Raw genomic sequence first — 57,671 nt, forward strand, 5'->3', positions numbered from 1 at the left:
CTGGAAAACTCGTAATGCAGCTCGAAATCGATCTTGCAGGCATCTGCACGCAAGGATTTGAATGTCCATTGGCCATGCAGCTGCTTGAAAGGTCCCTCAAGCAGCACCATCTTGATGGATGTCGGCGGAGAATTGGTGTTTTCGGTGGAAAATGATTGCTTGACGCCATGGTAGTTGATCCTGATGGACGCAATTACCTTGTTTCCCTCGCGCGAACGCACTTCCGTGCCGCCGCACCAGGGCAGGAATTTCGGGTATTCCTCGATGTTGTCCACCAACGCGAACATCTGCTCCGCGCTATAGCCGAGCAATACGGATTTATGTACGACAGCCATTGAAAATACCGTTTGATAAAATACGAACCCTTAATTTTAACTGAGCGCCTTCTTTCCCACACTCATGAGCATTATCGATAATAAAAAAGCCTTCCATGACTACTTCATCGAGGAACGCTACGAAGCCGGCATGGTGCTCGAAGGCTGGGAGGTCAAGTCGATTCGGGCCGGCCGTGCGCAATTGAAGGAAGCCTATGTGATCGTACGCCAGGGTGAAGTCTTCCTGTTCGGCTCCCACATCAGCCCTCTTCCGACAGCATCCACGCATATCTCTCCGGACCCTGTGCGCACGCGCAAGCTTCTGCTGAACGGCGAGGAAATCAAAAAGCTGATTGGCAAGGTTGAACGGGCGGGATACACGCTGGTGCCGATCAATCTTCACTACGCCAAGGGCCGCATCAAATGCGAGATCGGCCTTGCCAAGGGCAAGAAACAACATGACAAGCGCGAGAGCGACAAGAAGCGGGATTGGCAGCGCGAACAGCAGTCCATTCTGAAGCAGAACCGCCGCTGATATTTCTCCGGCAAAGCCAGCTTCAATCACGCAGCATCACGGTGTTTTCGAAGGAAAGGCATCATCATCTTGAGCCCGGCCGACGAGGGATTACGTCTTCTGCTGCGACTTGACTACATGCATGGCACTCGCAATCAGGCCGCTGATGTCGCTCATGTTGGCCGGGATGATGATCGAGTTATTTGTTTTCGCGAGCTGCGCGAACGCACCGACATATTGCTCCGCGACCTTGAGATTGACGGCATCGGCCCCGCCCGGCTCGCGTATCGCCGAAGCGGTCTGACGAATGGCTTCGGCGCTGGCTTCCGCAATCGCCAGGATTGACGCCGCCTGCCCCTGGGCACGATTGATCGCCGCCTGCTTTTCCCCTTCCGAACGCGCAATCGCGGCCTCGCGTTCTCCGCTGGCAATGTTGATCTGTTCCTGCCTGCGCCCTTCGGATGCGGCGATCAATGCCCGCTTCTCCCGCTCAGCCGTGATCTGCGCCTGCATCGCATGCAGGATTTCCTTCGGCGGCGTCAGGTCCTTGATTTCGTAGCGAAGCACTTTTACGCCCCAGTTCGACGCGGATTCGTCAATGGCATTGACGATGGCTTTATTGATGTGGTCCCGTTCCTCGAATGTCTTGTCCAGCTCCATGCGGCCGATGACCGAACGCAGGGTGGTCTGCGCGAGCTGGGTGATAGCGGCAATATAGTTCGATGAGCCATAGGAGGCACGCATCGCATCCGTTACCTGAAAGTACAGGATGCCATCCACTTGCAGCTGGGTATTGTCCTTGGTGATGCAGACCTGGCTCGGCACATCCAGCGGGATCTCCTTGAGCGAGTGCTTGTAGGCGATGCGATCGACGAAAGGAAGCACGATATTCAAGCCCGGGCCCAGCGTGGAATGATATTTTCCAAGGCGTTCCACGACCCAGGCGTGCTGCTGCGGTACGACATTGATCGTCTTGATGACGAACACCACAGCGACAATGAACAGGACCAGACTAAACGTTCCGAAACTGAGTTCCATGGGGTTTCCTTTTGTTGATCAGTTCTTGTTGTGGATGGGAGTGGAAACGATAAGCCGGCTGCCGCGGATTTCGCGGATGACGTAAGTACCCGTGGCGGCCGAGTCTCCTTCTTCCAGCTCGACATCCCACAGCGCACCGCGATACATTACCCTCGCCCGCCTCGGCGTTCCGTGCTCGGGGCTCCATTCGCTTACCTCGACCATCTGTCCGATGTCCAGATTCACATTGGGGTCCCGTGCCGCTTCACTACGGCGTACCCGTCCCCATCGGCTACGGCGCAGAACAAAGGTACAGATGATTCCGACGACCGCCGCGACAGCGAACTGCATCGGGCGCTGCTCTCCGGCCAGCGCGACAAGCGCAGCGGATGCCATTCCCAGCGAAATCATCAACAGGTAAAAGGTGCCGCTGAACATCTCTAAAATCACAAGGCCGCCCGCCAACATCACCCAGATCATCCAGTCCGTCATAAGACCTCCGACATTGCCATTCAGTCATCATTGTAGATAATAAAAAGCCCCCGGAGTCAAAAGACTGCGAGGGCTACAATACAACAAAGTACAGCTGTTTTTGTTGGTTGTTGTTCAGCAACAAACAGGCGTTAGTCTAAACGAATTGCGCTCCGCTTCCTATCAGTTCTTTGTGAGTAGCATCAAGATTTGCATGATTACAACAAGATAGTGCCGAACAGCAAAAAACAAAACGCGGGACGAACCCGCGCTTTGTGTGGGGAAGGCGTTACCTCACTCTGGAGTCACCTGCTCCGCATGCGACCGGAGCCTAGCTGTTCGCTGCGAGCTTCTGCCAAGTATCGATCACGGTATCGGGATTGAGGGAGATGGAGGCAATCCCTTCCTTCATCAACCATTCAGCGAAATCCGGATGGTCGGATGGCCCTTGGCCGCAAATGCCGATGTACTTGCCCTGAGCACGGCAGGCGTTGATTGCCTGGGACAGCAACGCACGCACCGCATCATCACGTTCATCGAAATCGGCCGCCAGCAATTCCATGCCGGAATCCCGGTCGAGGCCCAGCGTCAACTGCGTCAGGTCGTTGGAGCCAATGGAGAAACCGTCGAAGTGTTCGAGGAAGCGCTCAGCCAGGATTGCATTGGAAGGCACCTCGCACATCATGATGAGACGCAAGCCATTTTCGCCGCGCTTGAGACCGTTCTTCGCCAGCAGGTTCACGACTTTCTCGGCCTGGCCAAGCGTGCGAACGAACGGCACCATGATTTCGACGTTGGTCAAGCCCATGTCATTGCGAACGCGTTTCATGGCGGCACATTCCATCTCGAACGACTCGGCGAAGTCTTCCGCCAGATAACGGGCAGCACCACGGAAGCCGAGCATCGGGTTCTCTTCATCCGGTTCGTAACGGGAACCGCCGATCAGCTTCTTGTATTCGTTCGACTTGAAATCCGAGAGTCGAACAATGACGGGCTTTGGCCAGAAGGCAGCTGCGATCGTAGCGATGCCTTCGGCAAGCTTGTCGATATAGAACGCTTTGGGCGAAGCATGGCCGCGGGCCACCGATTCCACCGCTTTCTTCAAATCCGCGTCGATGTTCGGATATTCCAGAATCGCTTTCGGATGCACGCCGATGTTGTTGTTGATGATGAACTCGAGGCGGGCAAGGCCGACGCCGCCGTTGGGAATCGACTGGAAGTCGAAGGCGAGCTGCGGATTGCCGACGTTCATCATGATCTTCAGCGGCAGGGATGGCAGTTCACCGCGCGATACTTCGGTGACTTCCGTTTCCAGCAGGCCGTCGTAGATCTTGCCTTCGTCGCCTTCGGCACAGGAAACGGTCACCAATGTGCCGTCCTTGAGCATGTCGGTTGCGTTGCCGCAGCCCACGACCGCCGGGACGCCGAGTTCGCGCGCAATGATCGCCGCATGGCAGGTACGGCCGCCGCGATTGGTCACAATGGCCGACGCACGCTTCATCACCGGTTCCCAGTTGGGATCGGTCATGTCGGCGACCAGCACATCGCCCGGCTGCACCCGCTCCATCTCCGAAGGGTCATGGATCACGCGGACCGGACCGGCCCCGATCTTCTGGCCGATCGCACGGCCTGAAGCCAGCACCGTGCCACTGCCCTTCAGCTTGAAACGCTGCTGCGCATCGGTAGCCTTCTGCTGCGACTTCACGGTCTCCGGACGCGCCTGGAGAATGTACAGCTTGCCGTCGCGGCCATCCTTGCCCCACTCGATATCCATCGGCCGGCCGTAATGCTTTTCGATGATCATCGCGTATTTCGCGAGTTCGACAATTTCCTGGTCGTTCAGCGAGTAACGGTTGCGCAGTTCGATAGGCACGTCAACGGTCTTGACCGAGCGGCCGGCCTTGGCCTCGCCGGTGAACTCCATCTTGATCAGCTTGGAGCCGATATTGCGGCGAATGATGGGCAGTTTCCCCTGCTCCAGCATCGGCTTGTGGACATAGAATTCGTCGGGATTGACCGCACCTTGCACCACGGTTTCGCCGAGGCCGTAACTGGAAGTGATGAACACCACATCCTTGAAGCCGGATTCGGTATCCAGGGTGAACATGACGCCGGCTGCGCCGACATCGGAACGCACCATGCGCTGCACGCCCGCCGACAGCGCCACTTCCGCATGAGTAAATCCCTTGTGCACGCGATAGGAAATCGCACGGTCGTTATACAGGGAGGCAAAGACATGCTTGATGGCTTCCAGCACGTTATCAATGCCGACGACGTTCAGGAAGGTTTCCTGCTGGCCCGCAAAGGATGCATCGGGAAGATCTTCCGCGGTTGCCGAAGAACGCACGGCAAACGACATTTCCGCGGACGACTCGGCCACCAGGCGCTGGTAGAACTCGCGGATTTCCTGTTCCAGGCGGGGCTGGAACGGTGTTTCGACGATCCACCGGCGGATGTCCGCACCGGCCTGGGCGAGCGCGCGCACATCATCAATGTTCAGCGATTCCAGGCGGTCCGCAATGCGCTGGGCAAGCGTAGCGCCGCCATTCACACTGTGGCCGAGGAAGTCGCGGAAAGCCTGAGCCGTGGTGGCAAAGCCACCAGGCACGCGTACGCCGGCACCGGCGAGCTGACTGATCATCTCGCCGAGCGATGCGTTCTTGCCGCCGACGGACTCCACGTCCGTCATGCGAAGGTTTTCAAACGAAGCTACGTAGGTAGCCCCCTGGGTTGCCCCGGTTGGTACTGCGTTGGACATAACTGCACCTGTTTTGATGATAAGAAATCTGCATATGCGCCCTCGCCGCCCGGATCTTTTTGTTATTCTTCATGGGCAGGATGTTGGTCATGAATTAATCGTCATTTTACAGTGTGCAACAGCATCCTGCCGTACACAAAGTAGAACTATTCGTTGATCTATCTTCAATCTGATTATGCCAGACTTGCCTGCACACCAACTGCCGCCGCCAAACCGCACCGTATTTTTCGTGTCGGACGGCACCGGCATCACTGCCGAAACCTTCGGTCATTCCGTTCTGACGCAGTTCGAACTGCGATTCAAGGAGGTCCGCCTGCCGTTCATCGATACCCTGGACAAGGCATACGACGCCGTACGCGACATCAATCAGGCGTTCGAACACGACGGCAAGCGACCGATCGTATTCTCCACTCTGGTCAAGGCGGAACTGTCGTCGGTGGTGCGCCAGTCCAAGGGAATGCACATGGACCTGATCCAGACGTTCGTGGAACCGCTGGAGCAGGAGCTGGGCGTAAAGTCGACGCATACCATCGGCCGCAGCCACAACATTGCCGACTCCGATGAATACAAGAACCGGATCGAAGCAATCAACTTTTCGCTTGCCCATGATGACGGGCAATCGAACCAGAATCTTGCCGCCGCCGACGTCATTCTTGTCGGCGTGTCGCGCTCCGGCAAAACGCCGACCAGCCTTTACCTGGCGATGCAGTACGGTGTGAAGGCTGCGAATTATCCTTTGATTCCGGACGACTTCGAGCGCAACAAGTTGCCGAGCGCCCTGCTTTCGTACAAGAAGAAGCTGTTCGGCCTGTCGATCGCGCCCGACCGTCTGGCGGAGGTGCGCAATGAACGCAGGCCGGGAAGCAAATATGCGGCGATGGAGCAGTGTCGTTACGAGGTGAATGAAGCGGAAAAGATGATGCGGCGCGAAGGTATACGCTGCGTGTCCTCCACCGCCAAATCCATTGAGGAAATTGCAACCATGATCCTTCAGGAGATCAAGTCGGACAAGCGCGCATACTGATCCTCGCAACCTGAACCGACCACGACCATGGGCCGCCTCGGCCCCTCAGCGCCCGAGGCGGCCTTTTCATTTGCAAAAGAATATTTTGCACCCCCATGCGGAACCTTACGGCAAACTTACAGGTCGACTGTAACGAAAGTACGGATCAAAAGGGGGTCATATGGATCTGGTACTCATAGAGATTGTGCTGTGGGTGGGTCTTCTGTTTTTCTTCTGGGCGCTAAAGGAAGGTCTGGGGCATGTCGAGTCCGATATCGAAGCCTTGAGCCTTGCGCGGCAAGGCCGCGGCGTGAATGGCGGCACGCAATCCTTGGGTTTTCACAAGGCGGAGCGACTGGCGGAGCCCATCGGTTCCTACCGGGATGCGCAGATATACCGCTATGCGGTGATACAGGGACGCACTTACCAGTTCGACCGCGTCTGTCCTGTGGATAGCGGCGCAACGATTGATGCCGACGAGCGTTGGCTGGCTCCAGGCCTTGTGTACCAGGAGTGCACCGACCGAGGTCAGGTACCGCCCGCCCAAGTCTGATGCACGCATGCATGAAGCGCGTCAGCGCGCGCTTTTCTGCCTGACCTGCTCAAAGAAGCAGATAGCTGCGCTCGCGGCCACATTGAGTGACTCGACTTTACCGAGATGAGGAATGGCAACCTGATGGGTTGCTTCGGCCAGCAGTTCCGCAGAGACGCCCTGTCCTTCATGCCCAAACAGCCAGGCGACGGGACGGTTCAGATCCATGTCGAAGACTCGTTGGCTGGCATGCGAGCTGGTTGCCAGAACAGGCACGCTTGCATCGGAAAGCAGGCTGTGCAGATCGACGTTCTCATGGATTCTGAGCAGGAAATGCGCTCCCATGCCTGCTCTCAAGACCTTGGGCGACCAGGCAAACACCGTTCCCTTGCTACAAAAAACATGGCCGATACCGGCTGCCGCCGCGCTGCGCAGGATTGATCCCATGTTTCCCGGATCCTGCAGGTTGTCGAGCAGGACGGCGGACACGTTCAGCTGACGTGGCATCTCCTCCTTGGGAGTCTCAACCAGGAACAGCACCCCGACTCCGTTCTCTACCTGGCTCACAGCCTGGTACAAGGCATCTGGCAGCATTACGCAGGGTACATGCCGCGCTTCGCATCGCGCCAGCAGTGCGGCCACCTCATGCAATTGCCGCGAACTTTCACTGACGACACATATCACCGGCGCTCCGGCCTGCTCCAGGTAGACCTCGCAAAGATGGACGCCGTCGAGCAGCGTGCGCCCCGCCTTCCTGCGCGCCTGCGAACTGGTCGCCAGTTGCTTCAATTCCTTGTACAACGGGTTGTCGCGAGAAGTAATGCTTTTCATGTCAGGCCTTGGTCTCCTGCCCCAGCAGGTTGCGCACCGGAGCATAGGAACGTCGATGCACCGGCGATACCCCATGCAACCTCAGGCGCTCCAGGTGCATGGCGGTCGGATAGCCTTTGTGCTGATCGAATCCATACATCGGATATTGCTGATGCAGGCTCATCAACGAGGCGTCGCGTGCCGTCTTGGCCAGGATGGACGCAGCGGAGATCGCAGACACCTTGTCGTCTCCCTTGACGATCGCCTCGGAGCGGATCGGCATGACCGGACAGCGATTGCCGTCGATGAGCGCCAGCGTCGGCACAATGTGCAGGCGTTCCACGGCGCGGCGCATCGCCAGCATCGAAGCATGCAGGATGTTAAGTTCGTCGATCTCGGCCTCGGTACAGAAGGCGACCGCCCATGCCAATGCGTTGGACTTGATTTCCTCGGCCAGGACATCGCGTCGTGCCTCGCTGAGTTTCTTGGAATCGCGCAGTCCGGACACCGGTCGAGCCGGATCGAGGATCACTGCCGCGGCATACACTGCGCCGGCAAGCGGGCCCCTGCCCGCCTCATCGACACCGCAAATGATGTCGTCGGCATTGTTGAAAAGTGAGAGGCTGATCTCGTCATGCTTCATGGGCCCGCTCCGAAAAACCGATCAAGCGCAGTACCGCCTGCGCGCTTTCCCTTGCGCTGTCACGCAGCAGTGAATGATGCATTTCGACGAAGCGCTGCTGAAGGCGCTGGCGAAGCCCGGCATCCTCGAGTTGCTTGCCCAATGCATCGGCCAGCGCCTGCGGAGTGGCCGCGTCCTGCAGCAGTTCCGGCACGAGGAACTCGCGCGCCAGAATATTCGGCAAGCCGACCCAGGGTTGATATCCCATATGCCGCATTACTTCCCATGACGCGCGCATCATCTTGTAACCAATCACCATTGGCTTCTTGAACAGCGCCACTTCCAGTGTTGCCGTACCCGATGCAACGAGCACCGCGTCCGCCGCCGCAATCGCCGCATGCGATTTGCCGGCAATGATCTGGAGCGGCACTTCGCCGAGTCCCGCGCTTGTCACCAGTGACCGGAAATAGTTCTGCTGGCGATCGCCTGCCATCGGCACGACAAAGCGTATTGACGGATCCCGCCGGTGCAGGATGCGTGCCGCTTCGATGAACGCGACCGTGTTGTATTTGATTTCCGACAGCCGGCTCCCCGGCAGAATGGAAATCACGGGCGCATTCGCCGGAAGGTTCAATTCCGCCCTCGCTGCAGCCACATCCGGCGCCATCGGAATGACCTCGGCGAGCGGATAGCCGACATATGTCACCGGAATGCCGGCCTTGCGATAAATTTCCTCTTCAAAGGGGAAGACGACAAGCATATGGGACACGGCCCGCGCTATTTTCTTGATGCGCCCTCCACGCCATGCCCAGATCGACGGGCTGATGAAATGCATGGTCGGGATGCCCGCCCCGCGCAACTGCGCTTCCAGTCCGAAGTTGAAATCCGGTGCATCAACGCCGATGAATGCAGCCGGTCTTTCCTTGATGAGCTGATCCCGCAAGTCGTTCTGTATTCCCTTGATTTCCCGGTAATGCGCAAGCACTTCGAACAGGCCGCGCACGGACAATTTTTCCATCGGCCAGTCGCTGCGAAACCCGTATTCGGCCATGCGGGAACCGCCTATGCCGTGGATATCCGCATGGGGAAGATGCGGCCGCAGTCCCGCCAGCAGGCGGCTGGCGAGCAGGTCGCCGGAACTCTCTCCGGCAACCATGGCGAGCGACAGTTTATCGGACGATGCCACGGGTGGTCGTATCGAGAAATTCACGCAGCAGGCGCAAGGGTTCGGCCGAGGCCGGCGACTGCGCCTGGGCCTGGTCAAGCGCCGACTTGGCCTCTTCCAGCGTAAGGCCGGACTTGTAGATCAGCTTGTACGCATTGCGCAAGTCATTGATCTGCTCGCGGGTGAACCCCCTGCGCTTGAGGCCTTCGATGTTGATGCCGTGCGGCTCTGCCGGATTCCCTGACAGCAGCACAAACGGCGGAACATCCTGGGTCAGGCTGGTATTCATGCCGACAAAGGCATGGTCGCCGATCTTGCAGAACTGATGGACCGCGGCGAATCCGCTCAGAATGACCCAGTCGCCCACATGAACATGTCCTGCCAACGAGGCATTGTTGGAAAACACCGTGTTGTTGCCGACGCGGCAGTCATGGGCAAGGTGCACATAGGCCAGCATCAGATTGTCGTTGCCGAGCGAGGTGATGCCCTCATCCTGAGCCGTGCCGAGATTGAAGGTGCAGAATTCCCTCACGGTGTTGCGGTCGCCGATGAGCAATTGCGTCGGCTCGCCCGCATATTTCTTGTCCTGCGGTGGACCGCCGATCGAGGAAAACTGGAAGAACCGGTTATCCGTGCCGATCGTGGTATGTCCGTCGATGACGACGTGCGGACCGACGCGGGTCCGCGCGCCGATCTTCACATTCGGTCCGATGACGGAATAAGCGCCAATCTCGACCGTGTCGTCGAGCTCCGCGTTCGGATCGACGATGGCGGTAGGATGGATTATCGTCATTACTGCCCCGCTGGCTGACTCGCGTCCGTGGCGCTGCGCATGGTGCACATCAGTTCGGCTTCCACCGCAACCTGGCCATCCACCGTGGCTTGCGCCTTGTATTTCCAGATGCCGCGTGCGGTACGCAGGATTTCGACCTGCATCCTCAGCTGATCACCTGGCTCCACCGGGCGCTTGAAGCGCGCACCGTCGATCCCGACAAAATAAACGACGCTGTTGTCGTCAGGCTTCTGTCCCATCGTGAGGAACGATAGCAGGGCCGCAGTCTGTGCCAGTGCCTCGATCATCAGCACGCCGGGCATCACCGGCTTGTGCGGGAAATGGCCATTGAAGAACTCTTCATTGACAGTCACGTTCTTGATGGCGGTAATCGATTTGCCGGACTCCCAATCCAGCACACGATCAACCAGCAGCAAAGGATAACGATGCGGCAGATATTGTTTGATCTGATTGATGTCGAGCGTTTTCATTACTTCTAGCGTTTCCATTACTTTTCTTGTGTAAGCGTTTTGATGGTTTTTTCCAGCTCGCGGATTTTCTCACGCATTGTTCCCAGATTGCGCACGATGGCGGCGGTTTTTTCCCAGTCCGCGTTTTTTGCCAGCGGGTAAAAGCCGGTATATTGGCCGGGTTCGAGAATGGAGCGCGACACCATGCTCCCGGACGAGATATGTACATTGTCGGCGATGGTGAGATGCCCGAGCACCATTGCGGCGCCGCCAAAGGTGCAATATTTGCCGATCTTGGCGCTGCCGGCGACACCCACGCAGCCGGCCATGGCGGTGTGCGCGCCGATATGGCAGTTGTGTCCGATCTGGATCTGGTTATCGAGCTTGACGCCGTCTTCAATCACCGTATCGCTCAAGGCGCCGCGGTCGATGGTGGTATTGGCGCCGATTTCTACGTCATCGCCAATGATCACCCGCCCGGTCTGGGGTATTTTCACCCATGCGCCCTTCTCCTTGGCGAAGCCGAAACCGTCCGCGCCGATGACTGCGCCTGAATGAACGATGCCGTTACGGCCGATCTGACAGCCGGCATGGAAACTGACGTTGGCATGGAAATGCGTCCCTTCTCCGACAACCGCCTCCCTGCCCACGAAGCTTCCCGCGTCAACGACCGCTCCGGCGGCGATGCGCGCACCGGCCTCCACGGTGACATGCGGCCCGATGCTTGCAGAGGGATCGACCTGTGCATCGGGATGCACGCTTGCTGCGGGGTGGATCCCCCGCTGGACTGGAATTGCGGATTGCTCGGCAAAGAGCTGCGCAACCCGGGCGAAATAGGCGTAGGGATTGTCCGTGACAATGCGCGCGCCACCGTAGGCATGCTGCAATTCGCCATCATCGGCGGGAGAAAGGATGAGCGCTGATGCCTTAGTCTGCGCGGCCGAGGCCCGCAGCTTGGAATTTGACAGAAATGTGACGTGGGATGCATCGGCGGTGTCGAGCGGCGCAATGCCGGACACCTCGATTTCCGCATTCCCGAATAGTTGGCCTCCCAGGCGTTCGACCAACATGCGCAGCCGATAGCTCATTGCGGCCCTCTTCTGGTGATGGAAATGTCATTCGACCGGATGGGTCTGGCAGATGATCCCGTGACTTTGAACAGCGCGTCACCGTCGACCTGATCCGGCAGGCTGCGCCAGCGCAGCCGCGATATGTTCTGTTGCCCGCGATCAATAGCGCATCAGTGATTGAATTGATGCTGAATGGATGCGGCGATTATTTGTTCAATGCTTTGAGTACCTTGTCAGTAATGTCGATGCGCGGGCTGGCATAGACAGCTTCCTGAAACACGATATCGTATTTCTCGTTTTCGGCAATCTGCTTGATGACCTTGTTGGTACGTTCCAGAACGATGGCCAGTTCCTCATTGCGGCGCTGATTCAGATCTTCGCGGAACTCGCGCTGCTTGCGCTGGAAATCCTTGTCCAGATCGGAAAGCTCGCGCTGCCGCTTGAGGCGATCGGATTCCGCAAGAAGCGCCGTATCCTTGTCCAGCCGATCGGACATGGACTTGAGACGGGCGGCCATTTCCTGCAGTTCCTTCTCGCGCCTGGAAAATTCCTGTTCGATTTTGGCCTGGGCTGCCTTGGCGGGAGCGGCTTCGCGGAAAATGCGCTCGGTGCTGACGAATCCCACGCGGGACTCCTGCGCCTGAACGCCGGCCAGCGGAAGCGCCAGCGCCGCGAAAACCGCGATTCGCCCAAGCCGTGCTGATATTGTCATTGGAAACCTCAAGATCGTTCTCCGCAAATCAAATTACTATTATGCCATCAGTGCGTCAGAACCCGGTGCCGAGCTGGAACTGGAAGCTTTGCTTGCGATCGTCTTCTTTCTTGTTCAACGGCACACCGAAGCTCAGCTTCAACGGACCGATCGGCGATACCCAGCTGATACCGGCGCCGACCGAATAGCGCAAATCCGAGACCTGGAACTTGGCGCCTTCAGCGAATACATTGCCGGCGTCAAAGAACGTGAACCAGCGCAAGGTACGATCATTGCCCGAACCGGGGAACGGGAACTGCAGTTCCACGTTGGCGATAAGACGGGAGGCCCCGCCCAGAGGATCGCCGTTCAATGCGCGCGGGCCGAGCGACGATCCTTCGTAACCGCGCACCGAACCGATACCGCCGGCGTAGAAATTCTTGAAGATGGGATACGGCTTTCCTCCTAGGCCGCGGCCATAATCGATCTCGCCGTTCAGTGCCAGCGTGATGGCACGCAGGACGGGAGTGAAATACTGATGCTGGTAAACGGCACGGTAATATTTCAGGCTGCCGGTTGGCGCGACCTCGAAATTGACGCGCTGGTAGCGTCCGGTGGTCGGCACCAGAGCGCTGTCCCGGCTGTCACGCTGCCAGGCGGCTGTGAGCGGGAAGCTGGTCGTGGTGGCTTCGACGCCGTTGCCGAAATCCTGCACGTAGCGCTTGTAGAGCTCCGGGCTGTCATTGAAGCCGGGCACGCCGGTATAGGTGGTTACCTGGGTCCGTTCCACGCCGGCGCCGAAGAAGACGGTATCAACCTCGGAAAACGGAACACCGAACTTGACGTTGGCACCGGTCGTCTTGACCACGTAATCCCCGGTATTGACTTCCGGCGGACGGGTCGTGCGCAGGAACAGCTCATAGCTGCGGCTGACGCCATCATCGGTGAAGTATGGCGTCGACTGCGTCAGCGCGATGGTGCGGTTGCGGCGGCTGGTATTGACGTCGACACCGAGCGTGTTGCCGCTGCCGAAGGCGTTCGCCTGCTGAATCGAGCCGGTCAGCATCACTTTCTCGCTGCTGGAGAAACCGGCGCCGAGAAGAATGTTGCCGGTCGGCTTTTCCGCCACCGTCATGTTGAGATCGACCTGATCCGTCGTGCCGGGCACCTCCGGCGTTTCAATGCCGACTTCCTTGAAGTAGCCGAGACGGTCGACCCTGTCACGCGACAGCCGGATCTTTTCGCCGTCGTACCAGGAATTCTCGAACTGGCGGAATTCGCGACGGACCACTTCATCGCGGGTTTTCGTATTGCCCGCGACATTGATGCGTCGTACATAAACCCGCTTGCCGGGATCGATCAGGACCGTAAAGCTGACCTCACGCTTCTCGCGGTTGATTTCCGGGTTGGCGTTGACGTTCGCGAACGCGTAGCCGAAATTGCCCATGCGCTCGGTGATCTTCTTGACGCTTTCCGCCAGCTTTTCGCCGGAATAGACATCGCCGGGCTTGAGCTGAACCAGCGGGCGCAACTCCTCTTCACGGCCCAGCATCTCGCCTTCAAGCTTGACGCCGGCAACCGTGTACTTCTCACCCTCATTGATGTTGATGGTGATGTAGATGTCCTTCTTGTCCGGCGTGATCGATACCTGCGTCGACTCGATCTGCATCTCGAGATACCCGCGATTCAGATAGTAGGAGCGCAGCGCTTCGATATCGCCGGTGAGCTTCTGCTTCGAATACTGGTCTGCCTTGGTGTACCAGGTGAACCATCCGGGCGTACGCAGGTTGAGCAGGCTCAGCAATTCCTTTTCCGAAAAGGCCTTGTTGCCGATGATATTGATCTGCTTGATGCGGGTCACTTCGCCTTCGTCGACGGCAAAGCTGATATTGACGCGATTACGCTCGATTGGCGTGACCGTGGTGGTGATCTGCACTCCGTACAGGCCGCGGGACAGATACTGGCGCTTGAGCTCCTGCTCCGCACGGTCCACCAGGGCGCGGTCGAAAATCCGCGACTCCCCCAGGCCGATGTCCTTGAGAGCCTTCGTCAGCTGGTCTTTTTCGAATTCCTTGGTGCCCGAGAAGTCGACGCCTGCGATTGCAGGCCTTTCCTCGATCATGACGACCAGGACATCGCCTTCCACTTCGATCCGCACATCCTTGAAGAAGCCGGTGGCATAGAGCGCCTTGATCGCGGCCGCACCCTTCTCGTCGGTATAGGTCTCGCCGACGCGTACCGGCAGGTAGCTGAACACGGTACCCGCCTCGGTACGCTGAATGCCTTCGACCCGGATATCCTTGACGGTAAAGGGATCGACAGCCAATGCGCTACCGGCGCAAAGGGCAAATGCGGCTAGAGCGATGAGACGACGAGGGAAAAATGACTGGGAAAGGCGCTCGGATTGTAATTTCATCGGGTATTTTGTAATCAAACTCCCCGCCGATGCGCCTTTGGGCAGACCAGCCGGGACTCAGGACATGAGCCGCACAATGTCGTTGAAGACGGCAACTGCCATCAACGTCATCAGAATGCCCACTCCTGCACGCTGGGCCATCTCTCCGAACCGCTCGGGTAAAGCGCGTCCGGTCAAAAGTTCCAGCGAATAATACAGTAAAAGCCCCCCGTCTAAAACCGGAATTGGGAGCAGATTCATAACGCCCAGGCTGATGCTGATGAACGCAATGAACGTGAGATAGCTGATGATACCGATGCGTGCAGTCTGCCCCGCATAGTCGGCGATTGTGATCGGACCTGTGATGTTCTTCCAGGAAACTTCACCGATGAGCATTTTACCAAGCATTTTGAGCGTAAGTACGCTTGTATCCCAGGTCTTGGTAACGGCCCGCCCCAATGCGGTGACCGGCGCATCGCTTGCAAGGATCATTTCGGGCGCCAGTGGCACCTCCACCTTGATACGCCCGATGGTCTGATCATTGCGGCTGAAGGCTTCCGGGGTTACCGTCGTACTGAACTCCTGGCCATTGCGGATGCCCGTCAAACGGAGAGTTTGCCCGGGCGAGCCGCGCACCAGTTCGACGAACGCCAGACCATCGGTGATGGCATTGCCGTTGACCGACGTGATCAGGTCGCCTTCGCGCAAGCCGGCGCGCGTCGCCGGGCCATCCTCGACGACACGCCCCAGTACCGCCTTCGGACGCGCCAGATCCAGACCAAGCTTGCCAAGAAAATCGCCCTCGAGATCCGAGGTTTGCAAGCGGTCGAGGCGTAAAGTAAGGGTTTCGTTCAGCGATCCTTTCGCATCCGCAGGATTCGGGCGCTGAACCTCGAGGCGAACCTGGTGTTCTTCGAGTGCGAGCTGCAGGACCTTCCAGCGCAGGTCAGACCAGGTACTGACGGCTTCCCCATTGATGGATGTGACCAGTTCGCCGCCGCGCAGGCCTGCTTCATAGGCTGCCGTGGCGGTTGGAACCTCCCTGAGCCGGGCGGTCGGCTCGGGCATGCCGTAGATGTAAAGTCCTGCAAAGACCGCTATCGCGAGCAGAAAGTTGGCAAGCGGCCCGGCGGCCACGATGGCGATGCGCTTCCATACCGACTGCCGGGTGAACTCGCGCTTGAGATCTTCAGGAGGCAGGGTACTGATGTCCTGCTCCCGCGCATCGAGCATCTTGACGTAACCGCCGAACGGCAGCATCGAGACGGCCCATTCGGTCTGGTCCGGGCCGAAGCGGCGCGACCAGACGATTTTTCCCATGCCAACGGAAAAGCGCAGCACCTTGACGCCGCACCAGCGCGCCACCCAATAATGCCCAAGTTCATGAACCACGACCAGAACAGCAAGGGCCACAAGAAAAGCAAGCACTGTTTGCAGCAGACTCATACTGACCGCCTATGAAATGTAAGAATGGGCAAGCGCCCTCGCCCGCCCGTCCTGTTCAATGAGCGCTTCGATATCGGACATCTCGTCGTGAGGGAGCTCATCCATCACGCGACTGATGATCCTATCGATCATTCGAAAACCGATTTTCCCGTCAAGAAATGCTTGGACCGCTACCTCATTGGCCGCGTTCAGTATGGCTGGCGCGGTCCCGCCGGCCGAAAGCGCATCATAAGCCAGTTTCAGGCACGGGAAACGATCGAAATCCGGACTTTGAAACGCCAGCTGTCCGATACGGACGATATCCAGCGGCTCGACGCCGGACGCGATGCGCTCGGGATAGGCCAGGGCATGAGCGATCGGCGTACGCATGTCGGGATTGCCCAGCTGGGCAAGCACGGACCCGTCCACATACGACACCATGGAGTGAATCACGCTTTGGGGATGGATCACGACTTCTATCCGATCCGCAGGCGCACCGAACAGCCAGTGAGCCTCAATGACTTCGAGGCCCTTGTTCATCATGGTGGCGGAATCCACGGAAATCTTGCGGCCCATGACCCAGTTCGGATGTGCGACCGCCTCTGCCGGAGTGACGCTTTCAAGCGTCTCGACCGACCGCTTCAGGAAAGGTCCGCCGGAAGCGGTCAGCAGTATCCTGGCAATCCCGTGCTGCTCCGGCGTACGGCGATACGACTGCGGAAGACATTGAAAAATCGCATTGTGTTCGCTGTCGATGGGAAGCAGCGTCGCGCCACTGCCGGACACGGCATCCATGAACAGCCTGCCGGACATGACGAGCGCCTCCTTGTTGGCAAGAAGCACCTTCTTGCCCGCCTTTGCTGCGGCCATCGTGGGGGCCAGACCCGCAGCGCCGACGATGGCTGCCATGACGGTGTCGCAGCCTGGCGCGCTTGCCACTGCACAAAGTGCGGCTTCCCCATGGTCGACGTCAATGCTGAGTCCCTTGGCGTCCAGCAGCCTCGACAGGCGCAATGCCGCGTCGGCATGTCCGACGACGGCCACCTGCGGCCGGAAACGCATGCACTGCTCCGCAAGTTCTTCGACCTTCTGGTACGCGGTCAACGCATACACCCGGTAGCGATCAGGATGGCGCTCAATCACGTCCAGTGTTGAAGCGCCGATGGAACCTGTCGCGCCGAGTATTGTGATGTGCTGCATGCTGCCTTACCTGTATAGAAACTAGAGCCATGAACCGAACAATACCGCAATCGGCAGTGTCGGTATCAGGGCATCGATCCGGTCCAGTACGCCGCCGTGGCCGGGCAAGAGATTGCTGCTGTCCTTCATGCCGGCGCGACGCTTGAGCTGCGACTCGAACAGGTCGCCGACGACACTGAAGGCGACGATGACGGTCATGACGACGATAAAGCCGGGCCAGCCCCAGCGCGCCAGGATCTGGGCGGCAAAGGTACCCTCTAACGAGGGATGCAGGGTCGATGCGCCTGCGATGACGAGAACCGCGATCCAGCCGCCGATGGCGCCTTCCCAGGATTTGCCCGGCGAGATCGATGGCGCAAGCTTGCGCTTGCCGAAGGCCTTGCCAGCGAAGTAGGCGCCGATATCCGCAATCCAGACCAGGGCCATGACCGACAGGAGGTACAGCGGTGATTGCTGGAACAGTACGGTGATGGCAATGAAGCTGGCGAGAATGGTAATGCCGTAGATACCGTTCAGGAGCCGATTCCCTAAAGCCTCCATCGGCGGCAAGCCGAACTTGAGCGACGGGATCAGGCGGACCAGCCATATCGCGGCGCTCAGCATGAAAAGCAGGCGAGCGGAGTCGGCATTGCCGGTATAGAGCAGGTAAAGAAAGACCCCGGTCCATATTGCCGCGCCGATGACCGGCTGGCGGTTATGGAAAAGGCGAAAGCTTTCCCAGGAAGCCGCGGCGAAAAATGCCGCGGTGACCAATGCGAAAAACAGGAAGGACTTCGAATACAGTACAGAAAGCAATACCGCCAGCAATACCACTGCGGTAATAACTCGCGTCCTCAGCATCAGGACGCCTTCTTCTGTTCGATCACCTGTGCGCTGGTACGTCCAAAACGGCGTTCGCGTTGCTGATAAGACAACACGGCTTCGTCCAGCGCTGCGCCATCGAAATCCGGCCAGTAGGTTTCAGTGAAATAAAATTCGGTGTACGCCAGTTGCCAGAGCAGGAAGTTCGAGATGCGCTCTTCCCCGCCGGTGCGGATAAAGAGGTCGGGCTCGGGGGCATAGGCCATTGCCAGGTGTTCAGCCATCTGCTCTTCGCTGAAGTCGCTGCAACCGGGGTTCGCGGCCACCATCTTGTTGACCGCCTGCATGATGTCCCAGCGGCCGCCGTAATTGGCGCAAATGGTGACGGTCAGACGTGTGTTGTTTGCGGTTCGACGCTCCGCGTTGGCGATCAGCTGGCGCAGCTTCGCATCGAAACGGCTGAGGTCTCCAACCACCTTGAGCCGTATGTCATTTGCGTGCATTTTGGCGACTTCGCGCTCCAGCGCCGTGACGAAAAGTCGCATCAGCAGCGATACCTCTTCCGCAGGCCTGCGCCAGTTTTCCGAGCTGAAGGCGAACAGCGTCAGATACTCGATACCCCGTTCAACGCAGGCTTCCACCATGGTTCGTACGGTTTCCACGCCCTTTGCATGTCCGGCGACACGAGGCAGAAACCGTCTGGTTGCCCAGCGCCCGTTTCCGTCCATGATGATGGCGACATGCCTGGGCATGATGGACACTTCGGGTACTGCTTGCGTTGAGCTTTTATAGGTCATGTGATGGCTTAAGCGAAATAAGTTTGGTTATGACGAATGGCCGGTGAAGCAAACCTGCATCTCCTCCCGAACCGCCCATCGCCGCTGGAACCATGTCTGTGCTGCTGATGGTACTAACGCATATTGCGGCGTACCACCTCGCACCACGGCATGGCGCCGTCGCCTCCGCCTCATTGCTTCTGCCGAAGCCAATGAGGCTTGCCGCCTTCACCGTACTTGCAAACTTATACGGTCAGCAGTTCTTTTTCTTTTTCTGCAATCATTTTGTCAACTTCCGCAACGAACTTGTCGGTCAGTTTCTGAACCTCGTCCTGTGCGCGACGCTCGTCGTCTTCCGAACAGGCCTTGTCCTTCAGCATTTTCTTCAAGGCTTCGTTGGAGTCGCGGCGGATATTGCGAATGGCGACCTTCGAATCTTCGCCTTCGCCCTTGACCATCTTGACGATTTCCTTGCGGCGCTCTTCAGTGAGCGGCGGCGTGGGAACGCGGATCAGGTCACCTTGGGTCGATGGGTTGAGGCCAAGGTCGGATTCGCGGATCGCCTTCTCGATCACGGCCACCATTTTCTTTTCCCACGGCTGGACGCCGATGGTACGCGCATCGATCAGGGTGACATTGGCAACCTGGCTGATCTGCGTCGGCGAACCGTAATAGTCGACCTGGATATGATCCAGGATGCCTACGTGCGCACGACCGGTACGAACCTTGGCGAGATCGGCCTTCAGCGTCTCGATCGACTTTTGCATTTTTTGTTCGGCATTCTTTTTGACGTCAACGACTGTCATGCTGCTCTCCTCAGTTGCAACGAGTAAGACTCGATTTATACGTGAACCAATGTCCCCTCGTCATCGCCCATGATCACGTTTTTCAGGGCGCCCGGTTTAACGATGGAAAACACCTTGATCGGCAGCTTTTGATCGCGGCAAAGCGCGAACGCAGTCGCATCCATGACTTGCAGGTGCTTGGCAATTGCTTCATCGAAGGTGATGGTCGAATAGCGCGTCGCATTGCGGTCCTTGTTGGGATCCGCGCTGTAGACGCCGTCGACCTTGGTGGCTTTCAGCACGATTTCCGCGCCGATCTCGGACCCGCGCAGTGCCGCAGCGGTATCGGTCGTGAAGAACGGGTTGCCGGTTCCGGCTGCGAACACGACAATCTTTCCTTCCTCGAGATACTGCAGCGCTTTCGGGCGCACATAGGGCTCGACGACCTGCTCGATGCTGATCGCCGACATGACGCGCGCCGTAATACCGACCTGACGCATGGCATCCGCCAGCGCCAGCGAGTTCATCACGGTTGCAAGCATGCCCATGTAATCCGCCGTTGCGCGATCCATGCCTTGCGCACCCGGCGCGACGCCGCGAAAGATATTGCCGCCACCAATCACAATTGCCAGCTCCACTCCCAGCCTGGCCACTTCAGCCACATCCGCCACCATACGCTCAATGGTCGAACGGTTGATGCCGTAGGCGTCATCGCCCATCAGCGCTTCACCCGAGAGTTTAAGGAGGACGCGCTTGTAAGCTGGTTTTGTCATGGGCTTGGACTCCTAATCATTGTCCGATTCAAGATGAAATCATTCCGTTTCCGGAGATCATCTTCGAAAAGCCTTCATGAAGCTCCAGATTAGATGAAATCCGGCGGTACGGGGGTGCGTTACTATTGACGAAACTTAAATCAATGTCATTTGGCAATAAAACGAGGGGCTCATTCCATTGCGGGCGTTTTGAACGCGCCTATCGATTGATAGTAAGTCCCGCTCAAGACCTGCTGCTGCAAGGTGAACATTATGATATCGGTTCACCTACAAAAACGGGCCTTTCGGCCCGCTTTTTATTACGCCTGCTGCTTAGGCCTGCTTGGCCGCAGCAACTTGTGCGGCCACCTCGGCTGCAAAGTCGTCCTGCTTCTTTTCGATGCCTTCGCCGACAACAAACATGGTGAATGCCTTGACCGAGGCGTTCGATGCCTTGAGCATCTGCTCAACGGTCTGCTTGTCGTTCTTGACGAACGGCTGATCAAACAGCGATACCTCTTTCAGATACTTCTGAACGGTGCCTTCGACCATCTTGGCAACGATATCCGCAGGCTTGCCGGACTCGGCTGCCTTTTGCGTCGCGATCGAACGCTCTTTCTCGATCAGGTCTGCCGGAACGTCCTTTGACGACAGCGCGACCGGCTTCATCGCAGCAATGTGCATCGCGACGTCCTTGCCGACCTGCTCATCCGCGCCGTCGAACTCCACGAGGACGCCGATACGCGTGCCGTGCAGGTAGGAAACCAACTTCGAACCGGTTTCGTAGCGCTTGAAGCGGCGGAAGGACATGTTTTCGCCAATCTTGCCAACCAGGGCGGCACGCACTTCTTCCAGCGTCTTGCCGTCGATGGTGAGTGCCGACAGCGCGGCCACGTCAGCCGGATTGTTTTCAGCAACGAGTTTCGCAGCAGTGTTTGCCAGCGAAATGAAATCTTCGTTTTTGGTAACAAAGTCGGTTTCGCAATTGACTTCCACCAGCGCGCCTACGCCACCGGAGATAAATGCCGCGACCACGCCCTCGGCAGTGATACGGGAAGCCGCCTTGGATGCCTTGCTGCCCAGCTTCACCCGCAGGATCTCTTCCGCGCGAGCCAGATCGCCTTCCGCTTCAGTCAGCGCCTTCTTGCATTCCATCATCGGCGCGTCGGTTTTCGCGCGCAGTTCGCCCACCATCGCTGCGGTAATTGCCGCCATGTCATTCTCCTCAATTCAATAAGCGTCTATGCGACGCGTTCAATCACAATACGTTCAGCACGGGTACAAAAAAGGGGCGAACGACAGTTGCCCCTTTTGAAATGCCCGATAAATCAGGCGCAGGGCTTAAGCCTGCTCGTTGACTTCAACGAATTCGTCAGCGCCGCCCTTGACGGCTTCCAGCACTTCGCTGGTCGCATTGGCGCGACCTTCGAGGATGGCGTCAGCAACACCGCGTGCGTACAGCGCGATTGCCTTGGAAGAGTCATCGTTGCCCGGAATGACGTAAGTCACGCCTTCCGGAGAGTGGTTGGTATCAACCACGCCGATAACCGGAATGCCCAGCTTTGCAGCCTCGGTGATGGCGCCCTTGTGGTAGCCAACGTCGATCACGAAGATCGCGTCAGGGATGCCGCCCATTTCCTTGATGCCGCCGATGGACTTCTGGAGCTTTTCCATCTCGCGCTGGAACATCAGGCCTTCCTTCTTGCTCAGCTTTTCGATGGAACCGTCTTCGATCGCAGCTTCCATGTCCTTCAGACGCTTGAGGGAAGTCTTGATGGTCTTGAAGTTGGTCAGCATGCCGCCGAGCCAGCGCTGGTCGACGTAAGGCATGCCTGCGCGCTGCGCTTCAGCCGCGAGGATGTCGCGTGCCTGGCGCTTGGTGCCGACGAAGAGGATGGTGCCGCGATTGGATGCCAGCTGGCGGATGTACTTCATCGCCTCCTGGTACATGCCCAGGGTCTTTTCCAGGTTGACGATATGAATCTTATTGCGATGGCCGAAGATATAGGGAGCCATCTTGGGGTTCCAGAAGCGGGTCTGGTGGCCGAAATGGACACCTGCTTCCAGCATTTCGCGCATAGTAACGGACATGAATTTCTCCAGGGTTAGGTCTGGAATCCGGCCAGTGACTTCAAGACCCCTACCCGTCAAGACAAGGTAAAAGCCGGGAAGCACCCTTTGCGACCGGATTCGCGATTTCCAAAAAAGTTAAGGTTAGCTCGAACTCGTTCAACCCAATTCAAGCTAACCCGAGATTCTACCTCAACTTTCTCAAGTTATTCAAGCCGCCATGCAGCGGAGTTTCGGCGAAGCTTTGTCGGGTCGTCTATAATTTCGCATCGATCATCATTTCTCGCGCGCTTCCGCGCCGTCTGGCTAGCTATGGGTTCCATCACGATCAAAACCGAAGAAGATATCAAGGGCATGCGCATCGCTGGCCGACTCGCCGCCGAAGTGCTCGATTTCATCACGCCGCATGTCAAGCCTGGGGTCACCACGGGTGAACTCGATCGCCTTTGCCATGACTACATGACAAACGTGCAAGGCTGCGTCCCTGCTCCGCTGAATTACTGCCCGCCCGGCTACACGCCGTATCCGAAGTCCATCTGCACATCGGTCAATGACGTGGTATGCCACGGCATTCCGGGCGACAAGGTGCTGAAGAACGGCGATGTTGTCAATATTGACATCACCGTCATCAAGGACGGTTATCACGGCGACACCAGCCGCATGTTCTTCGTGGGCGAACCGTCCATCCTTGCCAGGCGGCTGACCGAAGTCACTTATGAATGCATGTGGCTGGGTATTTCCAAGATCAAGCCGGGCGCGCATCTCGGCGACATCGGCTTTGTCATCCAGCAGTATGCGGAAAAGGCCGGCTACAGCGTGGTTCGGGAATTCTGCGGGCATGGCATTGGCAAGGTGTTCCACGAAGAGCCACAGGTGCTGCATTACGGTCGTCCGGGAACGCTCGAAAAGCTGGTGCCGGGCATGATTTTCACGGTTGAACCGATGATCAACGCCGGCAAGCGCGACATCCGTGAAATGGGCGACGGCTGGACCATCAAGACCAAGGACCGCAGTCTTTCGGCGCAATGGGAACACACGGTACTCGTCACGGAAACCGGTTATGAAGTCCTGACCGTGTCCGCCAACATGCCGCCGCCGCCCGCATTCATCACAGGAGCCGGTGCTTCCAGCACAGTACCTGCCTGACAATGGGTTCTCTAGCCTTAGCGCTCAAGGAGCGGTTGAAAGCCGGGCGGCAGGCGGCAATCGCCGCCTTCGAGGCACACCGCAAACCCGAGAAACTGCTTGCGGGCCTGCGCCAGGACGTCGATGCCGCACTGATCCATGCCTGGAATACGATCCGCCTTCCCTCGGGCGCGGCGCTGGTTGCCGTGGGCGGATACGGGCGCGGCGAACTCTTCCCTCATTCGGACGTGGATGTTCTGATCCTGCTCGATGCGGCGCCGGATCCGTCATTGCGGGAAAAGCTGGAAGAACTGGTCCAGCTTTTCTGGGATACCGGCCTGGAGATCGGCCACAGCATACGCACCATCGATGAATGCATGACGGAGTCCGAGGCCGACATTACCGTCCAGACCAGTCTGCTCGAAGCACGTCTGGTGACCGGCAACCGCAAGCTTTTCCACTTCCTGCAGGACAGGTTCAATGCGGCCATGAATCCGCAGGCGTTCTTCCAGGCCAAGACCCTTGAAATGCGCCAGCGGCATGTAAAGTACCAGGACACGCCTTACAGCCTGGAACCAAATTGCAAGGAAAGCCCTGGCGGCCTGCGCGATCTGCAAGTCATACTCTGGGTTGCCAAGGCGGCAGGACTAGGCGATTCCTGGCGCAAGCTCGCCGAACGCGGCCTGATCACGCCGACCGAAGCCCGCCAGCTGACGCAGAAGGAACGGGCGTTCAAGGATATCCGCATCCGCCTTCACATTCACACCGGACGCCGTGAAGACCGGCTGGTGTTCGATGTGCAGACGCCGATTGCCGAGACCTTCGGTTTTCAAACCACCGAGACCCGGCGCGCCAGCGAATATCTGATGCAGCACTATTACTGGGCGGCCAAGGCGGTCACGCAGCTCAACACGATTCTGCTGCAGAACATCGAGGCCCAGCTGTTTCCGCAGCCCGGAAATCCGCAGCCGATCAATGAGCGCTTCAGTGCCGTCAACGGATTGATTGACATCGCGCAGGATGACACCTTCGAGGTGACGCCATCGGCCATGCTGGAAGTGTTTCTGCTGCTTGCCCGGCATTCCGAACTGCAGGGCATGACGGCGCGCACCTTGCGGGCGCTTTGGCATGCCCGCTTCCGCATCGACAGCGAATTCCGCCGCGATCCCGCGAACCGCGCACTGTTTCTCGAAATCCTGCAGGCGCCCAAGGGCATCACCCATGCGCTGCGCGGCATGAACCAGACCAGCATTCTTGGGCGCTACCTGCCGAACTTCAGGCGCATCATCGGGCAGATGCAGCATGACCTGTTTCATGTCTACACGGTCGATCAGCACATCCTGATGGTGGTGCGCAATGTGCGGCGCTTCACGATGACGGAGCACGCGCATGAATACCCCTTCTGCAGCCAGCTCATGGCGAACTTCGCCCAGCCCTGGCTGCTGTACATCGCCGCCCTCTTCCATGATATCGCCAAGGGCCGCGGCGGCGATCACTCGCAGCTGGGCATGGCCGATGCCCGCAAGTTCTGCCGCGATCATGCACTGTCCAGGGAGGATACCGAGCTGGTGGTATTCCTGGTCGAGCATCATCTGTCGATGTCGCATGTGGCCCAGAAGCAGGACATGTCCGATCCGGATGTCATCCGCAACTTTGCCAGCCTTGTCAGGGACGAACGACACCTGACCGCACTCTATCTGCTGACGGTGGCCGACATACGGGGCACCAGTCCGAAAGTCTGGAATGCATGGAAGGGCAAGTTGCTTGAGGACCTGTACCGGATGACGCTGCGCGTACTCGGGGGCGAGGACCCCTCCACCGAGCATGAATTGCGGAACCGCCAGGAAGCGGCGCTGAAGACCTTGCGCCTGTACGGCTTGCCGGAGAATGCCCACGAAGGCTTGTGGAAGCAGCTCGACGTCGCCTATTTCCTGCGCCACGACGCCGCTGACATTGCATGGCAGACGCGGTCCCTGTACAACAAGACCGCCAGCGCCTCGCCGGTCGTCAAATGCCGCCTTGCTCCGATCGGAGAAGGCGTGCAGGTCGCGGTTTACATCAAGGACCAGCCCGACCTGTTTGCCCGCATCTGCAGTTACTTCGACCGCAAGAATTTCAGCATTCTCGATGCGAAGATTCACACCACGCGCAACGGCTATGCGCTGGATACCTTCCTGGTCACCGAACCGGCATTCGCCAACAATTATCGCGACATCATCAGCCTGATCGAACATGAGTTGACCGAACTCCTGCAGACACGCGCCGAGCTGCCGGCGCCTACGGTTGGCCGCCTGTCCCGCCTGTCCCGCACGTTTCCGATCACGCCAACGGTGGATCTGCGTCCCGATGAACGCGGCCAGTACTATCTGTTGTCGGTATCGGCGAATGATCGCAACGGCTTGCTGTATTCCATCGCCAATGTGCTCGCCAAGTACCGCATCAACCTGCACACCGCCAAGATCATGACGCTGGGCGAACGGGTCGAAGACGTATTCCTCGTGGATGGACCCGTGCTCAACAATGCACGCAGCCAGATCCAGCTGGAACGCGATCTGCTCGACGCGCTGCGCATCTCACCAGCATGATTACCGGTTTTTCTCTTTTTGCATTGCATTTCTCATGACCGAACCTGTCCGCCTTTCCAAACGCATGTCCGAACTGGGACTTTGCTCGCGCCGCGAAGCCGATGAATGGATAGAACGCGGCTGGGTCCGCGTCGACGGCAAGATCGTGTCCGAACTCGGCAGCAAGGTGCTTCCCAATCAGCGCATTACCGTCGAGCGCCAGGCCAGCGCCCAGCAGGCGCGCCGCGTCACCATCCTCATCAACAAGCCCATGGGCTATGTGAGCGGCCAGGCCGAAGACGGCTACAAGCCGGCCGTGACCCTGGTCGGCCCAACGACACGCTGGAAGGAAGACAAGGCGCCGATCCAGTTCCACCCGAGCCAGCTGCGCAGCCTGGTTCCGGCCGGGCGGCTGGACATCGATTCGGTCGGCTTGCTGGTGTTGACCCAGGACGGGCGCATCGCCAAGCAATTGATCGGTGAAGATACCTCGATCGAGAAGGAATACCTGGTCCGGGTACAGTACAGCAAGCCGGGCCGCCTGCCGGATGCCGATCTCAAGCTGCTGAACCATGGCCTCTCCCTCGACGGAAAGAAGCTGCTGCCAGCCAGGGTCCGCTGGCAGAACGAGGATCAGCTCAGCTTCGTCCTGCGTGAAGGCAAGAAGCGGCAGATCCGCCGCATGTGCGAAGCGGTGGGACTGAAGGTGCTCGGGCTCAAGCGCGTTCGCATCGGACGCGTGATGCTGGGCGATCTGCCGCCCGGTGAATGGCGTTATCTCGGCGCGGACGAAAAGTTTTGATTTGCCAAGGGCCTGTTTGAGTACTTTCTCGACGATCCGATTCCGATCGATCAGTGCTCGACGGTCCTTCACGTACGCGAGCGCCATCTCCCCGGCGGAAAATGCTCGTTACCGTTGCGCGCAAGCCCAATGCCATTCCCAAGCCGCAACCTCGTCCTTTCCAGGCGAAAAAACCACCCATCTCATTTGGTATCGTTTGACTTGGGATTGGCATAGGACGAATTCGGGTTTTGCCGTTCCCACTCGCCGCCCCGCCGCTCCTCGTTGATTTCCGCATCGCGCGCAAACATCGCTTCCAGCTCTTCGCGTGCCTGCACCGCCAGCGATACCATCTGCTCCTGGTCCTTGTAGTACGGATAGACATTGTGCAGCGTCTTGAGGTTGTGGGCGCGAAACTTCATTGCCGCCTGCCGCGCCTGGAAGGCGTTGAAGCCCAGCGTTTCCAGAGTGCGCCGACCCAGCTGCAGGGCCGACTCGAATGTTTCTCGCTCGATGACGGTGACGCCCCGGTCCATCAGATCGTAGTAATGCGTGACATTGCGGGCGCGCGCGAGGATGGGCAACTCAGGGAATTCCCCTCTCACCGCATCAACCAGCTTGATGCTGTCCTCGACACTGTCGAGTGCCACGATCAGCGCCCTTGCCTTGTGCGCTCCCGCCGCACGCAGGAGATCGATTCGGGTCGCATCGCCGTAATACACCTTCAGGCCAAAACGGCGCAGCAGATCGATCTGGTCAGGGTCATGATCAAGCACGGTAACGCCGATGCGGTTCGCATGGAGCAGACGTCCGATGATCTGCCCGAATCGTCCGAAACCGGCAATGATCACCGGCTGCATGTCGCCATCGAACGCATCGTCCGGACGTTTTTTGTCTGTGGCGAAATAAGGCTCGATCAGCTTGTCGTGCAAGACCAAAAGCAGCGGCGTGGTCACCATGGACAAGGCTACGACAACCAGAAGGGTCGCCGCGACCTCTTCCGAAAATACGCGGGCCGTAGCGGCAGCACCGAAGATGACGAAAGCGAATTCGCCGCCCTGTGACAGCAGGATCGCGAAGAAAGGCTGCTGGCCCGGAAGTATGCCGAACCGCTTGCTGAGCACGTACAAGACGAGTCCCTTGATCATCAGGAAACCGGTCACCAGTCCCAGCACCAGCAAGGGCTGGCGCACCAGCACACCGAAGTCGATCGACATTCCGACCGCAATGAAGAACAGTCCCAGAAGCAATCCCTTGAACGGCTCGAGGTCGGTTTCCAGCGCATGCCGGTATTCGGAATCGGCGAGCAGCACGCCGGCGAGGAAGGTACCCAGGGCCATCGACAGTCCGACCGATTGCATCAGCAGTCCGATGGCGATGACCAGCAGCAGCGCAAACGCGGTAAATACTTCCCGGATGCCGGCCTTGGTGATCAGCCGGAAAAGCGGTCGCATGAGATACCGCGACGCGAGTACCAGCAGCGCGAGCACCGCAATCACCTTCAGCGCCGTCATCCAGCCGTTGGCATCGCCATCGGCTGTCACGCTGCCCAGCATGGGCACGATGGCAATCATGGGAATTGCCGCGATATCCTGGAACAGCAGGATGGAAAAGCCGGCGGAACCCGCGGCAGTGGCCATCAGGTGGCGCTCGCTCAGGGTGGCCAGCGCAATGGCGGTGGAGGACAGCGAGAGACCGAGCGCGCCGATAAGCGCGGTCTTCCAGTCGATTCCAAGACCTAGCCCGGCCAGAAACAGCCCGAGCGCCACGAATCCTACCTGGGCACTGCCCCAGCCGAAGATGGAACGCCGCAGCGACCAAAGCCGGCGCGGCTCCAGTTCGAGCCCGATCAGAAACAGCAGCAGAACGACCCCGAATTCGGAGAAATGCAGGATATCTTCAACGCCGCTGATGAGGCGCAGCCCCCAGGGGCCGATCGCGACGCCAGCCATCAGATAGCCGAGAACCGAGCCCAGCCCGAGTTTCTTGGCAAGCGGAACGGCAATGACCGCCGCTGACAGATAGATCAGCGCGTTCGGCAGCAGGTCATTCGTCATGGGGATCTTCCGGATGGAGTTCTGGCGGGATGGGATCCCTGTCGGTGCACGTCGCAACCAATTTCGACCAGGCCGGATAATTGATCAGCCGCTCCCGATATTCCGCTGCCCGCGGCTCGACCTCGGCCGCGTCCGCCTTGCGTGAACCATGCACGATCAGGGGCGGCAGCCAGCGCATGCCGCACAGATGAGCTGTCTGTTCATACGGCGGCAGAAAATCGCTGAAATCACGGCGATGAAAGCCGCCGGGCCGGTAGGCGCTTTCGGTGCTGCCGGTAGATGCGACGAGCCAGAGGTCCTTGCCCCGCAGCGCGCGCCCTTCACGGCCGTAAGCCCAGCCGTGTTCAAACACGACGTCGATCCATTCCTTGAGCAGACCCGGCATGCTGTACCACTGGACCGGATGCTGCAGGACGATCAGATCGCTCTGCGCCAGCTGCTCCTGCTCATGGGCGACGTCGATATAGAAATCAGGATAGGCCTGGTAAAGATCATGTACGCGGACATTGGGCAGATCCCTGACATGATCGAGCATCCGCCTGTTGACATGGGAAAGGTGACTGGCAGGGTGAGCGTAAACAATGAGTATCGAGGGAGGCGATGTCATCTGGGCGGGAATGCATTGGAGACGGCCGTTCCGAAGCCCGGCAATGCCTGATGGTCAAATTGCATTCGCATGGCGGCACGGGCGGCGCGCATCAGTCGTCGCTGGCCGCATCGAGCTGCGGGAACAGGATGTCGGTGAAGCCGAACTGGCTGAAGTCCCTGATCCGCATCGGATACAAGGTGCCGATCAGATGGTCGCACTCATGCTGGACGACGCGCGCATGGAAGTCCTCGGCATCCCGGCTGATCGGCTTGCCGAACTGGTCGAGGCCTTCGTAATGCAGCCGCTTCCAGCGCGGCACCACGCCGCGCAGGCCCGGCACCGACAGACATCCCTCCCAGCCGTCTTCCATCTCGTCCGACAACGGTGTAATGACCGGGTTGATCAGGACCGTCTCGGGCACCGGCGGCGCGTCGGGATAGCGCGGATTGTGCCGGAATCCGAAGATCACTACCTGCAGGTTGACACCGATCTGGGGTGCGGCGAGACCCGCGCCGTTGACCGCGCGCATGGTATCGAACATGTCTTCGATCAGCGCGCCGAGCGCCGGCGTACCGAATTCAAGGACAGGCTCCGCCTGCCGCAACAGGCGGGCATCGCCCATTCTGAGAATTTCCCTGACTGCCATCGTCCCCTCCCCGATCCGATCATTCACCCAGCAACGCCAGCAAGCCCGCTTCATCCAGAATCGGCACGCCGAGTTCCTGTGCCTTGACGAGCTTGCTGCCGGCTTCTTCGCCGGCGACGACATAGCTGGTCTTCTTGGACACCGACCCGGCCACCTTGCCGCCGGCCGCCTCGATCCTGGCTGCCGCTTCATCGCGCGTCAGGTTGGGCAAGGTGCCGGTGAGCACGAAGGTCTTGCCCGCCATCGCCTTGGGTGCCTCGATGGCCGGTTCGCTTTCCGGCCAATGGATGCCGGCCGCGCGCAATTGCTCAATCAGCTCGCGGTTGAGCGGATCCGACAGGAAACCGGTGATGGAACGCGCCACCACCGGTCCGACATCCATGACCTCAAGAAGCTGCTCTTCGCTGGCTTGCAGAAAAGCGTCGAGATTGCCGAAATGGCGCGCGAGTTCCTTGGCGGTCGCTTCGCCCACATGGCGGATGCCGAGTGCATAGATGAATCGCGCCAGCGTCGTGGACTTGGATTTTTCCAGGGCATTGAGCACGTTCTGCGCGGACTTTTCCGCCATGCGGTCGAGCGCCGCCAGAGAAGTCAGTCCGAGCCGGTAAAGATCCGCGGCGGTGGTAATGATGCGCTTGTCGACCAGCTGTTCAACCAGCTGATCGCCCAATCCCTCGATATCCATCGCCCGACGTGAAACGAAATGCAGCAATCCGCCCTTGCGCTGGGCCGGGCACTTGACCCAGCCGCCGGAGCAGCGCGCGACCGCTTCTTCCTCCGGACGCACGATCGGCGATCCGCATACCGGGCAGACGGCGGGCATCACGAATGGACGAACATCGGCAGGCCGCAGCTCGGCAACGAAGGAAACCACTTCCGGTATCACATCGCCGGCGCGGCGCACGATGACCGTGTCGCCGATCTGGATGTCCTTGCGCCTGACTTCGTCCTCGTTATGCAGCGTGGCATTCGTGACGGTAACCCCGCCGACGAAGACGGGCGCCAGCCGGGCCACCGGCGTGATGGCGCCGGTGCGGCCAACCTGGACGCCAATATCCTGAACCACGGTCATGGCCTCTTCGGCCGGAAACTTGTGAGCGATCGCGAAGCGCGGCGCACGCGATACGAAACCAAGCTTCTGCTGCTGTTCGAGTCGGTCGACCTTGTAGACCACGCCGTCGATGTCATAGGCGAGCCCGCGCCGCTTTTCTCCTATCTCGTGGAAGAAGTCGAGCAGCCCGCGCGCGCCCCGGGCGACCGTCCGTTCGCGGCACACCGGCAAGCCGAGCGAGGCATACCAGTCCAGCAAGGCGGAATGCGAATGCGGCATCTCGGCGCCCTCGAGGACGCCGATGCCATAGGCGAAGAAGCGCAGCGTGCGCTGCGCGGTGATCCGGGAATCGAGCTGGCGCAGGCTGCCCGCGGCAGCATTGCGGGGATTGACGAATTCCTTTTGACCCGCCTCGCGCTGGCGCTCGTTGAGCCGCGCAAAATCCGCCTTGAACATCAGCACTTCGCCGCGCACGTCGAGCACGGCGGGGGGCTTGTCGGTGTGCAGGCGCAGAGGCACGGCGCGCACGGTGCGGATGTTGGCGGTAACGTTTTCTCCGGTGGTGCCGTCGCCGCGGGTCGCGGCCTGCACCAGCCTGCCGTTTTCATAGCGCAGGCTGATGGCCAGGCCGTCAAACTTCAGCTCGCCCGAATACACGACCTCGTCAGCCAGGCCGAGACCTTCGCGGACGCGCCGGTCAAAGGAAACAATGTCTTCCTCGTCGAAGGCATTGTTCAGGGACAGCATAGCAATCGCGTGCCGCACCTGTTCGAACTGGGGCAAGGGCTGGCCGCCCACGCGCTGGGTGGGCGAGTCCGACGTCACCAGGTCGGGATGCGCCTGTTCCAGCTCAACGAGCTCGCGGAACAGCTTGTCGTATTCCGCATCGGGGATGCTCGGGTTGTCGAGCACGTAATAGGCATGGCTATGCCGGTTGAGTTCGGCCTTCAACCAGGCCGCACGCTCCTGCCAATGGCTTTCCTCCGGCCTGCCGGCCATCGAGTCGGCAGCGGATGTTTCTCCAAACATATCGGGCTGCATTGTCGTCAGCTGAACAGGCGAAGGGCTCGGGGCGATCCGGCAGGCACGTTCGACGCTTCCATGTGCTGGTAGAAGTCGTTGACCTGATCGGCGATCTCGGCGAGTGTCGCGTCGGACAGGGGCTGGTTGCCGTCATCGACCACCACCCCATCAAGCCGGGCCGCCAGCATGCGTGCGCAGGCCGTCATTGCGCCGAATCCGTCATGGGACGGCGCTACGCGAGGCACGTCGAGCAGCAGGGTCAGGCGCGAAGTGGTTTCTTCCGCGAGCGTGACATTGGTGGAGAGCGAAAACAGGACGCCGCCCTCGCCGTCGGGCATCACCAGCCGTCCATCCGGGCGCAGATCGAAGCCTTGCCGTTCCAGCGCACCGAGCAGGGTATTGATTGCCCAAGGGGCGCTTTTCGCATGCACATTGACGCTGAGCTGCGCATCATATTCGGCAACGAACTGATGCAGGGATTTGGCGCTTGCCATCACCGCGCCCATGTCCGGCACGTCGGGTTCGGCATCGATTTCGTCGGCGATCTGGCGCAGGCGCATGATCAGCTCCGAGTATTCGATTTCGTTAAGCGCGCTGCTCCGGTTTGCCAGCTGAACGCCGGCAAACAGTCCGTAATAGGTGACGCCATTGGTAACAGGCTCCCAGTTGCCGTCCTCACGCAGCCCGATGAACTGCACCAGCTTGTTGCCGACATGGCGCAGCGATTGCAGCTTGGGCAGAATCTTTTCTCCGCTCACTGGCGGCGAGGCCAGTTCCAGCGCAATCGCACAGTCGATGAGTTCATCGATGGGCAATTCCTTCTGAACAGGCGCGGCTGCGGGCATGTCGACCAGGCTTTCCGTATCGGCGGCGCTTTCCGTGAGCGCCGTGTCATCGGAGGGGGCACTGGTTGCGGCAGGCTGCGCGGCGGAAGTCGCTTCCTCCGGCGCCAGGCTGGGTTCATGCCGGTCGGCAGGGGACTTGGCTTCCGTCGTGCCAGGCTGCATCAGCACATCGTCATGTTCCGAAGCGAAAGCGCGCTGTACGGATTTCTTTGCCTTGTGTTCTTGCCACTTGTTATAGCTGATGACGCCGACAAGGATCGTGCCGCCGATGGCCATGAGGCTAGCTTGAAGGTCGGTCATGCGCTTGCCTTCCGAAGAGTGTCGAGGAGATGGATCGAATGCATATGTTATTTGAAACGGCTGGACTGCCGCTTGAGCTGAGTGGAGGTCATTGCCGGATCAAGTCCTCCCGCAAGTGTCGGAGGCTGAATTTCGGAGTAGACCCCGCTCTCAGATATCGTGTTACACACAAGTAGTTGAATCAGATAAAAATTTGGAAAATCAGGGTAGTGTTCATCCATAAAGTTGTCAAGCTGAACACCCTCTTCCCCCTGCGCATTTCTCTGCGCGCTTTCGTTTTGATGCTTGCCGGAAAAAATGTACGTATGGAATTGATTATTCCCGGATACACGGGTTCACGCCGTTGACCGTCGTCAATACTTGCTACATCGCTGAGCTGAAGAATAACAACTGTTCCGGCGCGACACATTTCCATAGCAAAACTGGATTGACGGAAAGTCGCTCCGTATTCGCCTCACGCGGGAAAGCATACCAACTTCCTCTCACTTATGGGGGAACGGCACTGCCAGGCACTGATTGCATCCACTCAATGCAGGATGTGCAGGGCATGTTCCTCCGGGCGTGTCAGGTCAGGACAAAAGCAACCAGCATCCAAGGAGCAAATATGAATACCCATCTGGAAAAATCGAAATTCGACGTATCCGCTAAAGAATTCAAACTGCAGGAACTGGCGATGATGTCACTGACTCCCGTCATCAGGTCGATTCAACACTGGTGGCTGCAGCGCGCGGAAAGGCATTACCTGATCTGCGCCGACGTCGAACTGCAGCGTGCAAAGGAAGCCCAGATGAATGTCGCCTATTATCAGAAGCGCGCCGCCCTCGCCCGCTCCGCCCGCATCTGATGCCAGTCCCAAGCCAAACCATGCCATGAGATCGGGTCTTTTTCCGCCTGTCCGCGTTGCGCTTGTCATTCATCGCCTCGCGATGAATTCCTCCCGCGCCTCGCCAGTCGAAAAAATCCATCGATCTCATTTGGCACGTTATGACTTGGGATTCCTATGAGTCCGTCCGAACGGCTCCGCCGTATACGGCCGACCCCGCGTTACGACCCTGTCTACGCGTGCGAAAAGCTCAGAACATCTTCAGGCTCGGCACGCCTGGCCTTCCGGTATTTCACGCTGCCTGCGCCTCGCTTGCAAAATTCGAGGCAGATTCCATATCGACGGCAACAATCCGCGAAACCCCTTGCTCCTGCATGGTCACGCCGATCAGCTGCTGCGCCATTTCCATGGCAATCTTGTTATGCGAGATGAACAGGAACTGCGTCTGTGACGACATGCGCTTGACCATGTTGCAGAACCGCTCGGTGTTGGCATCGTCCAGCGGCGCATCGACCTCATCCAGCAGGCAAAAGGGAGCCGGATTCAGCTGGAACATCGAGAACACCAGCGCGGTCGCCGTCAGCGCCTTTTCGCCGCCCGACAGCAGGTGAATGGTCGCGTTCTTCTTGCCCGGCGGCTGTGCCATCACCTGCACGCCTGAATCCAGGATTTCCTCGCCCGTCATGATCAGCTTCGCCTGTCCGCCGCCGAACAGCACCGGGAACAGTTCGCCGAAGTGCCTGTTGACCTTGTCGAAGGTGTCCTGCAGCAGATCGCGGGTTTCCCGGTCGATCTTGTTGATCGCATCTTCCAGGGTGCTGATGGCTTCCGACAGGTCGGCATGCTGGGCATCGAGGAAGTTCTTGCGCTCGGATGCCTGGGCCAGTTCGTCCAGCGCCGCGAGATTGACGGCGCCGAGGGCGGCAATCGCGTTGGTCAGCCGGGTGACTTCGCCCTGCAGGTAGGAAGGCCGCATTTCCGGGTTGAGCTTTTCGGCGAGCGCCGCCTCGTCGGCCTGGGCTTCCGCCAGCTGCTGCGCATATTGTTCCTGGTTCAGGCGCGCGGCCTGTTCCTTGAGCTGCAATTCCATGATGCGGTCGCGCTGCGGCTGGAGGCTGCGCTCGGCCTGCATGCGCGCCTCTTCGGTATGACGCAGTTTCTGCGTCAGCTGGTCGAGCTCATGGCGCGCATCGGCCAGCGCCCGCTCCTGCTCGGAGCGGCGGTCCAGCAGCGATTGGAGTCCCGCCTGTGCGGCCTGGTCATCCAGGCTCTCCAGTTCGAGATGTCCTTGCTCCATGCTGGCGAAGAGCTGCGCCGATTGTTCCCTCGCCGTCGAAATGCTGCGCTTGAGTTCCTCGATCTTGTTGCGATGGGATTTCTCGGCAAAGCCGGCTTCCTGCGCAGCGCGTTCCAGTTCGCGAAGCCGCTGGCGTGCGTCGTTGAGCTGCTGCTCCTTGGCCAGGTAATCGGTCTGGCCGTCTTCATGGCTTTCCTGCAGAACCGCCAGTTCGGCATCAAGCTGCTCGAACTTCGCTTCCGATTCCGCCTTGGCCTGCTGCTGCTCCGCCTCCTCGGCCGCAATTTCCGCGAGGTCGGATGCAATCTGCGTGCTGCGCTGGTTGAAGCGCTCCTGCACTTCCGACAGTTTCATCACATCGATCTGCAGCCCGTGCACCGCCTGGGTCAGGCCGGATACGCGCTGGCGCAGTTCCTGCAGGCGCTGGGCGGCCGCCGTGACCGCGGCCTCGGCCCGCACCACGCGCGATTTCGCCTCGTCGGCCAGCATCTGCTGGGCGCGCAGCTGCTTGGTGATGTTTTCGATTTCCTGCTGCCGCGCCAGCATGCCGTCCTGCTCGGAATCGGATGCATAGAAACGCACGCTGGACCTGCCGATGACATGGCCCTGACGGGTGACGAAAAAACCGCCCGCCGGCAACTTGGCGCGGTCGACGAAGGCGGCATTGACATCCTCGGCCGCATAAACCTGGTTCAGCCAGTCCTGCAGCAGTGCCCGCAGGCCGGGATCATTGAGCTGCAGCAGGCTGATGAAGGGCTTGAGGCCGGCAGGCGCATCGGATGCCGCAGGCGCCGCCACGTCATTCGCCGTGAACAATGCCAGCTTGGCCGGCGGCGCATCGTTGAAGAAGGCCTTGGCCCAGTCGAGGTTGGAGACTTCCAGCGCTGACGTGCGCTCGCGCAGTACGGCTTCCAGCGCCGTTTCCCAGCCCTGGTCGATATGCAGCTTCTGCCACAGCCGGGGCAGTTCGCCCAGCTCATGCTTCTTGAGCCATGGCTGCACCTTGCCCTGGGTCTGCACGTTTTCCTGCAACTGCTTGAGCGCATTCAGGCGCGCTTCCAGCTGTGCATTACTGGCGGTTTCGGCATTGACCTGCTGCTGCGCGGTGCGGCGCTCTTCCTCCAGCTTCGGCTGCTGTTCCTGCGCGGCTTCCAGCTGTTCGCGGGCTTCTTCGAGCGTTGCCTGCTTCTCCTCCAGCTGCATCTTCAGGTTGTTCAGATGCGAGGCGTCCGGCATGGACATGCCGTTCTTTTCCTGCGACAGGCGTTCCCGGCGCGAAGCCAGGTTGGCAAGAATGCTGGACGCGTTGCGCTGGTGGGTCGATTCCAGCTCGATCTGCTGCTGGATCTGCATGATCTTGCCGCGCGACTCGGTCGTCTTGACCTGCGCTTCGCGCCAGGCCTGCTCCAGCGCCGGGATCAGCTCGTTCTGGTTGTGTGCCGCCTGCTGCGCCTGTTCAACCCGCATGCCGTGCTCTTCGAGATGCATTTCGGCTTCTTCCAGCTCTTCCTGCTGCCGCGAACTCTGGCGCTGCCACTGGTCGCGCTGCGCGGTCAGGGAATTGAGCTGGGTCTGGAGCCGGCTGCGCGACTCGATGACGAACTTGATCTGCGCTTCCAGGCTGCCGATTTCGGAGTTGGTCTGGTACAGGTTGCCCTGGGCGGTATGCATGCGGTCGCCCGCCCCGTAGTGCGCCTGGCGCATGTGTTCCAGCTCGGTCTCGACATGGCGCAGCTTGGCCGTCTGCTCTTCCAGGTCGGTCTGCGCCTTTTCGATGTCACGGAAAAATTTTTCCTGCTCGGACTTGGCTTCGTTCTTGCGCAGCAGCCACAGCAACTTCTGTTTCTCGTCCTGATCAGCCTGCAGCTCGCGGAATTTCTGGGCGACAGCCGCCTGGGCTTCGAGTTTTTCGAGATTGGCGTTGAGTTCGCGCAGGATGTCTTCGACGCGCACCAGGTTTTCCCGGGTATCGTGCAGGCGGTTTTCGGTTTCCCGGCGCCGTTCCTTGTATTTCGACACGCCTGCCGCTTCCTCGAGGAAGATGCGCAAGTCTTCTGGACGCGCCTCGATGATGCGCGAAATCATGCCCTGACCGATGATGGCATAGGCGCGCGGCCCGAGGCCGGTGCCGAGGAAGATGTCCTGGATATCGCGCCGGCGCACCGCCTGGTTGTTGATGTAATACGTCGATGTGCCGTCACGTGTCAGCGTGCGCTTGACCGCGATCTCCGCATACTGGCTCCACTGGCCGGCGGCGCGGCCGTCGCTGTTGTCGAACACCAGCTCCACCGACGCACGCCCTGCCGGCTTGCGGGAGGTCGAGCCGTTGAAGATCACGTCCTGCATCGATTCGCCGCGCAGTTCGGAAGCCTTGGACTCGCCGAGCACCCAGCGCACCGCATCCATGATGTTCGACTTGCCGCAGCCGTTGGGTCCGACGACGCCGACCAGCTGCCCCGGAACCTGGAAATTGGTCGGATCCACGAACGACTTGAATCCTGCTAATTTAAGAGAAGTTAAACGCACTTTATCGACTGTTCCAGACGAGTTGACTCGGGTCGAGGCAGGTGCCCCGCGAAAGGGCCCTATCATATCATTTCAAGTCCGGTGCACATCACTTTCCGGTCCGCCGCAACCCTGCGATTGAAGAGCGCAACGGTATAATGCCGCCTTTGCAATCCATTCTCGATCGAGCCCGTCCCCGTGAACCCGCTCTTATCCAAATTACAACCTTATCCGTTTGAAAAGCTGCGCCAGCTTTTTGCCGGCGTGACGCCCAACGCCGCCTATGCGCCCATCAGCCTGGGCATCGGCGAACCCAAGCATCCGACCCCGGCATTCATCAAGCAGTCGCTGACCGACCACCTGAGCGGCCTGGCCAGCTATCCGTCCACGGTCGGCTCGGAGGCGCTTCGGGCATCGATTGCGGGTTGGCTGGAGCGGCGCTACGGCCTGCCGGCAATCGATCCTGCGACACAGGTTTTGCCGGTGAACGGTTCGCGGGAAGCCTTGTTCGCGCTAGCCCAGACCGTCATTGATCCGACCCGCGACGCGCTCGTGATGTGTCCCAACCCGTTCTACCAGATCTACGAGGGCGCGGCCTATCTCGCGGGGGCCACGCCATATTTCGTCAATTCCGATCCGGCGCGCAATTTCGCTCCCGATTACAGAAGTGTTCCCGCCGAAGTCTGGCCACGGGTACAGTTGCTGTACCTCTGCTCGCCCGGCAATCCGACAGGTGCGGTGCTGACACTGGACGACTGGAAGGAACTGTTCGAGTTGTCGGATCGCTACGGCTTCATCATTGCCGCCGATGAATGCTATTCCGAAATCTATTTCAAGAAGGAAGCGCCGCTCGGCGGCCTGGAAGCCGCGCACAAGCTGGGACGCAGCGGCTTTCCCCGTCTGATCGCCTTTTCCAGCCTGTCAAAGCGGTCCAATGTGCCCGGCATGCGGTCCGGCTTCGTGGCGGGCGACGCTGAAGTGCTGAAGACATTCCTGCTGTATCGTACCTATCACGGCAGCGCGATGAGCCCCTCCATCCAGTCGGCCTCGATCGCCGCATGGAACGACGAGCAGCATGTCGAGGAAAACCGGGCGAAGTACATCGCCAAGTTCGGCCAGGTGACGCCGATGCTGCAGGAAGTCCTGGACGTCGCCCTTCCGGACGCCGGCTTCTACCTGTGGGCCAGGGTGCCGCGCATCTCGGACACGGAATACGCGCAGCGCCTGCATGCCGAATATAATGTGACCGTTTTGCCGGGCAGCTATCTTGCCCGGGAAGCCCATGGCATCAATCCGGGGCACGGCCGCATCCGGATGGCGCTCGTCGCGGAAGTCGAGGAATGCCTCGAGGCGGCGCGGCGCATCGTCGAATTCACCAAGAAACTTTCCTGATCCACCCTACTTTCAACGTTCCTCACATGACTCAGCAAATTCAACAGATCATCGACCAGGCCTGGGAAAACCGCGCCGACTTCTCGCCGAAATCCGCTCCCGCCGAAGTGCGCGACGCCGTGGCCCATGTCATCGAGCAGCTCAACCAGGGCACCCTGCGCGTCGCCCAGAAGGATAGCGGCGCCTGGGTCGTGAACCAGTGGATCAAGAAAGCCGTGCTGCTGTCCTTCCGCCTGGAAGACAACGTGCCGATGCCGGCCGACGGCAGCATGCAGTTCTATGACAAGGTTCCCACCAAGTTCGCCAATTACACCGCCGAAGATTTCGCCAAGGGCGGCTTCCGCGTCGTGCCGCCGGCGGTTGCGCGCCGCGGCAGCTTCATCGGCAAGAATGTGGTGCTGATGCCGTCGTATGTCAACATCGGCGCCTATGTCGATGAAGGCACGATGGTCGACACCTGGGCAACCGTCGGCTCCTGCGCGCAGATCGGCAAGAACGTGCACCTGTCCGGCGGCGTCGGTATCGGCGGTGTGCTGGAACCGATGCAGGCGAATCCGACCATCATCGAAGACAACTGCTTCATTGGCGCGCGTTCCGAGATCGTGGAAGGCGTCATCGTCGAGGAAAATTCGGTGATCTCGATGGGCGTGTACATCGGCCAGTCCACCAAGATCTATGACCGCGCCACCGGCGAAGTCAGCTACGGCCGCATCCCCGCGGGCTCCGTCGTCGTCTCGGGCAGCCTGCCGTCGGCCGACGGCAAGTACAGCCTCTACTGCGCGGTGATCGTCAAGCGCGTCGATGCCAAGACGCGCGCCAAGACCGGCATCAACGAACTGCTGCGCGAAGCCTGATCCAGGCACCGCCTGGCAATCCTTTTTACGCCTTCGCCGACAACCTGGCCTCGGAGAAGGCGTAAAGGCCCGGGCCAAAAGCTGGAGGCTCAAGGATCAAGGCTAGAAAGCTAGGGATCAACCTATCGGGATTGCCTTCTGCCGGCGATCCCGCAAGCAATGACGCAGGAGACCACCATGGCGATGGACCGCTTGTTCCAGCTGATGAAAGACAAGAAGGCGTCGGATCTGTTCATGAGCGTGAACTCTCCGATCCAGGTCAAGATCAACGGCAGCCTTGTGCCCGTCAACCAGCAGAAGATGGACAATGCCACGATCAAGACCTTGCTGGCCGAAGTCGTCAGCGCAGCCCAGTTGCAGGAGCTCGACGCGCGCAATGAACTGAACATGGGCATCCCGGTTTCCGGACTGGGCAGCTTCCGGCTGTCGGCCTTCCGCCAGCGCGGCTCGATTTCGGCGGTATTCCGCTACATTCCCGGCGACATTCCGCGTCTCGCCGACCTCAACGTGCCCCCGGTGCTGGCAGATGTGATCATGGAAAAGCGCGGTCTGATCCTGGTGGTCGGCGCCACCGGCTCCGGCAAGTCGACCACGATCGCGTCCATGCTGGATCACCGCAATACTAATAGATCCGGCCATATCCTCACGCTCGAAGATCCGATCGAATTCCTGTTCACAAGCAAGAAATCCATTGTTAACCAGCGCGAGATCGGCAGCGATGCGGAAAGCCTGCAGATTGCCCTCAAGAATGCGCTGCGCCAGGCACCGGACTGCATCCTGATCGGAGAAATCCGCGACAAGGAAACCATGGCCAACGCCATCGCCTATGCGCAGTCGGGCCATCTCGTGGTTGCCACCCTGCATGCGAACAACAGCTACCAGGCGCTGACTCGGATCATCAATTTCTACCCGCTCGAAACCAGGCCCTCGCTGCTGCCCGATCTGGCAGCCACCGTCAGGGCGGTGATTTCGCAACGCCTGGTAGTGGCCAAGGATGGCGGCCGGCGCGCCGCGGTGGAAGTCATGCTCAATACCCGCCACATCGCCGAGTTGATCGAGCAAGGTGAAATCGGCCAGATCAAGGATGCGATCGAGAAGAGCATGGCGCCCGGTTCGCAGACGTTTGAACAGGCCCTGCTGCGGCTCATCGAAGATGATGTGGTGACGCAGGACGAAGCGCTGGCCAATGCCGATTCGGCCACCAATCTTTACTGGCTGATCAACAATTCCAAGAGCAAGGCGCCGGAACCCGAACCGGAACCGAAGAAGGACGACGGCCCCACATTCACCGAATTCACTCTCAACGTTTGACCTGATGGCAATCACTCTTTACGGCATTCCCAACTGCGACACGGTCAAGAAGGCCCGCACCTGGCTCGACGAGCAAGGTATCCAGTACACGTTCCACGATTTCAAGAAGGCAGGGCTCAGCGCGGACACCGTCGCTTCCTGGCTCAGGCATCTGCCATGGGATACGCTGGTCAACCGCAAGGGAACTACCTGGCGCGGCCTTACCGACGCGCGCAAGGCTGCCATTATCGATCCGGCGAGCGCGACGACCCTGATGCTGGAAACGCCTTCCGTGATCAAGCGCCCGGTGCTGGTGCTGGCCGGCGGCGACAGCGCGCACGTCGGCTTTTCGGATGCGGCCTACCGGCAGATCTTCGGCAAATGAGCGATCGGCGATGAGCAGGACGCTTGCACTGGCGGAAGAACTGATCGCCCTGTCTTCCGTAACGCCGGATGACAACGGCTGCCAGCGACGCCTCGCCGAACTGCTGGCGCCGCTCGGGTTCGCGTGCGAAAGCATGGCATCCGGCGGCGTATCCAACCTGTGGGCGCGCAAGGGCAAGGCGCAGCCGTTGCTGGTGTTCGCCGGCCATACCGATGTCGTCCCGACCGGCCCTCTGGACCAATGGACATCGCCGCCCTTCCAGCCCGCCCGGCGCGACGGCAGACTCTATGGACGGGGCGCGGCGGACATGAAGACGTCGATTGCCGCCATGGTGGTAGCGGTGGAGGAATTCATCCAGGAACATCCCGGTCACAAGGGCTCCATCGGCTTCCTGATCACCAGCGACGAGGAAGGGCCGGCAACCGACGGCACCATCATTGTCTGCGAGGCGCTCAAGGCGCGCGGCGAACAGCTTGATTACTGCATCATCGGCGAACCGACCTCTTCCGAACAGCTGGGCGATGTCGTCAAGAACGGCCGCCGCGGCTCGCTTTCCGGCCGCCTTACCATCAAGGGGGTACAGGGTCATATCGCCTATCCCCAACTGGCGAGGAATCCGATACACCTGATGGCGCCGGCACTGGCGGAACTGGCTGCCGAGAAATGGGATGAAGGCAACGAATACTATCTGCCGACCTCCTGGCAGGTATCGAACATCCATGGCGGCACCGGCGCCACCAACGTCATCCCCGGCAGTGTTGCCATCGATTTCAATTTCCGGTTTTCAACGGCAAGCAGCGTGGAAGGACTGCAGCAGCGCGTCCATGAAATCCTGAACAGGTACGATTTCGGCTACGACATCAAATGGACGATTGCCGGCCGCCCTTTCCTGACGCCGCGCGGCAATCTGAGCGATGCGCTGATGCAAGCCATCAAGCGCGAGACGGGCATTGATGCCGACCTGTCCACCACCGGCGGCACCTCAGACGGTCGTTTCATCGCGGAAATCTGCCCGCAGGTGATAGAGTTCGGTCCGCCCAATGAAAGCATCCACAAGATCGACGAGAATGTGGAATTGCGCCATATTGACCCGCTGAAGAACATTTACCGACGAACCCTCGAAAACCTGCTGAGCTAGCCTGCCGTTTCCGGCTCACCTTCCGCATGCCGCGGCCGGAGCGATTAAGAACGGCGGGCTGCCTCCCTTCATTACCTACTGACCAATGACCCCAAACGATTTCACCACCATCCGCGACCTGTTGCGTTATGCCGTTTCCCGCTTCAACGGCGCCAAACTGTTTTTCGGGCATGGCAGCATCAATGCATTCGATGAAGCGGCCTACCTGATCCTGCACACCCTGAAGCTGCCGCTCGACAAGCTGGAACCGTTCTGCGATGCCAAACTGCTGCCGGATGAAATCCAGTCGGTGCTCGGCGTGCTGGAGCGCCGCGTCACGGAACGCGTACCCGCCGCCTATCTCACCAATGAAGCCTGGCTCGGCGAATACCGCTTTTATGTGGATGAACGCGTCATCGTGCCGCGCTCATTCATTGCCGAACTCATCCCTGAACAATTCGCTCCCTGGGTGGGCGACCCGGATGGCGTTGAAAATATCCTGGAGCTGTGCACCGGCTCCGGCTGCCTGCCGATCATGATGGCCGACGCCTTTCCGGCCGCGCGAATCGATGCCGTCGACATTTCGCCGGATGCGCTCGCAGTGGCACGCCGAAACGTCGACGATTATGCGCTGCAGGACCGCATCACGCTGTTCGAGTCCGATCTGTACGACAAGCTGCCCCAGAAAAAATACGACCTGATCATTACCAACCCGCCCTATGTCAACTCCGGATCGATGAGCAAGCTGCCGCCGGAATACCTGCGCGAACCGCAGATCGCACTGGCTGGCGGCGACGACGGCATGGACCTGGTGCGCCGCATCGTGGCAGGCGCCGCCGGGCGCCTCACTAAAAACGGCATTCTGATGGTCGAGATCGGCAACGAGCGGAATTTCGCCGAAGCCGCCTTTCCCGACCTTGAACTGACCTGGATATCGACCAGTGCGGGGGACGACATGGTCTTCCTGCTGCATGCCGACCAACTCGCGGGCTACAACAAGCAATGATACGTTTTCTGCATGTCAGCCTGACACGAGGCATCAAGCCGCTGCTGGAGGATGTCGACCTGACGCTCAACCCCGGTGACAAGATCGGCCTGATCGGCGCCAACGGCGCCGGCAAGTCCAGCCTGTTCGCCATGCTGCGCGGCGAATTGCATCCCGACCTCGGCGAAGTCGATTTCCCGGCCAAGTGGCGCATGGCGTACGTGGCCCAGGAGACGCCGGCGCTCGATCGCCCCGCGCTGGAATACGCGATCGACGGCGACGCCCATCTGCGCCAGCTGGAAACCGAGCTGGCGGCGCTCGAGCAGGCGCCCGACACCGCCGGACACGGAAATGGCCATCGCATCGCCGAACTGCATGCGGCGCTCGCCGATGCCGACGCCTACACGGTGCGCTCCCGCGCCGAGCAGCTGCTGACCGGCCTCGGCTTTTCCCATGACCAGATGCAGCAGCCTGTGGCCAGCTTTTCCGGCGGCTGGCGCATGCGCCTGAACCTGGCGCAGGCGCTGATGTGCCCTTCCGACCTGCTGCTGCTCGACGAGCCGACCAACCACCTCGACCTGGATGCGATCATCTGGCTGGAAGACTGGCTGAAGCGCTATGAAGGCACGCTGATCATCATTTCCCACGACCGGGATTTTCTCGACGGCGTGGTCAATGTGATCGTGCACATCGACAACCGCAAGCTCAAGCGTTACTCCGGCAATTATTCGTCATTCGAACGCCAGCGCGCCGCCCACATGGCGCTGACGCAGGCCGCCGCCGACAAGCAGGCTCGCCAGCGCGCCCATCTGCAATCCTTCATCGACCGCTTCAAGGCCAAGGCCACCAAGGCCCGCCAGGCGCAGAGCCGGATGAAGATGCTGGCCAAGATGGAAGAAATCGCGCCGCTGCGCGCCGCCGCGGAATTCTCGTTTGAATTCCGGGAACCGCTCAGCGCGCCGAATCCCCTCCTCGTCATGGAAGACGTGGTGGCCGGTTACCGCATCGAGCAGGGCGACGACATCGTCGAAAAGCCGATTGTCTCGCGCATCAATTTCTCGCTGCAGAACGGCCAGAGGATCGGCCTGCTCGGCGTCAACGGCGCGGGCAAATCCACGATGGTCAAGACAATCGCCGGCGAGATCGCCGCGCTTGCCGGCGATACACGGCTCGGCAAGGGCCTGTCGATCGGCTATTTCGCCCAGCACCAGGTGGAAATGCTGCGGCATGATGAATCGCCGCTGTGGCATCTCGCAAAGATTGCGCCGACCACTCGGGAACAGGAACTGCGCAACTTCCTCGGCGGATTCAACTTCGGCGGGGAGATGGTCACGAGCAAGATCGCGCCGTTTTCCGGTGGCGAGAAGGCCCGCCTGGCGCTGGCGCTGATCGTCTGGCAGCGCCCCAACCTGCTGCTGCTCGATGAACCGACAAACCACCTTGACCTGGAAACCCGCGAAGCGCTCACCATGGCCCTCGCCCAGTTCGAGGGCACGCTGGTACTGGTCTCGCACGACAGGCACCTGCTGCGCGCCACCACCGACCAGTTCATGATCGTCGCCGACGGCAGGCTGCAGCCCTTCGACGGCGACCTTGATGATTACAAGGACTGGCTGTTCAAGACCAAGCTGGGCAAGGCCGACTCGCCGCCGCCGGCGGCTGGCGGCAAGGCGGCGGATAATGTGGCGGAGGCAACCATCTCCGAATCGCGGGAGGACCGGCAGGAACGCCGGCGCCAGGAAGCCGGGGAACGCCAGCGCCTGTCGGCACTGCGAAAACCGATCGAGTCGCGCATCAAGCGGCTTGACGAGCAGATGGCCAAGCTCAATTCCCGCAAGACCGAGATCGACGCCAAACTCGCCGATTCGTCGATTTACGACGACGCAAACAAGGAAGCATTGAAACAGCTTATCCTTGACCAGGCCTACATCGGCAAAGAACTGGAACAGCTCGAGACCGAATGGCTGGAGCAGCAGGAAGCGCTCGAACAACTGACCGCCTGACAATCCACGCCGTCAATGCGAGACATGAAGGAGGCATGCTTGAGTCAACCTATCGACAAGCCGCTGCAAGGTATACAGGTGCTGGACCTGACGCGGCTGCTTCCCGGGCCGGTGGCCACCATGCATCTGGCCGACATGGGCGCCGACGTGATCAAGATCGAAGACCCGGGTCCGGGCGACTATGCGCGCACCATGGGTCATGTCGGCAACCAGGTGTCGCAGTTCTTCATTGCCGTCAACCGCGGCAAGCGCGAACTGCGGCTCGACCTGAAGGACCCGGCGCAACGGGACCAGTTCCTCGGGATGGCCGAACAGGCCGATGTGGTCGTCGAAAGCTTCCGGCCCGGCGTCATGGACCGGCTGGGCGTAGGCTGGCAAACGCTCAAGGCACGCAACCCCCGGCTGGTCATGTGCGCCATTTCCGGCTACGGCAAGGATGGGCCCTATGCGCAGCTGGCGGGACATGACATCAACTATGTCGGCCTGGCCGGCATGCTGGAACAGAATGTCGGGCCCGACGGCACGCCTGCGCTCGGCAACCTCCAGGTTGGCGACCTCCTGGGCGGCGCGCAGGCGGCGGTGCAAGGCATACTCTCGGCACTGCTCGGCGTCAAAAACGGCGGACCCGGCCGTTTCGTCGATATCTCCATGACCGATGCGGTATTCGCCCACAACATCATGCCACTGGTTGCGGTCAACAATTTCGGCAGGCCGGCCACGCCGGGCCGCGATCTGCTGACTGGCGGCGTCCCCTGCTACAACGTCTACCGCACCAGCGATGGCCGCCACATGGCGGTCGGTGCGCTTGAGCTGAAATTCTGGCAGTCTTGCTGCGATGTGCTCGGCCGCCCCGACCTGAAGGAGCGGCACTGGAGCCTGGGCCAGGAAGTCGGCGGCGACGATGCGATGCAGGTCAAGACCGAACTCGACCATCTCTTTTCACTGGAAACCATGGCTGTCTGGACTGAACGATTCTCTCAGGCCGATTGCTGCGTGACGCCCATCCTGCGCACCGACGAAGCCCTGGCGCATCCGCTCATGCAGGCCCGGGAAATGGTGCGGCGCTCTCATCACCCAAGCGAAGGCGACTATTGGGCCAGCGGTCCGGCGGTAAAATTTCACGACTGATCCGGCAAACGACTAGACGGACCACAGACCATTTAGCACAGCTGACAGCATGCCATCAAGCTTTCCAGAACTGCATACCGCCCGCCTCCGGCTTCGCGAGATCAAGCCATCGGATGCCGAGGCGTTGTACGCCATTCATTCGGACGCCGACTGGATGCGCTGGTACGGCGTCGATCCGCTGGTCGATCTTTCGCAGGCAAGCCAGCTGGCTGATCTGTTTGCGGGCTGGTTCCATGCGGGTACCGGATTCCGCTGGGGACTGGAGCGCCGCAGCGACCGCCAGCTCATCGGCAGCTGCGGCCTGTTCCGGTGGAACCGCAGCTGGCGCAATTGCGTGATCGGATATGAGATTGCACGCTCCGTCCAGCGCGAAGGCTACATGCGCGAGGCACTCGAAATTGTCTTGAATTTCGGTTTTACGGCCATGCACCTGCATCGCATCCAGGCTGAAACCCATCCTGACAATGCGTCATCGATCGCTCTTGCGCAGCGGATGGGATTCCGCCTCGAGGGCATCCACCGCGAACAGGCGTATTGGGGCGGACGTTTCCATGATCTCAACTGCTATTCGCTCCTGGTGCAGGAGTGGCGGCAACGACATGGCTTGCAGGCTGACGAAGACGATAACGCAGGTTAGCGGCAGGCGTTGGAAATGCGTTGAAGGCAAATGCGGCAACATCATGCCGAGACGAGGAAAAAACATGGAAAGGCCGGCGCCTTGCGCGCATTGTTGACGCAGTATCGGCGCGATCCCCGTCCAGCATCTGGCCAGCAAATTGTTAACTCGCACCACTACTGAAGGATTCAATGCACTCCATCCGAACGCTCAACATTGTCGGCTGCGGCAAGGTCGGCTCGACACTCGGAAAACTTTGGTCGTCCGGCCGCGTATTCGCGCTGGGGACGATCATGAATCGTTCCAGCGAAAGCGGTTTGCGGGCAGTGGCATTCATGGGTTCGGGCCATGCAGCAGCATCGGTCGGCGAGCTCAGGCCTGCCGACGCCTGGCTCATCGGCACCGCCGACGACGATATCGAAATCACTTGCAATGCACTGGCGAAGGCAGGCCTGTTCAAGCGCGGCAACCTCGTATTCCACTGCAGCGGCGCCCTCCCGTCCGCCATATTGCATGCCGCAGCTTCCGCCGGCGCCATCACGGGGAGCGCTCACCCGATCCGCAGTTTTGCCGATCCTGACCAGGTGGAACAGAACTTCAGCGGCACTTATTGCGGCATTGAAGGCGATCCTTCCGCCGTGCAGGAGTTGGGCGCGGCGATGGATGCCATCGGCGCCATTCCCGTCCCCATCGACGCCACGTTCAAGACTGTCTATCACGCCGCCGCGGTATTCGCGTCGAACTACCTCGTAACGCTGCTGGACACGGCGCAGCAGGCCTACATCAAGGCCGGCATTCCGGCGGAAACAGCCCTGCAATTGATGATGCCGCTGGTAAGGGGAACGGTCGACAATGTGTTCCGCCTCGGGCCGACAGATGCGCTGACCGGACCAATCGCACGCGGCGATATCGGGACGGCGGTACGCCAATACCGCGCCGTCAATGCCTGGGATGAACGTTATGGGGCGCTGTACAAGCAGTTCGGAAAACTGACTGCGGATATCGCGGCGAGACGTCCGAAGAAACCCTGACTTTTTGTAAATCACGCCCCCGCGGGCCGCAAGCGGACGGGTAAGGGTTCAGAATTCAGGACAGTGTCGCCAGCCCGGCTGCGGATCGCCGATGGCGGAATATTGATCGCAGTTTGTTGCGACAATGGCAAAACCTCGGCAAACCCGGCGGCTCAGCGCTTGGGAGCGTAAATGTCGTGGCCGACTTCATCGATCTGCCGGCGCAGCGCCTTGCGCTCCTCGGGACTCATCCGGCCCTGGCGGCGCGCGTTTTCCGCTGCCTGGCTGGACTGCGGATCGGGCTGGCCGCCGTAGCCGCTGCTGTCCTGTCCCGGGTAAGGGCGGCTCTCGCGGCGGTCGGTCGGCGGCGGCATTTGGGGATGCTGCTGTCCGCGCTCGAGATAAACGTTCTGCACCTGGAATGCGCGTACCGCATCGCGGCTCGACCGCCCGTAGCCACCCGCATCGGCGAGCACGCTCGCCGCACTGACGGATAACAGAATGGAAATAACGAGTCGGGTGAGGTGCATTGTATTAGGCGCTTTCTCATCATTGCCGGTAGGCTTGTGCCCGAAGGGATATACTTCAGCCCACGACGATGATCCCAGTGTATGCTTCATTGTCTGCAGCGATAACCCGCATGGAGTAAAGTTTGTAACACTTTGTAATGGCTTGAGCATGAACCATAACTGCTTGATTTTCTGAAGTTACCATAGCGCCATGAACACGACAAATATGACAACCAACGGGCCCGGCCACAACTCCGGCCATCAGGGGAAAATCCTTGTCGTCGACGACGACCTGCGTTTGCGAGACCTGCTGCGCAGGTATCTCGCCGAACAGGGTTTCAACGTAGTCACGGCCGAGAATGCTCAGGCAATGAACAAATTGTGGATACGGGAGCGCTACGACCTCCTGGTCCTTGATCTCATGCTGCCGGGTGAAGACGGACTGTCAATCTGCCGTCGTCTTCGCGGCGCGGGAGACCAGACGCCGATCATCATGCTGACCGCCAAGGGCGAAGACGTGGACCGTATCGTCGGACTCGAAATGGGCGCCGACGACTATCTTCCAAAACCGTTCAACCCGCGCGAACTCGTCGCCCGCATCAATGCGGTCCTGCGGCGCAAGGGGCCGGACGAAATTCCGGGCGCGCCCTCCGAAACCCCGCAGACCTTCCATTTCGGCGATTTCATTCTCGACCTCGGCACGCGCACCTTGAAGAAGAATGGCGAGTCCATCTCGCTGACGACCGGTGAATTTTCGGTTCTCAAGGTATTCGCCCGTCATGCGCGCCAGCCGCTGTCGCGTGAAAAGCTGATGGAACTTGCACGCGGCCGCGAATACGAAGTCTTTGACCGCAGCCTCGACGTGCAGATCTCGCGCCTGCGCAAGCTGATCGAACCCGATCCGTCCAACCCGATCTACATCCAGACGGTATGGGGCCTTGGCTATGTCTTTATCCCTGAAGGCCAACCACGCTGATTCGCAATCTTGATCCCGCTTATCGGTAACCGTCTCAGCTGGCTCAACAGCGGCCTTTTCTGGCGAACCTTCTTCCTGCTTGCTTTCCTCATCGCGGTCAGCATCATGGCGTGGGTCGCCAGTTTCCGCATCGTCGAGCGCACTCCCCGCGCCCAGCAAATGGCGGCGCAAGTCATTTCCATCGTTACCATCACGCGCGCTGCCCTTACCCATTCGGCGCCGGACCTGCGGCGCGAGCTGCTGTTCGACCTTGCCAGCAATGAAGGCATCCGCATCTATCCGCTCGAACGCACCGACGCCGTCGAACCGCCGCCCGACAGCGGACTGATGCCGGTGCTTGAATCGACTGTCAAGGGCCGGCTGGGCCAGGATACGAAATTCGCCGGACGGGTCAATGACGTCGGCGGTTTCTGGGTCAGCTTCAAGATCGATGATGACGAATACTGGCTGCGCCTGGACCGCGAGCGCATCGAGGGCGTATCGAGCATTCAATGGTTGGGCCTGGCGACCACGACGCTGATTTTGTCACTGCTGGGCGCGGTTTTCATTTCGCGCCTCATCAACCAGCCGCTGGCTCGCATCACGACCGCCACCCGCCGCATTGCCAAAGGACAGACGCCCGATCCCCTGCCGGAAAAGGGACCGGCCGAAATCCGCGAAGCCAACCGCAGCTTCAACCAGATGGTCGCGGACCTTGCGCGCGTGGAGTCGGATCGCGCCGTGATCCTGGCCGGCATCTCCCATGACTTGCGCACGCCGCTGGCCCGCATGCAGCTTGAAGTTGAAATGGCCAGGCTGGACGATGACGCACGCAAGGGCATGCAGTCCGACCTGGCGCAAATGGATGAAATCATCGGCCAGTTCCTGGAATTCGCCAAGCCTTCCGACAAGGTCACCGCGGCGAGCGTCGACCTGACGTCGCTGCTGACCGAATGCGCACACGAGGCCGCCCGCCTGCCCGACGTGCGGGTGACTTCCAGCATCGCCGACAACGTCAATGTCTTCGGCAATGCCACGGATCTGCGGCGCGTGATCAACAACCTGATCGAGAATGCGCGCCGTTACGGCAAGACCGCGGACACCGCCGAAACAGCCATCGACATCATCTGCAAGACGCAGGGCAATCAAGCCCTCATTGAATTTGCGGATAACGGACCCGGGGTTCCCGAATCCGAAATCGAACGGCTGCTGCGTCCATTCACCCGGCTCGATACCGCTCGCGGACAAGCCAACGGCGCGGGTCTCGGACTGGCCATCGTCGAGCGCATCGTCAAGCGCCATCACGGCTCGCTCAAGCTGAGCAACAATCCAACGGGCGGGTTGCGTATTCGCATATCAATTCCGGTAACCGGAACCCTTGGCTGAAGCCCAGCCTCGTGGCGACAGCTTATCTCCCCTCCGGTACTGCTTCGAAGCACTGTCCACCGGGTAATCTTCCGCTGATAACAGGCCCCTCTCAGGGCGCGTACTGGTTTGACTGAAATCTTGCTGAAAAGCAGTTTCACATTGCACTTCCAAATGCTGAACTTCCCCTGTGACGGTCAATCTACATTGTCAAGCTGTCATTGAACAGGTCAACGGTTCACTTACGGTTCGCGGGCATTCGGCCAGCTTGGCCCACTCGGTTAATCAGGACAGGAGGCTACATGAGTACATCGACATCCGGCGGCAATGCGACAGGAACGCCGGGCACTTCGCCAGAACATCTCAAGCCAGGCGATGAAGCCATGGCGGGCACGCCGGGAACCGGCGAAGACCTCTGCCCTGACTGCAGCGGCAGCGGCAAAAAGAAAGACGGGGCCGAATGTCCGACTTGCGAGGGCACGGGACGCATTACGCAGGGCATCGGCGGAGGCTGACCCACCGCTAAGGCGGTGCCTGTCTGTCAACGTTTGCACATCCGCCGCAGTCGCGTGCAGGAAGGATCATTGCGTCCGCGTTGCAGCCTAGGCTGTGTTTGATAAGCTGCTGCGCGGTCCGGATTGACGCCTACGGTGCTCGGCGTACCCTGCGTACGCGCGCTCCTCGGCGCCAAGCTGAACCGCTCGTAACGCTTATCAAACACAGCCTAGTGGTGCGAGTTAAAAATTTGTTGATCACTCGCGCAAAGGTCGTGCTGCGCTCGTTATTTCCGGTATAGAAGCACAATGGCTTCGGCGGCAATGCCCTCTTCCCTGCCAAGATAGCCAAGCTTTTCATTGGTTTTCGCCTTGACGTTGACCTGCCTGGCTTCGATGCCGAGGTCAGCGGCAATGTTGGCTGCCATCCGGGAAATATGCGGCGCCATCTTCGGTGCCTGGGCGATGATGGTGGCATCCACATTGCCAACCAGGTAGCCCGCTTCGACCACGCGTCTGCCGGCTTCCTGCAGCAGCACCCGGGAATCGGCGCCCTTGAAGCGGGCGTCGGTATCCGGAAAATGGCGGCCGATGTCGCCCAGCCCGGCGGCACCGAACAAGGCATCTGTCACCGCATGCAGCAGCACATCGGCATCGGAATGGCCCAGCAAGCCGGTGGCATGTGCAATCTCGACCCCGCCGATGATCAGTTTGCGGCCCGGCACAAGCGCATGACAGTCGTAGCCCTGGCCGATACGGAATGGCGGCAGGTTCGGGGACAGATTCATGAATTTCCTTTCAAATGCAATTCGGCAAGACTTACATCATGCGGCAAGGTGACCTTGAAGTTGCGCGGACTGCCTTCGACCAGCCGCGGACGCAGTCCCAGCGCCTCCACCGCACTTGCCTCGTCAGTCACGGCCGCTGCCTGCTCTAGCGCATGGCGCAGCAACGCATACCGGAACATTTGCGGCGTCTGCGCCGCCCACAAGGCTTCCCGCGCCACGGTCTGCGCCACCCGTCCAAAGCCATCGCTGCGCTTGAGCGTGTCCACCACGGGAAGGGCGAGCAGTCCGCCGACAGCATCCTCCCGCAAGGCCGAAACCAGGCGCTCGAGCAGTTCCACGGTCAGCCCCGGACGCGCCGCATCATGCACCAGAATCCAGTCGTCATCGGCCACCTGTTCGCGCACCGCCTTCAAGCCGTTCAATACCGACTGGTGGCGCGTTTCGCCGCCATTGAACAGAACCGAGACCCGCTTCTCAAGATGCCCGGCGGAGGCAAGCGCGTCCCTGATATAGCCGTCTTCCGCGCTTACCACTACAAACGTATGCTCGATGAGCGGGCTGGAGGCAAAGGTGTCGAGCACATGCATCATCATGAGTTTGCCTGCCAGCGGCAGGTATTGCTTGGGGCAGTCTGCTCCCATGCGCGCGCCGACGCCGGCGGCGGGAATCAGGGCGAAGTGGCGGGTTGAAGTCATCAGCGAGGAGGCCTGCCTGAGGCGGTCATGCCCTCATGCAAGGCTTAGGTAAAGGGCTTGGTTTATAATCTCGTCATATTTTCTCACAGTCGAAGTTTGCCATTGAAGCCGGTGAACTTGCCCGACCTTCCGGATGTCCTCCGCTGATGTCGTTCGATCTTAAAAAATCCCTGCCCAAGCCTGGCAACCGCTTTGCGCTGCCATCCACCCACGGTTCCGCCGATGCCTACGCGCTTGCGCAGGCGGCCGTTACCCTCAAGGCGCAGCAGCGCATGCTGGCGGTCGTGGTGGCGAATGCCTCCGATGCCCAGCGGCTATTGGCGGAGATTCCCTGGTTCGGCGGCGCCGGCACGGAACTGCGCTGCCACCTGCTGCCCGACTGGGAAACCCTGCCCTACGATGCCTTCTCGCCGCACCAGGATCTGGTGTCGGAACGCCTTGCGACCCTGCATGAAATTCATACCGGGCAATGCGATGTGCTGATCGTACCGGCAACCACGGCATTGCTGCGCATGGCGCCGCCTTCCTTCCTCGCGGCGTACACCTTCTTTTTCAAGAAGGGCGAAACCCTCGATGAGACCCGCCTGAGAACCCAGCTCACGCTGGCCGGATACACTCATGTCACGCAGGTGATGTCGCCCGGCGAATACTCGGTGCGCGGCGGCCTGATCGACCTGTTCCCGATGGGGTCGCCCCTGCCTTACCGTCTCGACCTGTTCGGCGACACCATCGAAACCATCCGCACCTTCGATGCCGACACCCAGCGCTCGCTTTACCCGGTGCCGGAAGTCAGGCTGCTGCCCGGACGCGAGTTTCCAATGGATGAGGCGGCGCGCACCGCTTTCCGCAGCCGGTGGCGCGAGGAATTCGAAGGCGATCCGTCGAAGTCCTCCATCTACAAGGACATCGGCAACGGCATCGCCTCGGCCGGCATTGAATATTACCTTCCGCTGTTCTTCGAGGAGACGGCAACCCTGTTCCAGTACGTGCCGGAACACACCATGTTCGCGCTGGTCGGGGATATCGAGGCTTCGATCAAGCGCTTCTGGAGCGACACCCAGTCGCGCTACAAGTTTCTGAAAGCCGATCGCGAGCGCCCCCTGCTTGCTCCGGAGCGCCTGTTCCTGACCGACCAGGATTTCTTCATCCTGGCCAAGCCCTATGCGCGCTGGACAATACAGACCGACGATGCGCCTTCGGCGATCTCCGCGCCAATACCCAATATCGCGGTGAACCGGCGCGCCGACGATCCCCTGGTCAATCTGCGTTCCTACCTGCTGAAAACCGACAAGCGGGTGATGATCTGCGCCGACTCCAACGGCAGGCGCGAGACGCTGCAGCAGTATTTCAATGAATATGCGCTCGATCTCGTGCCCGTCGAGAGTTTCGACGAGTTCGCCCGCTCCTCGGCCAGGCTGGCGCTTGGCGTGGCGCCGCTGCAAGCCGGGTTCGAACTGGACCCGGAACTCGGCGGCCTGATCTTCATCACGGAAACCGAGCTGTATGCCGGCAGCGGCAGGCGCGCCGGACGCAGGAAGCAGGAAGCTGTCACCCAGGTCGAGTACATGGTGCGCGACCTGTCGGAGCTGAAAGTCGGCGATCCGGTGGTGCATGTCAGCCACGGCATCGGCCGCTACATGGGCCTGATCAGCATGGATCTCGGCGAGGGGGAAACCGAATTCCTGCACCTGGAGTACGCGAAGGACACCAAGCTGTATGTGCCGGTATCCCAGCTGCACGTCATCTCCCGCTATTCCGGCGCGTCGCCCGACGAGGCGCCGCTGCACATTCTCGGCTCAGGCCAATGGGAAAAGGCAAAGAAAAAAGCCGCCCAGCAAATCCGGGATACCGCCGCCGAACTGCTCAACCTGTATGCGCGCCGCGCCGCGCGCCAAGGCCATGCCTTCCAGTATTCGGCGCGCGATTACGAAGCGTTCGCGGAAAGCTTCGGCTTCGAGGAAACGCCCGACCAGAGCGCCGCCATCAATGCGGTCATCGCCGACATGACCAGCGGCAAGCCGATGGATCGCCTGATCTGCGGCGATGTCGGCTTCGGCAAGACCGAAGTCGCGCTGCGCGCCGCTTTCGTCGCCGTCATGGGCGGCAAGCAGGTCGCCATTCTTGCGCCCACCACGCTGCTGGCCGAGCAGCATGCGCAGACTTTCGCCGACCGCTTCGCCGACTGGCCGGTAAAGATCGCCGAGCTGTCGCGCTTCCGCTCGGGCAAGGAAGTCACGCAGGCGATCAAGGGAATGGCGGAAGGTACTGTGGATATCGTCATCGGCACGCACAAGCTGCTGTCGGGCGATGTCAAGTTTTCCCGCCTTGGCCTGGTGATCATCGACGAGGAGCACCGTTTCGGCGTACGCCAGAAGGAAGCGTTGAAAGCGCTGCGCGCCGAAGTCGACGTGCTGACGCTGACCGCCACGCCGATCCCGCGCACCCTGGGCATGGCGCTCGAAGGCCTGCGCGACTTTTCCGTGATCGCCACCGCGCCGCAGAAACGGCTTGCCATCAAGACCTTCGTGCGCAGCGAGGATGATTCGGTGATCCGCGAAGCCTGCCTGCGCGAACTGAAGCGCGGCGGCCAGGTGTATTTCCTGCACAATGAGGTGGAAACCATCCTCAACCGCAAGGCCATGCTGGAAGGCTTGCTGCCCGAGGCGCGCGTCGCCGTTGCCCACGGCCAGATGCATGAGCGCGACCTGGAAAAGGTCATGCGCGATTTCGTCGCCCAGCGTTACAACATTCTCCTCTGCACGACCATCATCGAAACCGGCATCGACGTGCCGACGGCCAACACCATCATCATGCACCGCGCCGACAAGTTCGGCCTGGCGCAGCTGCACCAGCTGCGCGGCCGTGTCGGCCGTTCGCACCACCAGGCCTATGCCTATCTGCTGGTGCATGACGTGCAAGGCCTGAGCAAGCAGGCCCAGCGGCGTCTCGAAGCCATCCAGCAGATGGAAGAACTCGGCAGCGGCTTTTACCTGGCAATGCACGACCTCGAAATCCGCGGCGCCGGCGAAGTGCTTGGCGAGAACCAGTCCGGCGAGATGCAGGAAATCGGATTCCAGCTGTACTCCGACATGCTTAACGAAGCGGTCCGCTCCCTCAAGAACGGAAAGGAACCCGACCTGGCCGCGCCGCTGTCGTCCACGACCGAGATCAATCTGCATGTGCCCGCCCTGCTGCCCCAGGATTACTGCGGCGATGTGCATGAGCGGCTGTCCCTGTACAAGCGACTTGCCAACTGCCAGGCCTCGCATATGATCGATGAGCTGCAGGAAGAACTGATCGACCGTTTCGGCAAGATGCCGGATCCCGCCAAGGCGCTGATCGAAACGCATCGCCTGCGCATTGCGGCAATGCCGGTAGGAATTGTTAAAATCGATGCCCATGCGGAATCCGCGGTGCTGCAATTCCAGCCGAACCCGCCGATCGACGCCATGCGCATCATCGAACTGGTGCAAAAGAACCGGCATGTGAAGCTGAACGGCCAGGACAAGCTGCGGATCACGGCAAACATGCCCGACCTGGCGGCGCGCGTGTCGCAGGTCAAGGCAACGATACGCTCACTTGCCGGCTGACGGCATTCCGCCTGCACGCCTTTCACTCATCAACTTTCTCCATTTTGACTCTCACTTTGACTCTTTGACGCAGGCAAGGCCGGGACATGCGGCATGATCCAACGATTACCGCATGATCCCCCGATCCGCGAAAGTACAATGACAACGAATCTCATTTTGCAAGGCTTGTCCACCCAGCGCTCCGACATAGACCGTATCGCCGCCCTCGCCGGCGGTCGGCGCATCGTTGCATTGACCGACCATGCCTACCGCGTGGAAGACATCCGCTTTTCCGATGCGCTCAAGGCCAGCGTCGACCAGGAATGCCTCGGCGCCCAGCTCGACTATGCGTTTACACCTGCAGGACGCCGCCTGTCCGACTTCGGCCTGGTCGCTATGGACATGGATTCCACGCTGATCACCATCGAGTGCATCGACGAAATCGCCGACATGCAGGGTCTCAAGCCGCAGGTGGCCGAGATCACGGAAGCCGCGAT

General features: G+C 60.0%; 51 protein-coding genes (2 of these 51 cut by a window edge). 22 read left to right on the forward strand and 29 right to left on the reverse strand.

Translation table 11 applies throughout. The features are described 5' to 3' along the window. Positions 1 to 335, reverse strand: the 5' portion of a protein-coding gene (locus FH061_RS08345; RefSeq protein ID WP_151634891.1) for a type II toxin-antitoxin system RatA family toxin. 97 nt of this gene lie to the left of the window's left edge; 335 of the gene's 432 nt are visible here — the first part of the coding sequence; it begins with the start codon at positions 333 to 335; its stop codon lies off the left edge, out of view. Positions 336 to 399: 64 nt separating this feature from the next. Here FH061_RS08345 and smpB point away from each other — a divergent pair, with 64 nt between their 5' ends. Then, positions 400 to 849 carry an SsrA-binding protein SmpB gene (smpB, locus tag FH061_RS08350; protein ID WP_151634893.1) on the forward strand — a complete coding sequence of 150 codons (450 nt, stop codon included), beginning with the start codon at positions 400 to 402 and terminating at the stop codon, positions 847 to 849. 90 nt (positions 850 to 939) lie between these two features. Here smpB and FH061_RS08355 read toward each other — a convergent pair whose 3' ends face one another. The 3 genes from FH061_RS08355 to ppsA all read right to left on the reverse strand — a co-directional run bounded on the left by FH061_RS08355 (position 940) and on the right by ppsA (position 5,074). Further along, positions 940 to 1,866, reverse strand: a complete 927-nt coding sequence (locus tag FH061_RS08355) for an SPFH domain-containing protein (protein ID WP_151634895.1) — start codon at positions 1,864 to 1,866, stop codon at positions 940 to 942. Positions 1,867 to 1,884: 18 nt separating this feature from the next. After that, positions 1,885 to 2,337, reverse strand: coding sequence for an NfeD family protein (locus FH061_RS08360; protein ID WP_151634897.1), 453 nt, complete (start codon positions 2,335 to 2,337; stop codon positions 1,885 to 1,887). A 310-nt stretch (positions 2,338 to 2,647) separates the two neighbouring features. After that, positions 2,648 to 5,074 carry a phosphoenolpyruvate synthase gene (gene ppsA / locus FH061_RS08365; protein ID WP_151634899.1) on the reverse strand — a complete coding sequence of 809 codons (2,427 nt, stop codon included), beginning with the start codon at positions 5,072 to 5,074 and terminating at the stop codon, positions 2,648 to 2,650. Positions 5,075 to 5,249: 175 nt separating this feature from the next. On the opposite strand from ppsA, the gene ppsR reads away from it, so the two are divergent. Both ppsR and FH061_RS08375 read left to right on the forward strand, forming a co-directional pair. Beyond that, complete coding sequence (gene ppsR / locus FH061_RS08370) at positions 5,250 to 6,098, forward strand: posphoenolpyruvate synthetase regulatory kinase/phosphorylase PpsR (protein ID WP_151634901.1); 849 nt, start codon at positions 5,250 to 5,252, stop codon at positions 6,096 to 6,098. A gap of 160 nt (positions 6,099 to 6,258) precedes the next feature. Then, positions 6,259 to 6,630: a hypothetical protein gene (locus FH061_RS08375; RefSeq protein WP_151634903.1), complete on the forward strand. Its 372-nt coding sequence runs from the start codon at positions 6,259 to 6,261 to the stop codon at positions 6,628 to 6,630. A gap of 21 nt (positions 6,631 to 6,651) precedes the next feature. Here the strand turns inward: FH061_RS08375 and FH061_RS08380 are convergent, their stop codons facing one another. The 16 genes from FH061_RS08380 to rpsB all read right to left on the reverse strand — a co-directional run bounded on the left by FH061_RS08380 (position 6,652) and on the right by rpsB (position 22,434). Next, positions 6,652 to 7,440: a TrmH family RNA methyltransferase gene (locus FH061_RS08380; protein WP_151634905.1), complete on the reverse strand. Its 789-nt coding sequence runs from the start codon at positions 7,438 to 7,440 to the stop codon at positions 6,652 to 6,654. Position 7,441: 1 nt separating this feature from the next. Then, positions 7,442 to 8,062 carry a ribonuclease HII gene (gene rnhB / locus FH061_RS08385; RefSeq protein WP_151634907.1) on the reverse strand — a complete coding sequence of 207 codons (621 nt, stop codon included), beginning with the start codon at positions 8,060 to 8,062 and terminating at the stop codon, positions 7,442 to 7,444. Next, the gene (lpxB, locus tag FH061_RS08390; RefSeq protein WP_151635251.1) at positions 8,052 to 9,197 is read right to left on the reverse strand and encodes a lipid-A-disaccharide synthase; all 1,146 of its coding nucleotides are present in this window, start codon (positions 9,195 to 9,197) and stop codon (positions 8,052 to 8,054) included. The genes rnhB and lpxB overlap by 11 nt, the downstream gene beginning before the upstream one ends. A gap of 13 nt (positions 9,198 to 9,210) precedes the next feature. Continuing rightward, positions 9,211 to 9,999: an acyl-ACP--UDP-N-acetylglucosamine O-acyltransferase gene (lpxA, locus tag FH061_RS08395; RefSeq protein WP_151634909.1), complete on the reverse strand. Its 789-nt coding sequence runs from the start codon at positions 9,997 to 9,999 to the stop codon at positions 9,211 to 9,213. Then, positions 9,999 to 10,469, reverse strand: coding sequence for a 3-hydroxyacyl-ACP dehydratase FabZ (gene fabZ, locus FH061_RS08400; RefSeq protein ID WP_151635253.1), 471 nt, complete (start codon positions 10,467 to 10,469; stop codon positions 9,999 to 10,001). The genes lpxA and fabZ overlap by 1 nt, the downstream gene beginning before the upstream one ends. A gap of 17 nt (positions 10,470 to 10,486) precedes the next feature. After that, positions 10,487 to 11,536: a UDP-3-O-(3-hydroxymyristoyl)glucosamine N-acyltransferase gene (gene lpxD / locus FH061_RS08405; protein ID WP_151634911.1), complete on the reverse strand. Its 1,050-nt coding sequence runs from the start codon at positions 11,534 to 11,536 to the stop codon at positions 10,487 to 10,489. 187 nt (positions 11,537 to 11,723) lie between these two features. Then, the gene (locus FH061_RS08410; protein WP_151634913.1) at positions 11,724 to 12,230 is read right to left on the reverse strand and encodes an OmpH family outer membrane protein; all 507 of its coding nucleotides are present in this window, start codon (positions 12,228 to 12,230) and stop codon (positions 11,724 to 11,726) included. A 55-nt stretch (positions 12,231 to 12,285) separates the two neighbouring features. After that, positions 12,286 to 14,625, reverse strand: a complete 2,340-nt coding sequence (bamA, locus tag FH061_RS08415; RefSeq protein WP_151634915.1) for an outer membrane protein assembly factor BamA — start codon at positions 14,623 to 14,625, stop codon at positions 12,286 to 12,288. Positions 14,626 to 14,682: 57 nt separating this feature from the next. After that, on the reverse strand, positions 14,683 to 16,050 hold the full coding sequence (rseP, locus tag FH061_RS08420) for an RIP metalloprotease RseP (protein ID WP_151634917.1): 1,368 nt from the start codon (positions 16,048 to 16,050) through the stop codon (positions 14,683 to 14,685). 9 nt (positions 16,051 to 16,059) lie between these two features. Further along, positions 16,060 to 17,229 carry a 1-deoxy-D-xylulose-5-phosphate reductoisomerase gene (ispC, locus tag FH061_RS08425; RefSeq protein WP_151634919.1) on the reverse strand — a complete coding sequence of 390 codons (1,170 nt, stop codon included), beginning with the start codon at positions 17,227 to 17,229 and terminating at the stop codon, positions 16,060 to 16,062. Positions 17,230 to 17,250: 21 nt separating this feature from the next. After that, positions 17,251 to 18,069: a phosphatidate cytidylyltransferase gene (locus FH061_RS08430; protein ID WP_151634921.1), complete on the reverse strand. Its 819-nt coding sequence runs from the start codon at positions 18,067 to 18,069 to the stop codon at positions 17,251 to 17,253. Next, positions 18,069 to 18,827, reverse strand: coding sequence for a polyprenyl diphosphate synthase (uppS, locus tag FH061_RS08435; RefSeq protein ID WP_151634923.1), 759 nt, complete (start codon positions 18,825 to 18,827; stop codon positions 18,069 to 18,071). The genes FH061_RS08430 and uppS overlap by 1 nt, the downstream gene beginning before the upstream one ends. Before the next feature lie 224 nt (positions 18,828 to 19,051). Beyond that, on the reverse strand, positions 19,052 to 19,612 hold the full coding sequence (frr, locus tag FH061_RS08440) for a ribosome recycling factor (RefSeq protein ID WP_151634925.1): 561 nt from the start codon (positions 19,610 to 19,612) through the stop codon (positions 19,052 to 19,054). A gap of 35 nt (positions 19,613 to 19,647) precedes the next feature. Then, on the reverse strand, positions 19,648 to 20,364 hold the full coding sequence (gene pyrH / locus FH061_RS08445) for a UMP kinase (protein WP_151634927.1): 717 nt from the start codon (positions 20,362 to 20,364) through the stop codon (positions 19,648 to 19,650). 312 nt (positions 20,365 to 20,676) lie between these two features. After that, on the reverse strand, positions 20,677 to 21,558 hold the full coding sequence (tsf, locus tag FH061_RS08450) for a translation elongation factor Ts (protein WP_151634929.1): 882 nt from the start codon (positions 21,556 to 21,558) through the stop codon (positions 20,677 to 20,679). 126 nt (positions 21,559 to 21,684) lie between these two features. Next, positions 21,685 to 22,434, reverse strand: coding sequence for a 30S ribosomal protein S2 (gene rpsB, locus FH061_RS08455; RefSeq protein WP_151634931.1), 750 nt, complete (start codon positions 22,432 to 22,434; stop codon positions 21,685 to 21,687). A gap of 240 nt (positions 22,435 to 22,674) precedes the next feature. Between rpsB and map the strand changes: the two genes are divergently transcribed. Genes map through FH061_RS08470 form a run of 3 tightly spaced genes read left to right on the forward strand, consistent with a single transcriptional unit; the run spans position 22,675 to position 26,904 of the window. After that, positions 22,675 to 23,559: a type I methionyl aminopeptidase gene (gene map / locus FH061_RS08460; protein ID WP_225984558.1), complete on the forward strand. Its 885-nt coding sequence runs from the start codon at positions 22,675 to 22,677 to the stop codon at positions 23,557 to 23,559. A gap of 2 nt (positions 23,560 to 23,561) precedes the next feature. Next, positions 23,562 to 26,123, forward strand: coding sequence for a [protein-PII] uridylyltransferase (locus FH061_RS08465; protein WP_151634934.1), 2,562 nt, complete (start codon positions 23,562 to 23,564; stop codon positions 26,121 to 26,123). A 34-nt stretch (positions 26,124 to 26,157) separates the two neighbouring features. Further along, the gene (locus FH061_RS08470) at positions 26,158 to 26,904 is read left to right on the forward strand and encodes a pseudouridine synthase (RefSeq protein WP_151634936.1); all 747 of its coding nucleotides are present in this window, start codon (positions 26,158 to 26,160) and stop codon (positions 26,902 to 26,904) included. A 182-nt stretch (positions 26,905 to 27,086) separates the two neighbouring features. Here the strand turns inward: FH061_RS08470 and kefC are convergent, their stop codons facing one another. The 5 genes from kefC to FH061_RS08495 form a co-directional block, all read right to left on the reverse strand. Beyond that, a complete protein-coding gene (gene kefC / locus FH061_RS08475; RefSeq protein WP_151634938.1) occupies positions 27,087 to 28,940 on the reverse strand; it encodes a glutathione-regulated potassium-efflux system protein KefC in 1,854 nt (617 codons plus the stop codon). Then, positions 28,930 to 29,547, reverse strand: a complete 618-nt coding sequence (kefF, locus tag FH061_RS08480; RefSeq protein ID WP_151634940.1) for a glutathione-regulated potassium-efflux system oxidoreductase KefF — start codon at positions 29,545 to 29,547, stop codon at positions 28,930 to 28,932. Before kefF ends, kefC begins: the two co-directional genes overlap by 11 nt. A gap of 91 nt (positions 29,548 to 29,638) precedes the next feature. Continuing rightward, positions 29,639 to 30,175: a peptide deformylase gene (def, locus tag FH061_RS08485; RefSeq protein ID WP_151634942.1), complete on the reverse strand. Its 537-nt coding sequence runs from the start codon at positions 30,173 to 30,175 to the stop codon at positions 29,639 to 29,641. 19 nt (positions 30,176 to 30,194) lie between these two features. Continuing rightward, positions 30,195 to 32,267, reverse strand: coding sequence for an NAD-dependent DNA ligase LigA (gene ligA / locus FH061_RS08490; protein ID WP_151634944.1), 2,073 nt, complete (start codon positions 32,265 to 32,267; stop codon positions 30,195 to 30,197). Positions 32,268 to 32,272: 5 nt separating this feature from the next. After that, positions 32,273 to 33,394 (reverse strand): cell division protein ZipA C-terminal FtsZ-binding domain-containing protein, encoded by a 1,122-nt coding sequence (locus tag FH061_RS08495; RefSeq protein ID WP_151634946.1) that lies wholly within the window; start codon positions 33,392 to 33,394, stop codon positions 32,273 to 32,275. Between the two features lie 604 nt (positions 33,395 to 33,998). Here FH061_RS08495 and FH061_RS08500 point away from each other — a divergent pair. Further along, positions 33,999 to 34,238: a hypothetical protein gene (locus tag FH061_RS08500; RefSeq protein ID WP_151634948.1), complete on the forward strand. Its 240-nt coding sequence runs from the start codon at positions 33,999 to 34,001 to the stop codon at positions 34,236 to 34,238. A 271-nt stretch (positions 34,239 to 34,509) separates the two neighbouring features. Here FH061_RS08500 and smc read toward each other — a convergent pair whose 3' ends face one another. Then, positions 34,510 to 38,040, reverse strand: coding sequence for a chromosome segregation protein SMC (gene smc / locus FH061_RS08505; protein ID WP_151634950.1), 3,531 nt, complete (start codon positions 38,038 to 38,040; stop codon positions 34,510 to 34,512). A gap of 177 nt (positions 38,041 to 38,217) precedes the next feature. Here smc and dapC point away from each other — a divergent pair, with 177 nt between their 5' ends. The 10 genes from dapC (at position 38,218) to FH061_RS08555 (ending at position 48,820) form a co-directional block, all read left to right on the forward strand. Then, positions 38,218 to 39,411 (forward strand): succinyldiaminopimelate transaminase, encoded by a 1,194-nt coding sequence (gene dapC / locus FH061_RS08510; RefSeq protein WP_151634952.1) that lies wholly within the window; start codon positions 38,218 to 38,220, stop codon positions 39,409 to 39,411. A 26-nt stretch (positions 39,412 to 39,437) separates the two neighbouring features. Next, positions 39,438 to 40,265: a 2,3,4,5-tetrahydropyridine-2,6-dicarboxylate N-succinyltransferase gene (dapD, locus tag FH061_RS08515; RefSeq protein WP_151634954.1), complete on the forward strand. Its 828-nt coding sequence runs from the start codon at positions 39,438 to 39,440 to the stop codon at positions 40,263 to 40,265. Between the two features lie 177 nt (positions 40,266 to 40,442). Then, complete coding sequence (locus FH061_RS08520) at positions 40,443 to 41,576, forward strand: PilT/PilU family type 4a pilus ATPase (protein ID WP_151634956.1); 1,134 nt, start codon at positions 40,443 to 40,445, stop codon at positions 41,574 to 41,576. Positions 41,577 to 41,580: 4 nt separating this feature from the next. Next, a complete protein-coding gene (locus FH061_RS08525) occupies positions 41,581 to 41,940 on the forward strand; it encodes an ArsC family reductase (RefSeq protein ID WP_151634958.1) in 360 nt (119 codons plus the stop codon). 10 nt (positions 41,941 to 41,950) lie between these two features. Then, the gene (dapE, locus tag FH061_RS08530; RefSeq protein WP_151634960.1) at positions 41,951 to 43,078 is read left to right on the forward strand and encodes a succinyl-diaminopimelate desuccinylase; all 1,128 of its coding nucleotides are present in this window, start codon (positions 41,951 to 41,953) and stop codon (positions 43,076 to 43,078) included. 85 nt (positions 43,079 to 43,163) lie between these two features. Beyond that, complete coding sequence (gene prmB, locus FH061_RS08535) at positions 43,164 to 44,063, forward strand: 50S ribosomal protein L3 N(5)-glutamine methyltransferase (protein ID WP_151634962.1); 900 nt, start codon at positions 43,164 to 43,166, stop codon at positions 44,061 to 44,063. Further along, a complete protein-coding gene (locus tag FH061_RS08540; RefSeq protein ID WP_151634964.1) occupies positions 44,060 to 46,045 on the forward strand; it encodes an ATP-binding cassette domain-containing protein in 1,986 nt (661 codons plus the stop codon). Before prmB ends, FH061_RS08540 begins: the two co-directional genes overlap by 4 nt. Before the next feature lie 24 nt (positions 46,046 to 46,069). Continuing rightward, on the forward strand, positions 46,070 to 47,173 hold the full coding sequence (locus tag FH061_RS08545; RefSeq protein WP_151634966.1) for a CaiB/BaiF CoA transferase family protein: 1,104 nt from the start codon (positions 46,070 to 46,072) through the stop codon (positions 47,171 to 47,173). A 49-nt stretch (positions 47,174 to 47,222) separates the two neighbouring features. Next, positions 47,223 to 47,810 carry a GNAT family N-acetyltransferase gene (locus tag FH061_RS08550; protein WP_151634968.1) on the forward strand — a complete coding sequence of 196 codons (588 nt, stop codon included), beginning with the start codon at positions 47,223 to 47,225 and terminating at the stop codon, positions 47,808 to 47,810. Positions 47,811 to 47,980: 170 nt separating this feature from the next. Continuing rightward, positions 47,981 to 48,820, forward strand: a complete 840-nt coding sequence (locus FH061_RS08555; RefSeq protein WP_151634970.1) for a Rossmann-like and DUF2520 domain-containing protein — start codon at positions 47,981 to 47,983, stop codon at positions 48,818 to 48,820. 152 nt (positions 48,821 to 48,972) lie between these two features. Here FH061_RS08555 and FH061_RS08560 read toward each other — a convergent pair whose 3' ends face one another. Then, a complete protein-coding gene (locus tag FH061_RS08560) occupies positions 48,973 to 49,329 on the reverse strand; it encodes a hypothetical protein (protein WP_151634972.1) in 357 nt (118 codons plus the stop codon). 190 nt (positions 49,330 to 49,519) lie between these two features. Between FH061_RS08560 and ompR the strand changes: the two genes are divergently transcribed. From ompR to FH061_RS08575, 3 genes are all read left to right on the forward strand, one after another. Next, positions 49,520 to 50,284, forward strand: a complete 765-nt coding sequence (gene ompR / locus FH061_RS08565) for an osmolarity response regulator transcription factor OmpR (RefSeq protein ID WP_225984546.1) — start codon at positions 49,520 to 49,522, stop codon at positions 50,282 to 50,284. Between the two features lie 12 nt (positions 50,285 to 50,296). Continuing rightward, entirely contained in the window at positions 50,297 to 51,649 is a 1,353-nt protein-coding gene (locus FH061_RS08570; RefSeq protein WP_151635258.1) for an ATP-binding protein, read from the forward strand. 281 nt (positions 51,650 to 51,930) lie between these two features. Further along, positions 51,931 to 52,143 (forward strand): hypothetical protein, encoded by a 213-nt coding sequence (locus tag FH061_RS08575; RefSeq protein WP_151634974.1) that lies wholly within the window; start codon positions 51,931 to 51,933, stop codon positions 52,141 to 52,143. A 266-nt stretch (positions 52,144 to 52,409) separates the two neighbouring features. Here the strand turns inward: FH061_RS08575 and ispF are convergent, their stop codons facing one another. Then, positions 52,410 to 52,910 (reverse strand): 2-C-methyl-D-erythritol 2,4-cyclodiphosphate synthase, encoded by a 501-nt coding sequence (gene ispF, locus FH061_RS08580; RefSeq protein ID WP_151634976.1) that lies wholly within the window; start codon positions 52,908 to 52,910, stop codon positions 52,410 to 52,412. Then, positions 52,907 to 53,605, reverse strand: coding sequence for a 2-C-methyl-D-erythritol 4-phosphate cytidylyltransferase (gene ispD / locus FH061_RS08585; RefSeq protein WP_151634978.1), 699 nt, complete (start codon positions 53,603 to 53,605; stop codon positions 52,907 to 52,909). The genes ispF and ispD overlap by 4 nt, the downstream gene beginning before the upstream one ends. A 146-nt stretch (positions 53,606 to 53,751) precedes the next feature. On the opposite strand from ispD, the gene mfd reads away from it, so the two are divergent. Together mfd and serB are read left to right on the forward strand one after the other, a co-directional pair. Beyond that, positions 53,752 to 57,195: a transcription-repair coupling factor gene (gene mfd, locus FH061_RS08590; protein WP_151634980.1), complete on the forward strand. Its 3,444-nt coding sequence runs from the start codon at positions 53,752 to 53,754 to the stop codon at positions 57,193 to 57,195. Between the two features lie 138 nt (positions 57,196 to 57,333). Beyond that, on the forward strand, positions 57,334 to 57,671 hold the beginning of the coding sequence (gene serB / locus FH061_RS08595; RefSeq protein WP_151634982.1) for a phosphoserine phosphatase SerB. It continues 511 nt past the right edge of the window; 338 of the gene's 849 nt are visible here — the first part of the coding sequence; it begins with the start codon at positions 57,334 to 57,336; its stop codon lies off the right edge, out of view.

The organism is Noviherbaspirillum aerium, assembly GCF_008929045.1.
GTDB lineage: Bacteria > Pseudomonadota > Gammaproteobacteria > Burkholderiales > Burkholderiaceae_D > Noviherbaspirillum > Noviherbaspirillum aerium.

What these genes read in the sequence shown, in the direction of transcription:
- smpB (WP_151634893.1), top strand. Translation starts at nt 400, where the DNA reads ATGAGCATTATCGATAATAAAAAAGCCTTCCATGACTACTTCATCGAG.
- FH061_RS08355 (WP_151634895.1), bottom strand. Translation starts at nt 1,866, where the DNA reads ATGGAACTCAGTTTCGGAACGTTTAGTCTGGTCCTGTTCATTGTCGCT.
- FH061_RS08360 (WP_151634897.1), bottom strand. Translation starts at nt 2,337, where the DNA reads ATGACGGACTGGATGATCTGGGTGATGTTGGCGGGCGGCCTTGTGATT.
- ppsA (WP_151634899.1), bottom strand. Translation starts at nt 5,074, where the DNA reads ATGTCCAACGCAGTACCAACCGGGGCAACCCAGGGGGCTACCTACGTA.
- ppsR (WP_151634901.1), top strand. Translation starts at nt 5,250, where the DNA reads ATGCCAGACTTGCCTGCACACCAACTGCCGCCGCCAAACCGCACCGTA.
- FH061_RS08375 (WP_151634903.1), top strand. Translation starts at nt 6,259, where the DNA reads ATGGATCTGGTACTCATAGAGATTGTGCTGTGGGTGGGTCTTCTGTTT.
- FH061_RS08380 (WP_151634905.1), bottom strand. Translation starts at nt 7,440, where the DNA reads ATGAAAAGCATTACTTCTCGCGACAACCCGTTGTACAAGGAATTGAAG.
- rnhB (WP_151634907.1), bottom strand. Translation starts at nt 8,062, where the DNA reads ATGAAGCATGACGAGATCAGCCTCTCACTTTTCAACAATGCCGACGAC.
- lpxB (WP_151635251.1), bottom strand. Translation starts at nt 9,197, where the DNA reads ATGGTTGCCGGAGAGAGTTCCGGCGACCTGCTCGCCAGCCGCCTGCTG.
- lpxA (WP_151634909.1), bottom strand. Translation starts at nt 9,999, where the DNA reads ATGACGATAATCCATCCTACCGCCATCGTCGATCCGAACGCGGAGCTC.
- fabZ (WP_151635253.1), bottom strand. Translation starts at nt 10,469, where the DNA reads ATGAAAACGCTCGACATCAATCAGATCAAACAATATCTGCCGCATCGT.
- lpxD (WP_151634911.1), bottom strand. Translation starts at nt 11,536, where the DNA reads ATGAGCTATCGGCTGCGCATGTTGGTCGAACGCCTGGGAGGCCAACTA.
- FH061_RS08410 (WP_151634913.1), bottom strand. Translation starts at nt 12,230, where the DNA reads ATGACAATATCAGCACGGCTTGGGCGAATCGCGGTTTTCGCGGCGCTG.
- bamA (WP_151634915.1), bottom strand. Translation starts at nt 14,625, where the DNA reads ATGAAATTACAATCCGAGCGCCTTTCCCAGTCATTTTTCCCTCGTCGT.
- rseP (WP_151634917.1), bottom strand. Translation starts at nt 16,050, where the DNA reads ATGAGTCTGCTGCAAACAGTGCTTGCTTTTCTTGTGGCCCTTGCTGTT.
- ispC (WP_151634919.1), bottom strand. Translation starts at nt 17,229, where the DNA reads ATGCAGCACATCACAATACTCGGCGCGACAGGTTCCATCGGCGCTTCA.
- FH061_RS08430 (WP_151634921.1), bottom strand. Translation starts at nt 18,069, where the DNA reads ATGCTGAGGACGCGAGTTATTACCGCAGTGGTATTGCTGGCGGTATTG.
- uppS (WP_151634923.1), bottom strand. Translation starts at nt 18,827, where the DNA reads ATGACCTATAAAAGCTCAACGCAAGCAGTACCCGAAGTGTCCATCATG.
- frr (WP_151634925.1), bottom strand. Translation starts at nt 19,612, where the DNA reads ATGACAGTCGTTGACGTCAAAAAGAATGCCGAACAAAAAATGCAAAAG.
- pyrH (WP_151634927.1), bottom strand. Translation starts at nt 20,364, where the DNA reads ATGACAAAACCAGCTTACAAGCGCGTCCTCCTTAAACTCTCGGGTGAA.
- tsf (WP_151634929.1), bottom strand. Translation starts at nt 21,558, where the DNA reads ATGGCGGCAATTACCGCAGCGATGGTGGGCGAACTGCGCGCGAAAACC.
- rpsB (WP_151634931.1), bottom strand. Translation starts at nt 22,434, where the DNA reads ATGTCCGTTACTATGCGCGAAATGCTGGAAGCAGGTGTCCATTTCGGC.
- FH061_RS08465 (WP_151634934.1), top strand. Translation starts at nt 23,562, where the DNA reads ATGGGTTCTCTAGCCTTAGCGCTCAAGGAGCGGTTGAAAGCCGGGCGG.
- FH061_RS08470 (WP_151634936.1), top strand. Translation starts at nt 26,158, where the DNA reads ATGACCGAACCTGTCCGCCTTTCCAAACGCATGTCCGAACTGGGACTT.
- kefC (WP_151634938.1), bottom strand. Translation starts at nt 28,940, where the DNA reads ATGACGAATGACCTGCTGCCGAACGCGCTGATCTATCTGTCAGCGGCG.
- kefF (WP_151634940.1), bottom strand. Translation starts at nt 29,547, where the DNA reads ATGACATCGCCTCCCTCGATACTCATTGTTTACGCTCACCCTGCCAGT.
- def (WP_151634942.1), bottom strand. Translation starts at nt 30,175, where the DNA reads ATGGCAGTCAGGGAAATTCTCAGAATGGGCGATGCCCGCCTGTTGCGG.
- ligA (WP_151634944.1), bottom strand. Translation starts at nt 32,267, where the DNA reads ATGCAGCCCGATATGTTTGGAGAAACATCCGCTGCCGACTCGATGGCC.
- FH061_RS08495 (WP_151634946.1), bottom strand. Translation starts at nt 33,394, where the DNA reads ATGACCGACCTTCAAGCTAGCCTCATGGCCATCGGCGGCACGATCCTT.
- FH061_RS08500 (WP_151634948.1), top strand. Translation starts at nt 33,999, where the DNA reads ATGAATACCCATCTGGAAAAATCGAAATTCGACGTATCCGCTAAAGAA.
- dapD (WP_151634954.1), top strand. Translation starts at nt 39,438, where the DNA reads ATGACTCAGCAAATTCAACAGATCATCGACCAGGCCTGGGAAAACCGC.
- FH061_RS08520 (WP_151634956.1), top strand. Translation starts at nt 40,443, where the DNA reads ATGGCGATGGACCGCTTGTTCCAGCTGATGAAAGACAAGAAGGCGTCG.
- FH061_RS08525 (WP_151634958.1), top strand. Translation starts at nt 41,581, where the DNA reads ATGGCAATCACTCTTTACGGCATTCCCAACTGCGACACGGTCAAGAAG.
- dapE (WP_151634960.1), top strand. Translation starts at nt 41,951, where the DNA reads ATGAGCAGGACGCTTGCACTGGCGGAAGAACTGATCGCCCTGTCTTCC.
- prmB (WP_151634962.1), top strand. Translation starts at nt 43,164, where the DNA reads ATGACCCCAAACGATTTCACCACCATCCGCGACCTGTTGCGTTATGCC.
- FH061_RS08540 (WP_151634964.1), top strand. Translation starts at nt 44,060, where the DNA reads ATGATACGTTTTCTGCATGTCAGCCTGACACGAGGCATCAAGCCGCTG.
- FH061_RS08545 (WP_151634966.1), top strand. Translation starts at nt 46,070, where the DNA reads ATGAAGGAGGCATGCTTGAGTCAACCTATCGACAAGCCGCTGCAAGGT.
- FH061_RS08550 (WP_151634968.1), top strand. Translation starts at nt 47,223, where the DNA reads ATGCCATCAAGCTTTCCAGAACTGCATACCGCCCGCCTCCGGCTTCGC.
- FH061_RS08555 (WP_151634970.1), top strand. Translation starts at nt 47,981, where the DNA reads ATGCACTCCATCCGAACGCTCAACATTGTCGGCTGCGGCAAGGTCGGC.
- FH061_RS08560 (WP_151634972.1), bottom strand. Translation starts at nt 49,329, where the DNA reads ATGCACCTCACCCGACTCGTTATTTCCATTCTGTTATCCGTCAGTGCG.
- ompR (WP_225984546.1), top strand. Translation starts at nt 49,520, where the DNA reads ATGAACACGACAAATATGACAACCAACGGGCCCGGCCACAACTCCGGC.
- FH061_RS08575 (WP_151634974.1), top strand. Translation starts at nt 51,931, where the DNA reads ATGAGTACATCGACATCCGGCGGCAATGCGACAGGAACGCCGGGCACT.
- ispF (WP_151634976.1), bottom strand. Translation starts at nt 52,910, where the DNA reads ATGAATCTGTCCCCGAACCTGCCGCCATTCCGTATCGGCCAGGGCTAC.
- ispD (WP_151634978.1), bottom strand. Translation starts at nt 53,605, where the DNA reads ATGACTTCAACCCGCCACTTCGCCCTGATTCCCGCCGCCGGCGTCGGC.
- mfd (WP_151634980.1), top strand. Translation starts at nt 53,752, where the DNA reads ATGTCGTTCGATCTTAAAAAATCCCTGCCCAAGCCTGGCAACCGCTTT.